This is a genomic window from Pedobacter sp. BG31 (assembly GCF_042464845.1).
In the GTDB taxonomy this organism is placed as follows: Bacteria; Bacteroidota; Bacteroidia; order Sphingobacteriales; family Sphingobacteriaceae; genus Pedobacter; species Pedobacter suwonensis.
The window spans coordinates 1-50,873 of record NZ_JBHNZK010000028.1; the positions used below are offsets into that span (position 1 = coordinate 1).

44 protein-coding genes are annotated in these 50,873 nt (G+C 38.9%); 19 read left to right on the forward strand and 25 right to left on the reverse strand.

Annotated features, from left to right (window positions below; translation table 11 throughout):
- Positions 1-7 precede the first annotated feature (7 nt).
- On the forward strand, positions 8-91 hold the full coding sequence (locus ACFE6N_RS21905; RefSeq protein WP_378938317.1) for an IS3 family transposase: 84 nt from the start codon (positions 8-10) through the stop codon (positions 89-91).
- A gap of 59 nt (positions 92-150) precedes the next feature.
- Here the strand turns inward: ACFE6N_RS21905 and ACFE6N_RS21910 are convergent, their stop codons facing one another.
- Positions 151-1,821: an SUMF1/EgtB/PvdO family nonheme iron enzyme gene (locus ACFE6N_RS21910; RefSeq protein WP_378939998.1), complete on the reverse strand. Its 1,671-nt coding sequence runs from the start codon at positions 1,819-1,821 to the stop codon at positions 151-153.
- Between the two features lie 605 nt (positions 1,822-2,426).
- On the opposite strand from ACFE6N_RS21910, the gene porV reads away from it, so the two are divergent.
- Both porV and ispF read left to right on the forward strand, forming a co-directional pair.
- Entirely contained in the window at positions 2,427-3,617 is a 1,191-nt protein-coding gene (gene porV / locus ACFE6N_RS21915) for a type IX secretion system outer membrane channel protein PorV (protein WP_378939999.1), read from the forward strand.
- Positions 3,618-3,635: 18 nt separating this feature from the next.
- Positions 3,636-4,112 (forward strand): 2-C-methyl-D-erythritol 2,4-cyclodiphosphate synthase, encoded by a 477-nt coding sequence (gene ispF, locus ACFE6N_RS21920; protein ID WP_378940000.1) that lies wholly within the window; start codon positions 3,636-3,638, stop codon positions 4,110-4,112.
- An 87-nt stretch (positions 4,113-4,199) separates the two neighbouring features.
- Here the strand turns inward: ispF and ACFE6N_RS21925 are convergent, their stop codons facing one another.
- The 10 genes from ACFE6N_RS21925 to ACFE6N_RS21970 form a co-directional block, all read right to left on the reverse strand.
- Positions 4,200-7,604 carry a glycosyltransferase gene (locus ACFE6N_RS21925; RefSeq protein WP_378940001.1) on the reverse strand — a complete coding sequence of 1,135 codons (3,405 nt, stop codon included), beginning with the start codon at positions 7,602-7,604 and terminating at the stop codon, positions 4,200-4,202.
- A gap of 780 nt (positions 7,605-8,384) precedes the next feature.
- On the reverse strand, positions 8,385-9,254 hold the full coding sequence (locus ACFE6N_RS21930; protein WP_378940002.1) for a pirin family protein: 870 nt from the start codon (positions 9,252-9,254) through the stop codon (positions 8,385-8,387).
- 67 nt (positions 9,255-9,321) lie between these two features.
- Positions 9,322-9,852 carry a YceI family protein gene (locus tag ACFE6N_RS21935; RefSeq protein ID WP_145857456.1) on the reverse strand — a complete coding sequence of 177 codons (531 nt, stop codon included), beginning with the start codon at positions 9,850-9,852 and terminating at the stop codon, positions 9,322-9,324.
- A gap of 189 nt (positions 9,853-10,041) precedes the next feature.
- Positions 10,042-10,629, reverse strand: a complete 588-nt coding sequence (locus tag ACFE6N_RS21940) for a Crp/Fnr family transcriptional regulator (RefSeq protein WP_090984360.1) — start codon at positions 10,627-10,629, stop codon at positions 10,042-10,044.
- 12 nt (positions 10,630-10,641) lie between these two features.
- Complete coding sequence (locus ACFE6N_RS21945; protein ID WP_082458743.1) at positions 10,642-10,800, reverse strand: FeoB-associated Cys-rich membrane protein; 159 nt, start codon at positions 10,798-10,800, stop codon at positions 10,642-10,644.
- A 691-nt stretch (positions 10,801-11,491) separates the two neighbouring features.
- The gene (locus ACFE6N_RS21950; protein WP_378940003.1) at positions 11,492-12,676 is read right to left on the reverse strand and encodes a hypothetical protein; all 1,185 of its coding nucleotides are present in this window, start codon (positions 12,674-12,676) and stop codon (positions 11,492-11,494) included.
- Positions 12,677-12,761: 85 nt separating this feature from the next.
- Positions 12,762-13,616, reverse strand: coding sequence for a type 1 glutamine amidotransferase (locus ACFE6N_RS21955; protein ID WP_378940004.1), 855 nt, complete (start codon positions 13,614-13,616; stop codon positions 12,762-12,764).
- 7 nt (positions 13,617-13,623) lie between these two features.
- On the reverse strand, positions 13,624-14,724 hold the full coding sequence (locus ACFE6N_RS21960) for a carboxylate-amine ligase (protein ID WP_090984348.1): 1,101 nt from the start codon (positions 14,722-14,724) through the stop codon (positions 13,624-13,626).
- Positions 14,725-14,750: 26 nt separating this feature from the next.
- Positions 14,751-15,830: a RimK family alpha-L-glutamate ligase gene (locus ACFE6N_RS21965; RefSeq protein ID WP_378940005.1), complete on the reverse strand. Its 1,080-nt coding sequence runs from the start codon at positions 15,828-15,830 to the stop codon at positions 14,751-14,753.
- A gap of 179 nt (positions 15,831-16,009) precedes the next feature.
- On the reverse strand, positions 16,010-16,717 hold the full coding sequence (locus ACFE6N_RS21970) for an esterase family protein (RefSeq protein WP_090984346.1): 708 nt from the start codon (positions 16,715-16,717) through the stop codon (positions 16,010-16,012).
- Between the two features lie 181 nt (positions 16,718-16,898).
- On the opposite strand from ACFE6N_RS21970, the gene ACFE6N_RS21975 reads away from it, so the two are divergent.
- Complete coding sequence (locus tag ACFE6N_RS21975) at positions 16,899-17,711, forward strand: alpha/beta hydrolase (protein ID WP_378940006.1); 813 nt, start codon at positions 16,899-16,901, stop codon at positions 17,709-17,711.
- 280 nt (positions 17,712-17,991) lie between these two features.
- On the opposite strand, the gene ACFE6N_RS21980 is transcribed toward ACFE6N_RS21975, so the two are convergent.
- Entirely contained in the window at positions 17,992-18,669 is a 678-nt protein-coding gene (locus tag ACFE6N_RS21980) for a TIGR02117 family protein (RefSeq protein WP_378940007.1), read from the reverse strand.
- Between the two features lie 138 nt (positions 18,670-18,807).
- Between ACFE6N_RS21980 and ACFE6N_RS21985 the strand changes: the two genes are divergently transcribed.
- A complete protein-coding gene (locus ACFE6N_RS21985) occupies positions 18,808-19,260 on the forward strand; it encodes a VOC family protein (protein ID WP_378940008.1) in 453 nt (150 codons plus the stop codon).
- A gap of 83 nt (positions 19,261-19,343) precedes the next feature.
- Here ACFE6N_RS21985 and ACFE6N_RS21990 read toward each other — a convergent pair whose 3' ends face one another.
- Positions 19,344-19,691: a hypothetical protein gene (locus tag ACFE6N_RS21990; protein WP_378940009.1), complete on the reverse strand. Its 348-nt coding sequence runs from the start codon at positions 19,689-19,691 to the stop codon at positions 19,344-19,346.
- Positions 19,692-19,970: 279 nt separating this feature from the next.
- Here ACFE6N_RS21990 and typA point away from each other — a divergent pair, with 279 nt between their 5' ends.
- From typA to ACFE6N_RS22015, 5 genes are all read left to right on the forward strand, one after another.
- Positions 19,971-21,776 (forward strand): translational GTPase TypA, encoded by a 1,806-nt coding sequence (gene typA / locus ACFE6N_RS21995; protein ID WP_134204246.1) that lies wholly within the window; start codon positions 19,971-19,973, stop codon positions 21,774-21,776.
- A gap of 249 nt (positions 21,777-22,025) precedes the next feature.
- Entirely contained in the window at positions 22,026-22,952 is a 927-nt protein-coding gene (locus ACFE6N_RS22000; RefSeq protein WP_378940010.1) for a lysophospholipid acyltransferase family protein, read from the forward strand.
- 88 nt (positions 22,953-23,040) lie between these two features.
- Positions 23,041-23,916, forward strand: a complete 876-nt coding sequence (locus ACFE6N_RS22005) for a lysophospholipid acyltransferase family protein (protein WP_378940011.1) — start codon at positions 23,041-23,043, stop codon at positions 23,914-23,916.
- A 74-nt stretch (positions 23,917-23,990) separates the two neighbouring features.
- Positions 23,991-25,181 carry a serine hydrolase domain-containing protein gene (locus ACFE6N_RS22010; protein ID WP_378940012.1) on the forward strand — a complete coding sequence of 397 codons (1,191 nt, stop codon included), beginning with the start codon at positions 23,991-23,993 and terminating at the stop codon, positions 25,179-25,181.
- Positions 25,182-25,298: 117 nt separating this feature from the next.
- Complete coding sequence (locus ACFE6N_RS22015; RefSeq protein ID WP_378940013.1) at positions 25,299-26,342, forward strand: hypothetical protein; 1,044 nt, start codon at positions 25,299-25,301, stop codon at positions 26,340-26,342.
- A gap of 173 nt (positions 26,343-26,515) precedes the next feature.
- On the opposite strand, the gene ACFE6N_RS22020 is transcribed toward ACFE6N_RS22015, so the two are convergent.
- The 5 genes from ACFE6N_RS22020 to ACFE6N_RS22040 all read right to left on the reverse strand — a co-directional run bounded on the left by ACFE6N_RS22020 (position 26,516) and on the right by ACFE6N_RS22040 (position 31,090).
- Positions 26,516-27,076, reverse strand: a complete 561-nt coding sequence (locus tag ACFE6N_RS22020; protein WP_134204241.1) for a type 1 glutamine amidotransferase domain-containing protein — start codon at positions 27,074-27,076, stop codon at positions 26,516-26,518.
- 66 nt (positions 27,077-27,142) lie between these two features.
- Positions 27,143-27,844, reverse strand: a complete 702-nt coding sequence (locus ACFE6N_RS22025) for a hypothetical protein (protein WP_378940014.1) — start codon at positions 27,842-27,844, stop codon at positions 27,143-27,145.
- 3 nt (positions 27,845-27,847) lie between these two features.
- Complete coding sequence (locus ACFE6N_RS22030) at positions 27,848-28,594, reverse strand: glycosyltransferase family 2 protein (protein WP_378940015.1); 747 nt, start codon at positions 28,592-28,594, stop codon at positions 27,848-27,850.
- 3 nt (positions 28,595-28,597) lie between these two features.
- Entirely contained in the window at positions 28,598-29,689 is a 1,092-nt protein-coding gene (locus ACFE6N_RS22035) for a YhcG family protein (RefSeq protein ID WP_378940016.1), read from the reverse strand.
- A 120-nt stretch (positions 29,690-29,809) separates the two neighbouring features.
- Positions 29,810-31,090: a glycosyltransferase family 4 protein gene (locus ACFE6N_RS22040; RefSeq protein WP_378940017.1), complete on the reverse strand. Its 1,281-nt coding sequence runs from the start codon at positions 31,088-31,090 to the stop codon at positions 29,810-29,812.
- 127 nt (positions 31,091-31,217) lie between these two features.
- Here ACFE6N_RS22040 and ACFE6N_RS22045 point away from each other — a divergent pair, with 127 nt between their 5' ends.
- The 3 genes from ACFE6N_RS22045 to ACFE6N_RS22055 all read left to right on the forward strand — a co-directional run bounded on the left by ACFE6N_RS22045 (position 31,218) and on the right by ACFE6N_RS22055 (position 36,865).
- Positions 31,218-34,412 (forward strand): S41 family peptidase, encoded by a 3,195-nt coding sequence (locus ACFE6N_RS22045; protein ID WP_378940018.1) that lies wholly within the window; start codon positions 31,218-31,220, stop codon positions 34,410-34,412.
- Positions 34,413-34,582: 170 nt separating this feature from the next.
- A complete protein-coding gene (locus ACFE6N_RS22050; protein WP_378940019.1) occupies positions 34,583-35,332 on the forward strand; it encodes a class I SAM-dependent methyltransferase in 750 nt (249 codons plus the stop codon).
- Positions 35,333-35,338: 6 nt separating this feature from the next.
- Positions 35,339-36,865 carry a rhomboid family intramembrane serine protease gene (locus ACFE6N_RS22055; protein WP_378940020.1) on the forward strand — a complete coding sequence of 509 codons (1,527 nt, stop codon included), beginning with the start codon at positions 35,339-35,341 and terminating at the stop codon, positions 36,863-36,865.
- Position 36,866: 1 nt separating this feature from the next.
- Here the strand turns inward: ACFE6N_RS22055 and ACFE6N_RS22060 are convergent, their stop codons facing one another.
- Positions 36,867-38,318 (reverse strand): alpha-L-fucosidase, encoded by a 1,452-nt coding sequence (locus ACFE6N_RS22060; RefSeq protein ID WP_378940021.1) that lies wholly within the window; start codon positions 38,316-38,318, stop codon positions 36,867-36,869.
- Between the two features lie 163 nt (positions 38,319-38,481).
- Here ACFE6N_RS22060 and ACFE6N_RS22065 point away from each other — a divergent pair, with 163 nt between their 5' ends.
- The gene (locus ACFE6N_RS22065; RefSeq protein WP_378940022.1) at positions 38,482-39,171 is read left to right on the forward strand and encodes a hypothetical protein; all 690 of its coding nucleotides are present in this window, start codon (positions 38,482-38,484) and stop codon (positions 39,169-39,171) included.
- Complete coding sequence (locus ACFE6N_RS22070) at positions 39,161-39,493, forward strand: hypothetical protein (RefSeq protein ID WP_378940023.1); 333 nt, start codon at positions 39,161-39,163, stop codon at positions 39,491-39,493. The genes ACFE6N_RS22065 and ACFE6N_RS22070 overlap by 11 nt, the downstream gene beginning before the upstream one ends.
- Before the next feature lie 148 nt (positions 39,494-39,641).
- Here ACFE6N_RS22070 and ACFE6N_RS22075 read toward each other — a convergent pair whose 3' ends face one another.
- From ACFE6N_RS22075 to fumC, 6 genes are all read right to left on the reverse strand, one after another.
- Positions 39,642-40,409, reverse strand: a complete 768-nt coding sequence (locus ACFE6N_RS22075; protein WP_378940024.1) for a ThuA domain-containing protein — start codon at positions 40,407-40,409, stop codon at positions 39,642-39,644.
- 44 nt (positions 40,410-40,453) lie between these two features.
- Positions 40,454-40,888 (reverse strand): low molecular weight protein-tyrosine-phosphatase, encoded by a 435-nt coding sequence (locus ACFE6N_RS22080; RefSeq protein ID WP_378940025.1) that lies wholly within the window; start codon positions 40,886-40,888, stop codon positions 40,454-40,456.
- Between the two features lie 214 nt (positions 40,889-41,102).
- Positions 41,103-41,909, reverse strand: coding sequence for a S1/P1 nuclease (locus tag ACFE6N_RS22085; protein ID WP_378940026.1), 807 nt, complete (start codon positions 41,907-41,909; stop codon positions 41,103-41,105).
- A gap of 2 nt (positions 41,910-41,911) precedes the next feature.
- Positions 41,912-42,427, reverse strand: a complete 516-nt coding sequence (locus tag ACFE6N_RS22090; protein WP_378940027.1) for a fumarate hydratase — start codon at positions 42,425-42,427, stop codon at positions 41,912-41,914.
- 7 nt (positions 42,428-42,434) lie between these two features.
- A complete protein-coding gene (locus ACFE6N_RS22095; protein ID WP_378940028.1) occupies positions 42,435-42,785 on the reverse strand; it encodes a hypothetical protein in 351 nt (116 codons plus the stop codon).
- A 132-nt stretch (positions 42,786-42,917) separates the two neighbouring features.
- The gene (gene fumC / locus ACFE6N_RS22100; RefSeq protein ID WP_378940029.1) at positions 42,918-44,315 is read right to left on the reverse strand and encodes a class II fumarate hydratase; all 1,398 of its coding nucleotides are present in this window, start codon (positions 44,313-44,315) and stop codon (positions 42,918-42,920) included.
- A 197-nt stretch (positions 44,316-44,512) separates the two neighbouring features.
- On the opposite strand from fumC, the gene rsgA reads away from it, so the two are divergent.
- The 4 genes from rsgA to ACFE6N_RS22120 all read left to right on the forward strand — a co-directional run bounded on the left by rsgA (position 44,513) and on the right by ACFE6N_RS22120 (position 50,703).
- Complete coding sequence (rsgA, locus tag ACFE6N_RS22105; RefSeq protein WP_090984293.1) at positions 44,513-45,433, forward strand: ribosome small subunit-dependent GTPase A; 921 nt, start codon at positions 44,513-44,515, stop codon at positions 45,431-45,433.
- Positions 45,434-45,635: 202 nt separating this feature from the next.
- Positions 45,636-46,589: a Smr/MutS family protein gene (locus ACFE6N_RS22110; protein WP_378940030.1), complete on the forward strand. Its 954-nt coding sequence runs from the start codon at positions 45,636-45,638 to the stop codon at positions 46,587-46,589.
- Between the two features lie 201 nt (positions 46,590-46,790).
- Entirely contained in the window at positions 46,791-47,090 is a 300-nt protein-coding gene (locus ACFE6N_RS22115) for a hypothetical protein (RefSeq protein WP_090984289.1), read from the forward strand.
- Between the two features lie 136 nt (positions 47,091-47,226).
- A complete protein-coding gene (locus tag ACFE6N_RS22120; RefSeq protein ID WP_378940031.1) occupies positions 47,227-50,703 on the forward strand; it encodes a preprotein translocase subunit SecA in 3,477 nt (1,158 codons plus the stop codon).
- Positions 50,704-50,873: the final 170 nt, after the last annotated feature.

Below are 50,873 nucleotides of genomic sequence, written 5' to 3' on the forward strand. Positions count from 1 at the left end.
AGAATATATAACCTACTACAACAACGATAGGATCAAACTCAACCTAAACGGAATGAGCCCGATAAAATACCGGGCTCATCATATTAATTAATTTTTAACTTTGTCCAACTTTTCGGGTTCAGTTCAATTTAATTCGGGACTTTTCTTTTTTTATCTACCTCTACTCACCCTGTAAGGCTTTTGCGGCGGGTTTTTGAAACTTCTTTTGCCTGCAGTACTAATTTCTGGTGCACCAAGCATGGTCATGGCACAACGGAAACCTACTTCAGCCGATGATTCATCTTGTTGCATAAAACGACGCGTTGCAGGGTTTAACCAGTAAGCCATATCATTCCATGAACCACCTTTATACACTCTTGATTTATCGTTTACCAGTGTTACACCTTCCTCATTTAACAACGTATTTTGTCTGTCGCGATAGCCTCTTTGATCGGCCTGATAACTGGTTGATGCTACCGGCGATTGTGGATCAGTCGATTTGGAAATCGAATCAGCACGTTTCGCTTGTGCCTGTTTTTCGGCCCAGGTTTGTTTTCTTCCGGAGTAGGCATTTTCTTTAATCGGATTACCGTATTTATCCAACGCAATTTTTCCACTTTGTGGGTCTGCTAACTTTTTGTTGGTAAAATAGTTACCACGGTAAGGGTTAAATGCATCAGCATCGGTAAAAGTACCCGTTCTGTAAACATCATTTACCCACTCGTTTACGTTTCCTGCCATATTATATAAGCCGAAGTCGTTTGGCGCGTATTGAATAACCGGAACTGTTAAATCTCCTTTATCGTTCAATGAACCGCCAACCCCCATATAATCTCCAGGCGCTCTTTTAAAGTTCGCCTGAATCATACCTCTGGTTTTCTTTTTGGCAGAACTAACACCTAAGCCATTCCATGGGTAAATTTTATTCTGATTGATATTCTCATATTCCGTATTACCAATTAAACCCAAAGCAGCATATTCCCACTCAGCCTCAGTTGGTAGGCGGTACGGCTGCATAATTACCCCATCTTCTAAAGTAGCAGTTCTCCTTGGCTGGTTATTTTTACCCGTACCTCCTGTCGTTCCACCAGCTGTGGTTGTGGCAGCACCAGCTTTAGTATTATAATCAATAAACGCATTTCTGCCTTTATCATCGTACTGGCCATTTAAATAGGCATCTGTATTGAAAGGTTTATCGGGTCTGGGTGTTGCAGGGTCGCCAGCTTTAGCTTTTCCGTTGCCGGCAAGCGTTTTATAATCAGTTAAGATTCCTTTTTCACGTAAAATAAATTCGTTAGCTCTTGAAGTTCTCCATTCACAATAACGTGAAGCCTGTTCCCAGGAAACACCCACTACAGGGTAATCACGGTAAGCAGGGTGTCTTAAATAATTATCTACATACGGTTCATTATAAGATAATGCCTGGCGCCAAACTAAGGTGTCAGGAAGCTCATTATAATAATACTCTTGATCTTCAGGATAATTGTACCTGATCCAGTGAAGGTATTCTAACCAGTCGGTATTTGATACCTCAGTTTCATCCATATAAAAAGATGGTACGGTTACCTGTCTTTTATAATTATAAATATTGGGCTCAACACCTGGTACTTCAATGGCACTACCGCCAACAACTAAAACCCCGCCCTCAATCGGAATTAAACCAGGGCCTGGTGCCCTTTTATATTGGGTAGCTACTGCAAAAGCACCAGATTGGTTGTTTTTGCTTTTCCTATTTGCATAAGGAATGCCTGTTTTGCTGGAACTCGCGCTTTTTGAGCTACAACCCGAAAGGACGACGGCTAATGACAAACAGGTAAAAGAATATAGTATTAGTTTTTTCATAAGAAGCGACTGGATATAACCTAATGGCCTTTTAACCGATAAAATTAAACAAATTTTAACTGAATATATAAATAATGTAGGAATAAAAATAGCTAATATTTTTTGATCGAATAACGTGTTACTTTAAATTTATGGCTATGTATTTTTTTTAAACGAAATTATCGTTAAATAATTATAAATAAGCAAGATAAAATTATTGGCTGGTAACTTTACAGGCTTTTATAAGTTGTATAAAGTTTATCATATTATCTATTGATCACGAATACAAGATACGATTGAAGCAACTTATGATAAACATCACAAATAAATTAATGTTTAAATACATGCTGAAATAAGCCACATTTAGTTTTTAACGTTTCAGCTCTAAAGCCGGTTTGATGAGGATATTCTTTGAAACGACTGATAACTTGTCATTTTGCTAAGTGCTTATTGGTTTTATACTTACAGTTTAGTTACTACCACCCATATGTAAAAATCGTATGTTTAATTAGTAAATAATCATAGAATTCGTATTTTGGTGAAATATAAGTTTTGGTTTTACGTTACTGATATATTCTCCAGTGATTATTCAATACCAAAATCTAAAATTACGTACCTTTAAAAGGATGAATTTCAAGTACATTAGTAAACTTGCTTTTTCTGCACTCTCAATGGCATTGGTGTTTGGTAAAACAAATGCTCAGGTAACCATAGGTAATACCCAAACAAACGGTAGTGAAGCAAACAACATTGTAACAGCAGTTCCATTTCTGCTCATTACTCCCGATGCCCGTGCTGGTGCAATGGGTAATGCCGGCGTAGCCATAGCAGGTGATGTAAATTCATCCAGTATCAATGCTTCTAAACTTGCTTTTCTGGATAAACCTTACGGATTTTCTGTGTCTTATAGCCCATGGTTAAAAAGTTTGGTACCAGATATTAATCTTGCCTATTTAAGCGGCTTTTACAAGCTTGACGATCGCAATACCATTGGTGCATCTTTAAGATATTTTTCGTTAGGATCTATTCAGCTTACCGATATTAACCAACAGGATCTTGGGATCGCCAATCCTAACGAACTCGCTTTTGATGTTTCTTTCGCGCGTAATTTTGGTAAGGAGTTTTCGCTGGGCACTTCGTTAAGGTATATTTACTCGAATTTGGCTTCCGGTCAGTTTTCTTCTTCCGGACAGGTGCGCAGTGGGAATGCTATAGCAGTTGATGTTTCTGGCTTATATAAAACAGCCACCATATTATTTGGGAGGCAGGCCGTGCTTTCTGCCGGAGCCAATATATCCAATATCGGAACAAAGATGAGTTATTCAGATGGCGGAGAAAATTTCTTTTTACCTACTAATTTTAAAATTGGCGGCGCATCTACATTTACGGTAGATGATTTTAGTACGCTAACCTTTGCGCTTGACTTTAACAAATTACTGGTACCCACACAACCTATATACGATTCAAACAACAACATTGTAAGCGGAAAAGATCCGAACCGATCGGTACCTGCCGGAATTTTTGGTTCATTTAGCGATGCACCGGGTGGTTTTAGTGAAGAATTAAAGGAAGTCGGGATTTCGACAGGTCTCGAATACTGGTATAATCAACAGTTTGCGGTTAGGGCAGGTTACAACTATCAGAGCCCGATGAAAGGTGACAGCCGGTATTTTACCTTAGGGTTGGGGTTAAAATACAATGTTTTTAATATCGATTTCTCTTATTTAATTGCAAATGCACAAACTAGTCCGCTTGCAAATACCCTACGTTTTGGTCTATTGTTTAACTTTGGCGAAAATAAAGCAAAAGATAAATAAGATTAAAGCAAAATAAACATGAAAATTAGAGTAGGTTTCGGATTTGATGTACATCAGTTAAAAGATCAACATCCTTTTGTTGTCGGCGGTGTTACCTTAGAACACCATAAGGGTGCTTTTGGACATTCGGATGCAGATGTTTTACTTCATGCCATTTGCGATGCGCTTTTAGGTGCCGCTAACCTTCGTGATATTGGTTTTCATTTTAAGAACACAGATGATAGATGGAAAGGCATCAGCAGTTTAATCCTGCTGAAAGAAACCGTAAAACTACTGGCTGAAAAAGGCTGGCGGATCGGAAATATCGATGCCATGCTTTGTTTAGAAGCACCAAAAATTAACCCCCATATTCCCGCCATGCAACAAAACATTGCTGATGCAACGGGAATTTCTACGGAAGATATCTCGATAAAAGCAACCACCAATGAGCAGATGGGCTTTGTTGGTAGGGAAGAGGGCGTTGTTTCTTATGCCGTTTGCTTAATTGAGAAGTAAAAAAATCTTTTCTGGTTATAACTGAAGAAGTCAAGTTTACAGCGCAGCAGCTTTTGAAACTTGACTTCTTTTTAGACCGGGATTTTGTTACGCTACCTGTTCCTTAACATTCCCTGTTCTTTTTATGGTTCCCCAGGTTTCCAACTCACCTTTAATCGCTTTTCTGAACGAACGGAATAATACCACATACATCAACTGTCTCCAGAAAAAACGCTGAGGGAAAATGTAAAGTAAATTGGTGTACTTTTCTTTCTCCATCTTAAAAGCAATTGCTGCAAAAATCATATCCACAAAGATGAAGATAATATAATAGTAAAGTACCTGGCCAAACCCGTTATGAAGGCTTAAAATTCCTGAAAATCCGGTTAGTGTTAAATTATTAATAGCGCTTAATGAAAACAGACCGCTAATTAAAGAAATAAGCATAAAAAGATCGGCAAGCGGGGAAAACAATGGTAAAATGATTTGATAAATCAGGATATTTGGCATTCCTACCATCCCAAAATAACCGTATTTTTTGTTTAGCAATGTTTTTCTGTTTTTCCAGAAGCTTTGCATTACTCCGAAACTCCAACGGAAACGTTGTTTTAGCAGCATGTTTACCGTTTCCGGAGCTTCTGTATAGGCAATTGCTGCATCACAGTTTTTAACTTTATACCCAGCCCTTAAAATCCGCATGGTTAAATCACAATCCTCTGCAAGGGTATCAACAGTAAAACCACCAATTTCTAAAACCACCTTTTTTCTAAAGGCTCCTATCGCCCCTGGCACTACGGTAATCGTATTTAGCAAATCGAAAGCCCTTCTGTCCATGTTTTGGGCTGTAATGTACTCTATCGATTGCCATTTGGTGATGATGTTGTTGGCATTTCCAACTTTTACGGTTCCTGCTACAGCTGCTATTTTATCGCTATAGAAATAGCGCATCAGTTCGGTTACCGCATCATTTTTTAATTGTGTATCAGCATCAATACAGACTACAAATTCAGCAGTAGCTTTTGAAATGCCATAATTTAATGCAGACGCTTTGCCACCATTTTCTTTACAGAAAACCTTTACCTGGGGATGGCTGCCAAAATGTTCGTTCACCATTTGAAAGGTTTTATCTTTTGATCCATCATCAACAAAAATCAATTCAAAATCAGGATAGGTAGTTTTTAACAAACTATTGATGGTTTGAACTGCAGTTACTTCTTCATTGTAGGCCGGAATAATAATGCTTACTTTTTCTGAAGGATGCTGTACTAATTTACCGGTATTGCGTTTTGCTCTTTTTCGCTGTCTGATTGCTAAATAGGCGATAAATAGGGTTCTTAAAATAGCCAGTACAATGGCAACAGAAAAAATAATATTTAAAATGATGTTGCCGTAATAGAAAAAATTGATGAAAAAGTAGTCTCCTGAACCTGAAAAGCCACTGTTTGCAGTAGATTTTACGGCGGGCATGAGCTCTGATCTTTTTTTGCCCATCAAATCGCCCACGGTAGTAAAGGTGTAACCTTTGTTTTTAAAGAATTTTATAATCCGGGGTAGGGCTGCAACAGTAGCTTCACGGTTTCCGCCAGCATCGTGCAGTAAAAGGATATTGCCGTTATTTTGCTGTTTTACCACCTCATTAAAAATCTGATCGGCAGTTTTGCCAGGCTCCCAATCTTCCGGATCGATATACTCTCCAATGTTGATGTAGTTCTCTTTACGGCTTTGTGCTACCGGTAAAATCTCTGAGATGTTTTGTGGCTCGGCATCGGCATTAAATGGTGCACGGAACAAAATGGTGCTGTGTCCGGTAACGGCTTCAATTAGCCTGCGGGTTGCATTCAGCTCAAATTTCACCCTTTTAGGGCCGATGGCCGACATATCAGGATGGAAAAAGGTATGGTTTCCAATTTCGTAACCATCATTATATTCCTGCCTTAATAACTCCATATTTTTTTCGGCCATCACGCCGACTACAAAGAAACAGCCAGGTACTTTTTCCCGTTTCAAAATATCCAGTACCTGCGGTGTATAAACAGGATCGGGGCCATCATCAAAAGTTAAAGCAATTTTTTTATCGGCCTCTCCAAACCTTTTAATCACGTATTGCTCTGGAAGCCTGGTATATTTTTGATCGGCAATGGAGAAATCTTCTTTATTTAAAGTGAATTTTACGCTGCCTGGTTTAGGAGTAGAAATGAGGTCCAATATTTCACCATCACCCAAATAGGAGATTCCCCCCATATTTAACGAAGCAATTTTGCGTAAGTCGAATGGTTTTTGCTTTAACGTATCCAAACTTAAGTCGTTAGAAATAAACGACCACAAACGTTTATCTTCCGAACCTAAACGCCATAAAGCTACACCGGCAATATCCCAGTCATCAGCTTTGCGGATTAAATTAAAATAGGTAGCTGCATCGGTAAAATACACTTCGTGTTCAATTCCGCTTCCATCATTGTAAGTATAGTTTAAATTGGCAGAGGCGGGATCGTAGTTTATCTTGCTTTTATAAGTAACCGCTCTTGTCATCGCCTGCTCATAGGTAACCGGTTCTCCAATGCTATTTTTTGGCCAATCGTAACCGTAGCAAGCCAGTGCAAGGATTACTTTGTCAGCATCAACTTTATTGCAGATGTCATCAAGCTTTTCCTCAACCCATTCCTGATGCGAAATATCGCCGGCGTTACTTTGTTCGGTATGCTGATCATAAGCCATTAACACAAGGTAATCGTTATACTTTTGAAGAATTTCAGGCTTATAATCATCATTTTCTGGTGAAATATCCTGAGATACGATCAGTTTTTCAGCGTGGAACTGTGTATAAAGATTCTTCATGAAGGCGTTAAAACTATCACTGTTTTGAAGGTTGAGTTCCTCAAAATCTATATTGATTCCACTATAGCCGTATTTTTTGGTTATTGCGATGAGGTCGTAAATCAATTTTTGCTGTGCTGGCTGATCAGTTAACAATCTTCTTACCGCTGCACCATCCCAATGGTCTTTATTATAATTTGAAACCACTGCAAGAGCCGATTTTTTACCGGCATGTATCACATTTAAAGCCGCAGTATCAACTTTGTTTACAATAGAATCGCCATTCAAAAAAAACGATTCTGTAGCAACCATATCCAGGTGGCTGATGTTGCGTTTTAAATCCGATATAGATGATTCTTTACTTGCTGCCCAGCTGACATAAAAAGCCATGTTAATGCGCTTATTATTGCCATGATGGGTTAAAATACGGCGTTCACGGTCTTTTTTGATTTTTTGCAACTTTGATTTTTCGATGGTAAAATCTTTATACCGTTGTGATTTTTTTAACCTCTCTAACTGTTTTTGTGTTAAAGGTGTATTCGTATTGATAAATGGCAAACTAGGTGCCTGTACTGAAGACAGTGTGTACACGACACAAATGATTGCGACAATGAAGACTACAAAAAACGTACGGCTTACCCAGGTAAATGCGTGCCAGCGCGTTTTAGTCTCAGTTTGAAATATTTGTTTTCCGGACATTTTTCTTTCCTGATTTATTAATCAAATGTCACTAACGAATATGAAGATTGGATGAATGATTTTAAATTAAAGCGCGGTGAAATTAGATCGTTAGTTCTACTCTAATATACTAATTTAAGTCGTCATTGTCGCTCATGCGGGAGTCTTAAAACACTTGCATTACGATTTATTCATGAGTTTCTTTTTCTCCAGTGATCGCCCATGCTAAGTATTAAAGGCCAGTTTTTTATCAAAAAATTAATTAGGGCCGGGTTTCTAGGTTTTGGAAATGAAAGGGCAGCTTTTCATCGGAGTATGCAGGCCTGCTGTTCGCTGTAGCCCTCATTCTTCGGGGCTGCCGCTACCATCAGGTTTATAAACATCGTTTGTGCACCCTGTAAAGCGTTAAAATAAATACTGTCTGTGCCTATAACCATGAATGCAGCGGTACCGTGCAGGGCAACGGAGTTCCGATTCTTCGGGAAAGCGTACAAGCCTAACGCAGGAACTCCGTGCTTGCACAGACATTGCGCCCCAAAGAAGATAAAACTACCCGTTTTATTTGGAAATGAAAGAATAGCTTTTTATCACAGTATGCGATTCCGCTATTCGTTCCAGACGATGAAATCGGCTCCACCTTTATCGCCTGCCTGCTGCAGGCAGGGGGTTCTCATCAAAGGTATTGTGCCTGTAATATGCTTTTAAAATTATCTCTTAAATACAGAAAAAAAGCCGGCAATTTTATGGAAAATTGCCGGCTTTTAGTCCGTGTTAAAATAGTCTGAGGTAACAATGATCAGTTTACTCTTCTAAATAACCAAATCTACCGTGATTGTAATCTTCAATGGCCTGATGAATCTCAGCCTGGGTATTCATTAAAAATGGGCCATATTGTGCAATAGGCTCGTCTATCGGCGCTCCGCTCAATATTAAAATCACACTATTTTCCAGGGCTTCGATTTTAATCATTGTGCCTTTGTTGCCAAAGTGGACAAAATGATCTGCCGCAGCTGTTTCCGATCCATTTATTTTAATCGAACCCTCAATTACCATAAATCCGGTGTTATAATGCTCGGGAAAATTAAAAGTTGCCTGGCCACATTTATTTAAGCGGGCATTATAGAGTTCTATAGGGCTAAAAGTGGTTGCATTACCTTTTATACCTTCATAATTGCCTGCTATAATCTCAATTTTTCCTCCATCTTCGGGGACATCAAAATGAGCCATGTCTGCCTGTTTAATGGCTTGATAACCAGGTTTCCCCATTTTATCCTTGGCGGGCAGGTTAACCCAGAGCTGAACCATTTGAAATGGGCCACCAGTTAAGCTGTAATTGGTTTCGTGGTATTCTTTATGTAAAACACCGCTTGCTGCAGTCATCCATTGTACATCACCGGGATAAATTACCCCACTATTTCCATAGCTATCGTGATGCGCAACCGCACCATGATAGGCAATTGTTACGGTTTCGAAACCACGATGCGGATGAACGCCAACCCCCCTTGGTTCTTTCCTCGCCGAGAATTGGATCTTCGAGCCATAATCCATCAGGAAAAAAGGACTCATATTGATCTGATAACCGCCTGGAAAAAAATTGTGTACCCTAAATCCATCACCAACCATGTGTGGCGCAGGAGCTTTGAGTACTTTTTCTATTTGTTTTGTTTCCATGATTGGAACCTTTCAGTTATGCGTTTGGCGTTTTGCGGAATTACGCTAATCGCCAAACGCCTATCGCTTATACACTTTTCACAAACTGTAATTCGCCTAAAATGCGCACTTCTTCACTTACCATTACGCCACCGGTTTCTAATGCTGCATTCCAGGTTAAACCAAAATCAGAGCGGTTAATTTTTCCACTTAAGGTAAAACCTGCTTTGGTATTGCCCCATGGGTCGGTAGCAATGCCACCAAATTCTGCAGTTAATTTTACGGGTTTGGTTTCGCCCTTAATAGTTAAATCACCTTTAACGATATAATCGCTGCCATCTTTTTCTACTGAACTGGATTTAAATTCAACGTGGGCAAATTTTTCAGCGTCGAAAAAATCAGCACCTTTTAAATGGTTGTCGCGATCAGTGTTCCCGGTATCAAGCGAACCGATATCACCTTTGAAAGAAATCTCCGCATTTTCGAACTCATCACCTTCAGACAATAATTCTGCTGAGAAAGATTTTAAACTACCGGTTACAGTAGTAATCATTAAGTGTTTTACTTTAAATTGTAATTCGCTGTGGGTTGGATCTAATGTCCATTTTGTAGTTGCCATATCTTTTGTTTTTGAGGTTTTTAATATTAACAACACAAAAGTATAACATAGGTTTTTACTGCATATTGATGTATGGTAAGTAATTGGAAATGATTGAATGATAGGTGGATTTGAGATAATGTTGAAGGGTTGGCCGCTTAAATTTAATTAAAGCATTCACTCATTCACCACCCACTCGTTCAAAATTGTCTACGGTCTGAAATGTTTGTTCGCCAGTTCCTTCCTTACGCGACTTAATGATTCGGGGGTAATGCCCAGATAAGATGCAATCATCCACTGTGGTACGCGGAGCGTAAGGTTAGGATAAAGTTTAATGAAATCGAGGTATCTTTCTTCAGCGGTTGCGCTAAGCAGCATATTAATGCGCTTCTGCATAAAGCGGATCGAATTATTGAGTAGTTTAATCTGCATGGGCTGCAAGCATGGTACTTGCCTGGCTGCTTCTTCCATGAAATTGTTAGGCATTAAAACGGCTTCAGTTGCTTCTATGGCATCGATGAAAAATATTGAGGGCTCGTTATTCATGTTATTGCGGTCTGATACCAGCCAGTTTTCGGGTGCGAACTGAAGGATGTGTTCTTTACCTTTCGCATCAATTGAATAGGCACGTAATAAACCTTTGCCTACAAAATATCCATGTTTAAAATTATCGCCTGTATATTGAACGATTTCGTTTTTCTCAAATTTTTTAATTTTTAAAACAGACGATATGCTTTCGAACTGTTCATCAGTTATTTCTATTTTTTCCTGTAAGTATTTTTGAAACTGACGAATCATAAAGTTGAGGTGTTATTTTTTTACGGGCTTAATATCGGAAAAATCTACTCCACATTTGCAATTGCCACCACATCCATCTTTTTTTACCTGCAAAGATTTAAAAACCAAACGGCCAACATATACTAATGCTACCGCAAAAAGTAAAAAGACTAAAATCGTTTGAATATCCATAATACAAATATAAGGTCTTTGAGTAGTATGGCGTTCAGATGAATGTAAATTATTGTCATGCCGCTACTAACCGCAAAGTACGCAGAGGTTTTCGCAAAGGGCGCTATTGTGCTTTTACCACAGAGGAAACGGAGTTTTATACAGAGCGGTATTTTTATGCGTAGTTTTTTTTAAACCGCAAAGTAGGCAAAGCTTTTCGCGAAGAGCGCCATTGTGTTTTTACCACAAAGGGAACGGAGTTTTCCACAAAGAGCAGAGAGGTATTGTTATGCATGGTTTATTATTAACCGCAAAGTAAACGAAGGTTTTCGCAAAGGGCGCTAAGTTTGTTTTTACCACAGAGGAAACGGAGTTTTACACAGAGCGGTTTTTATGTATATGCATGGTTTATTATTAACCGCAAAGTACGCAAAGCTTTTCGCGAAGAGCGCCATTGTGTTTTTACCACAAAGGTAACGGAGTTTTCCACAAAGAGCAGAGAGGCATTGTTATGCATGGTTTATTATTAACCGTAAAGTAAACGAAAGTTTTCGCAAAGGGGCTATTGTGTTTTTACCGCAGAGGAAACGAAGCTTTTACAGAGAGCAAAGAGCGGTTTTGTGTGTCTACATGATTTATAGTAGCAATGCTAACATATTCTCTTTGACACCTTTGTGCCTTTCTTTGCGTACTTTTCGGTTAAAACGCAGAATTATTCCATGAAACCTACAGTGCCCCCAACCCAATCGAAATCGGCATTGTAGCGCACGCCGATCATTTTACCGCGGCTAAGACGGGCAAGATTAATGCAAAGCTGGGGTTCACCACCATCCGGCCACAAATACATCATCCTGATTTCGGCTTTTACACCACCATCCGGCGATTGTACCGCAGGTTCATAATTTACTTTCCGCTGTAAAATCCAGTTTTCAGGATCTTTGATATTGGCAATGTCCGTTTCAGTTACATCAATAATAACGCCCATGCCGGCGAAAGAAAATAAAGGTTTAAGCACATAGTTTTCTAACTCGGTGGGTAGTTTTTCTATTTTGTTTAAAAAGCGTGTTTCAGGTACAAACTCACTTTTGAGGAAAGGCATGGTGAACTTACTGATCCGATAAAACCAATTGGGATGCGTTACCCATTCCACTTCGAGTTCCTCACGCGGATCGAAGCTCTTTTTGAAGATTTCGGCGTTATTGGCTACTTCATCAAAGATCAGGCGGTTATAAATTCTTTTTAACTGGATTTTTTTACCATCTTCTTCGTAAAAGAGCCTTTTGCCTTCTTTTTTAATTTCTTCCAATGCCAAAATTTTAATGCCAAGCATTTTTTTGGTCACAAAAAAATCAATGGCTGTCTTCTGATTTGGGGCATCAACATCCATTAGCGCCACTTCTTCGGGTTTGTGCTGGCCAATAATAACTTCTTTGAGTAAGGCGATGTATTTATCTTCAGTAAAACCGTTTAAGAAATGGTTCACGGAATCATCAATGTCAAAACTACTTTTAAAAGTTTTTGCCAGGTGATGTTGAAAGCCATACAGGGAAGGAAATCCTTGCATTTCGATCAACATTGGCGTAAGTTCCCCAGCCTGATTTTTGCATATGCCGAAATCAAAAGTTAAAAAATGTGGCTGGTCATTTTCATTAGGTACGTTCCATTCGGATGGGATTGCCTTTTGCGTAAGTGCTTTAAAGTTAGGTTGCTTAATCAGTTTTATGATTTCTTCACCAGCCGCAATTAACTTTTCTTTTAAAGATTTTGGAACAAAAACAGGCGTTTCTGCCACCCGAAACGGAATTTCCGGATAACTGCTTTGCAGTTGAGCGAGGAAATTTTGGTATTTCTTATTAGTGAATTGTTGATTGTATTTTTGGCGTTGGGCAGGTATCATAGGTTTTTATTTACACGTATTTCATAGATTTCTCCGTTTCAGTCGAAATGACGGATACATGCGAAAGATTGCTTCACGCATGCGCTCAATCCATTTCTTCAGTTCGCAACGACAGCTGTTTTTGCAAATTCCCAACGGCTTTTTTTAAAAAATTAGGTAAGATAATACTTTGCGTTAATACAATCCTCGCCGGATCATCCAGACTGTTCAGCATATCCAGATACTTTTGTTCGCCGTGCATATCTACAATGGCTTTTTTCTTTTCTTCTTGTAGCAGGTACATTTTCATGCCCACCGGATCAGCCTCCGGGTGAAATTGCGTACCAATGATTTCATCAGAAAAGCGGATTGACATCATGCAGCGCTCCAAGTCGACATGTTTACGTTCTTTTTCAATGGCCAGCAATTTTGCGCTTTTTTTTTCAAAAGCGGCAAGATTTGGCTCTATAACCTGCCAGTCTCTGCTGTCTACCGAAAAAAAGGGGTTTGTAATGCCGTTAAAAACTTCGTCACTTTCTCCATCTTCAGTTAAGGTTACCGGGAAAATACCAAAAGCATTCGAGCGCCTTTCGGTTACGTTGCCCAGGTTATATTTTCTACAAGCCAATTGAAAGGAGTGGCAGATCAAAAAAGCAAATTTCTTTTTTTCTTCATGGGCCTGGTTAAATGCCTCAATCTGGTCGAGCAGATTAAAAAAAACATTTTCCCATTTTTCACCCTCGCTTTCGGTTGGGCTGCCCGGGCCACCGCTTGAAATATAAGCATCATAATCTATGCCTGGTATCTCTCCTTTTTGCCTTAAATCAAAAATATCGAAACTTAAATCAATATCGTTTTCCTTTTTAAAACGGGATAAGATTTCCTGAATTCCCCGGATGCCCTGGTTGGGTGCACCGTTATTCATGTCAATAACGGCTACTCTTAAGCTTCTTTTGTCCATCCTAAAATTACTTTGCGCCTATAAGTGTTTGATTAGTAATGTAATCTACCACCGCTTCAAAGCTACCAGTTTGCTGGTAAACGGCCAACTGCCGGTCAGCACCAGTACCGTGTTCCAATATTTTATGTACGTAATTAATATCATCTCGGCAGCCCAAATCATCCACTACATCATCCACAAAGTCCAATAATTCTAAAACAAGGTTACGGCAGTTTACTTCCATTTCTTTTCCAAAATCGATCAGGTTTCCATCAATTCCGTAGCGGGCTGCCCGCCATTTGTTTTCGTTAATCAATGCTCTTGAATAACTGATAAACTCCATGTTCTGTAAACGCAGTTTGTACAGTTTGGCACATAAGGATTGAAATAAGGCTGTAAGCGCCATCGTTTCATCTACTAACATCGGGCAATCGCAAATGCGGAATTCAACGGTATCAAAGAAAGGGTGCACGCGGATATCCCACCATATTTTTTTGGCGTTATCCATGCAATTGGTTTTGATGAGCAGTTTTACATAATTGTCATAATCTTCAATGCTGTTAAAAATATCAGGGATTCCGGTACGCGGAAATTTGTCGAAAATTTTAGTGCGGAAAGATTTATAACCAGTATTGCGCGATTCCCAAAACGGAGAATTGGTTGATAAAGCAAAAACGTGTGGTAAGAAATATCTCACCTGATTGGCAATGTGGATAGCCAGTTCGCGCGATTGGAAACCTACGTGTACGTGCAGACCAAAAATAAGATTGGAACGTGCAGCCTCCTGTAGTTCGTTCACAATTTCGTTGTAACGTGGATGTTCGGTAATCAGCTGCTTTTCCCAGTGAGAAAAAGGGTGTGTCCCCGCGGCTCCAATCCGCAGGCCTTGCTCTCCGGCCAGTTGAGAAACGGTATAACGCAATTGAGCAATTTCCTTGCGCGCTTCGGTAGTGGTACGGCAAATACCTGTTCCCACCTCTACCACAGCCTGGTGCATTTCTGCCTTAACCTGGTCTTTGTGTATTTTTTGTGCGGCTTCAACAATTTTTTGTTCGTGAGAAGTAAGTTCTCTGGTAACGGGATCAATTACCATGTATTCTTCTTCTATGCCCAGCGTAAACTCGTTCATCCTTTATTAATATAAATTAAATCCCCTTATTTTTTTACTGCAGCTTTTTTAGGTTTTGCAGTTGTTTTTTCTGTTGTTGCCGCTTTAGCCTTTTCAGTAGGCGTGGTTTTTTTTGCGGCGGTTGTTTTAGTTACCTTTGATTCAGCTTTAGCGATTAGAGGTTTGCCTTCAACTGACGATTTAATATATTCGCCCCAGGTTAAATTATCTTGTCCGTCTTTTTGTGCTTTGGCCCGTTCTATCGCATAGTTTGCTGTGGTTTCTACTACCCAATCAAAATTTTCCTGACCAACACTTTTAATGTCGGCATCTGGAGCCGGGTTACAGAAGTCGATAGCAATAGGTACTCCATTACGCACCGCGAACTCAACCGTATTGAAATCATATCCTAAATAGTTACATAGTTTTAAAGTATATTCTTCAACCGTTTTAAGCAATTTCGGATCTGGCGATTTACCCTCGGTTGCATACCGTAAATGATGTGGGTTGCGAGGGTCGTACTGCATAATGCGAACATGTTTGCCACCTATACAATAACACCTGAAATATTCTTCGAAAATAATCTCTTCCTGCAAAAGCATCACTAATTGCTGCGTGCCACTGTGTTTGTCAAAAAAATCTTCTTTATCATGAAGTTTATAAACATCTCTCCAGCCACCGCCATCGTAAGGTTTCATATAAGCCGGAAAACCCACATACTCAAAAATCGCATCCCAGTTTAAGGGCATTTCCAGGTTAGAAAATGATTCGGACGTTGTTCCCGTTGGATGTTCTCTGGAAGGGATCAAGGCCGTTTTAGGTACTGGAACACCAATCTGTTCGGCCAGGGCATTATTAAAAAACTTCTCGTCGGCACTCCACCAAAATGGATTGTTGATTACGGCAGTTCCTGTAATGGCAGCATTTTTTAATGAAGCGCGGTAGAATGGTACATCCTGCGAAATACGATCTATGATTACTGAATAACCCAGTGGTACATTCTGAAATATCTTATCGATTTTAACGGCTTCGGCAGTAATGCCCTTCTCTGCTTTTTGATTAATTCTTTCGATTACGGCTTCAGGAAAAGAGCGTTCCTGTCCAAATAAAATCCCTATTTTCTTCATAGTTTTAATTGTCTTTCAAAGGTGATGAGGCGATCATAAGCCTTTTTGTTGGTTATGCTTGTTTGCTCATGATGGTTACATTGGTAATTTTGTTTAATTGTTAACTGGTTAATCGGCTAATTGTTTGATGCTTTTAGCTAAATCGACTACAGACTCAAGACTCCAGACTAAGGACTAATCTATAGCTGTGCAATATAATCCGGAAACATTTCTCTCCAGATTGGCCAGTCGTGATCTGCGTTTTGTCTGATATCCAGCCAGTGGTTGATGCCCTTTTTATTTAGGATGTTAGATAAACGCTCATTATCTGCCCTGCACATATCGCGGTCGGTTGTACCTAAAACAATTTTCATGTAATGTAGCTCAGGATTACTGTTGTTCAATATGAAATCAATCGGGTTATTAAAATAAACATCATCATTGTAAAAACCGTCTAGCTGGCCCGTTATATCGAAAGCGCCACTCATGCTAAACATATGGCTAACCAGCCATGGATGCCTGAAAGCGAAATTTGCAGCGTGATAACCGCCAAAGCTGCAGCCAGCGGTAATTATTTTACTATGGCCGGTTTCGTGCCTGGCCAGCGGTGCTACTTCTTCCAATAAATATTTATCATACCAAATGTGGTTTTTAACCCTGTCGGCAGGATGAATACTTTTGTTGTACCAGCTCAGTTTGTCAATGCTATCCGGACAATAAATTTTAATTTTTCCTTCATTGATAAATCCCGCTACAGAATCGATCAATTTGAAATCCTTGTTTTCAAAATACCGACCCATACTTGTTGGGAACAGTAGGATAGGGATGCCACCGTGACCAAAGATGAGCATGTCGATTTCGCCACTTAAATTCGGGCTGTACCATTTCTTATGTTCTTCTTTAACCATAATACAAATTGAATGTTTAAGATATAAATTAAAATCTACAATAAGAATAGCTTCAATATTAAAAATGAATGAAATGATGTTGTGATTGTAAAAAATATCCTATGATAATTAATAGTTTATAGAGATTTGTACCTTTGCAGCCTAATGCTGAGGCGATAGCCATGTGATAGGGATCTTGATTATGAAGTACACCACCATTTTATCGGTAAAAGTTAATGCCACCAACTTTAAAATATCTTCAAATTATTTAAAACGTGAGGTAGAGATAGATATTTATACGCCCGAAGGTATTTTGGGTAATGAAAAAATAGAACTTCTTTTGTTAAACGATGGACAAGATGTGGCCAAGATGAATTTTAGTCAGATTTTGGAAGATGCGCATCATGCTAAAAGAAACCATAGGCTCATTGTGGTGGCCATTAAGGCATCAGACGATCGTTTAATGGAATATGGGGTTGCTGGTGTGCCCGATTTTAAAGGGCGTGGCGCAAAAGCAAACCTCTATGCCGATTTTGTAGTCAAAGAACTTTTGCCTTTTGTTAAAAAGAAAATTGCGATGCCGGTTACCGGTAAGGTGGGTTTCGCCGGATTTTCTCTGGGAGGCCTCTCTGCTTTTGATATTGCCTGGAATAATCCTGCTTCGTTTGATGTTGTCGGTGTTTTTTCAGGTGCATTTTGGTGGAGAAAAAAGGATTTAAATGATGGTTATACGGATGCTGACCGCATTATGCATCAGCAGTTGGAAAACACTTCCAGCAAGCCGGATATGAAATTCTGGTTGATGACCGGAACGGAAGACGAAGTTGCTGATCGGAATAAAAACTTAATTATCGATTCTATAGACGATACCATTGATGTGGTTAAAATCCTATTAAATAAGGGCTACAAAAGGCCTGATCATGTTTTTTACTACGAGAAAGTTGGCGGCAAACATAATGTACCTACCTGGGAAAGTGTGATGCCTGCTTTTTTAAACTGGGCATTTGAGGTTTAGTATATTATATCAAGTTCTATAATTTCTCTTGAATTTCGTCATCCTGAATTTATTTCAGGGTCTAATAAGTGGAAAGATGCTGACCACGTAGTAGCTACAAGACAATTGAAAATACTATTTCGACGTGTAGAATAAATTCAGCATGACGATTGATCTAGCAACGATGCTAAAAACAATTTTAAATTAACAGAGATGTGTCCACAAGATTGGCGCATGTAGGAGTCGTAATACAAGCGCTTTAAGATTCCCAATCGAGTGGGTATGACGATCGTTCGCATGGCTACTCATACTTCAAAAAAATACCTGTATCAAATATCGTCCATAAACAGCTTCGTTGTCCACAGCTTTTTAAAGCAGCATTAGCCCAGGTATTGCAGGTTTTGAAAATACTGTAACTTCCTTTGGCTTCATAAAAAGCGTCGCCAATATCATAATGAATGTTTGATTGAACAACAATTAAATGTCCTGAATCATCTTTTTTAAAGCTATTTAAAATATAGCGGACCAGCTGCTGGTATTGTGTTTTGCTGATCATGATTTTTATACAGTTCTCATCTTCCTTTATATTTTTATAATAAGTAGTGTGCATGGCCGAGGTGCTTAAGCCAGAAATTGCCAGTAGAGCGTTACTTAGTTTTAGGTCTGAAAATTCAGGAGTTTCCAGGTAAAACTGCTTATCGCCCCAGCCCATGGCCAGATAATGGTAACTACTGTCGGCCTTTAAACTGTTATGGTAAGGGATTTCTTTCGTCCAGTCAATTTCTGAGCTAACAGCCGGAACAATAATGTCGGTATGCACACCATTTGTCATCATGTATATGTCTACTTCCTTCGCATTTACAGGATTGGCATTTATTGTAATACGCGAGCAGCAGAATGCAGTGATGAAGTAAATCGCAATTAGTACACTAAAAATGATTAAAGATCTGCCTGTATACCTTAAAACCCTTTTGTTCATCCCAGCTTTATTGTTTCCATTAAAATCAACTGCATTTAAGTAACGAATTTACAGAATAACTATGCTAATCGATTTTATTGATGTTAATATCGAAAAACATGATTTTTTGCTCGTACAAGTTATCGCTATCTTGACAGCATGATAAAAGGATTGTTTGAAACGCATATCTATGTTGAAGATTTGGAAAGATCGATTGATTTTTACAGCAATGTTTTAGGATTAACGCAATGCCATTATGAAGCCGACCGCAGAATTGCTTTTTTCTGGATTGGCAAGCCGCAGGAAGCCATGCTGGGGATTTGGGAAAAGCCAAAAAAAGAAATTGATGTAAGGCACTTTGCATTTCGCTGTGAGGTGGATGATGTATTGAATAAATCAGTTCAGTTTTTGGAATCTAAAAACCTTCAGCCTTATAATTTTCTTAAGAGTGCCAATCATGATCCCATGGTTTTTGCATGGATGCCTGCTGTGGCCATTTATTTTAATGATCCTGATGGACATGCACTGGAGTTTATTGCCATTTTGAACGGAGAAGCCCGACCAGAACTGGGTGTGGTAACTTATCCGGATTGGTTAAAGCTAAACTTATAAATCGGAATTTATGGCTGTTATCTTAACGCATTAATTGTTCAAATTAACAGGTCTAATTTTTATAGATTATTATAGTTTAGGTATTAATTTATTTCTTTGTCTTCAATTATAATGCCGCCGCCTTCGCAATGGATCAATACAGTACATTCATCCCGTTTATCTTTTACCAGAACTTTGGTGTTGATTTTACAAAGTTTTTCTGCCAATTCATCCTGAATTTCAGACCACTCCTGGCTAAGGGTTTCCAATTCCATTTCTTTGCGTTCCCTTTCTATACAGGCAATAAGGTGTTCGTCGGCCTGTGGACCGGTAATGTATTCTTCCTTTGATAAATCCGGCACTTCAGCCGCATCCATAGCCCTTTTTGCTGCTTCTACTTCAAGCGACTTTTCTTCATATTGATCAAATAATTCCTGTATTGATTTTTCCATTTACATAATACCTTCAAATTAGTCATTTGTTTTATTCATTTGAATTTGAACGATTTTTTTAAACAGGCTTTGGTTTTTAAACCTGATGGAAACGGTTGCCCAGAATTTTTGATGAAGGCTAATTGTACAACAGGATCGATTAAACCGAAAAGCTGCCGGAATTGCTTTTCTAATTAAAAATGAGACTATTGCAGCGTTATCAATGCATTAAATAGTAGGCGTTATAGTGAAAAATCCATTTCTAAACACTATCTTTGCGCCAAATTTGAGGCGCATTTTATGCAAAAGATTAGAAACATAGCTATTATAGCACACGTTGACCACGGTAAAACCACGTTGGTTGATAAGATTTTACACTCTTGTTCTATTTTTCGTGACAACGAACAAACAGGAGAGTTGATATTGGATAACAACGATTTAGAGCGTGAGCGTGGTATCACAATCGTGTCTAAAAACGTTTCTGTTAAATATAAAGATGTAAAAATTAACATTATCGATACACCTGGTCACGCGGATTTTGGCGGTGAAGTAGAGCGTGTTTTGAAAATGGCAGATGGTGTACTTTTACTTTGCGATGCTTTTGAAGGTGCAATGCCTCAAACCCGTTTCGTAACACAAAAAGCGTTGGCATTAGGTTTAAAGCCGATTGTGGTGGTAAACAAAGTGGATAAAGAAAACTGTCGCCCGGAAGAGGTTTACGAGCAGATTTTCGAATTGTTTTTTAACCTTGAAGCTACTGAAGAGCAATTGGATTTCCCGGTTATTTACGGTTCATCTAAACAAGGGTGGATGAGTACTGACTGGCAGAAACCAACAACTGATATTTTTGCCTTGTTGGATGCTGTGGTAGAAAATATTCCTGCTGCACCAATAAACGAAGGTACATTACAAATGCAGATCACCTCGTTGGATTATTCGTCTTTCGTAGGTCGTATTGCAATTGGCCGTGTTCACCGCGGTACCATTAAAGAAAACCAACCGGTTACTTTAATCAAACGCGATGGAAAAATCGTTAAATCAAGGGTAAAAGAACTTTATACATTCGAAGGTTTAGGTAAGGTAAGAGCGACAGAAGTAAGCTCTGGCGATATCTGTGCGGTTGTAGGTATTGACGGTTTTGAAATTGGTGATACTATTGCTGATTTTGAAGCACCAGAACAATTACCGGTAATCAGTATCGATGAGCCGACAATGAACATGTTATTTACCATTAATAACTCACCATTCTTCGGTAAAGAAGGTAAACTGGTAACTTCTCAAAGGATTAAAGACCGTTTGATCAAAGAAATGGAGAAGAACCTGGCATTAAAAGTTGTTGAAACTCAAGGTGCAGATTCGTGGTTGGTATATGGCCGTGGTATCCTTCACTTATCGGTATTAATTGAAACGATGCGTCGTGAAGGTTATGAATTGCAGGTAGGGCAGCCACAGGTTATTGTTAAAGAAATCGATGGTAAAAAACATGAGCCAATCGAAACCCTGATTGTAGATGTACCTGCTGAAGTTTCTGGTAAAGTAATTGAATTGGTAACCCAACGTAAAGGTGAGTTATTGATTATGGAACCAAAAGGCGACTTACAACACTTAGAATTCGAAATTCCATCTCGCGGTATCATCGGTTTACGTAACAACGTTTTAACTGCTACCGCCGGTGAGGCGATTATGGCACACCGTTTCAAATCTTACGAACCTTGGAAAGGGACGATTCCTGGCCGTTTGAATGGTGTATTAATCTCGATGGATAAAGGTACCACTACTGCTTATTCTATCGATAAATTACAGGATAGAGGCCGTTTCTTTGTTGATCCGGGAGTAGATATTTACGAAGGACAAATTTTGGGAGAGCATATCCGTGATAATGATTTAGTAATCAATATCGTGAAAGGTAAAGCTTTAACCAACATGCGTGCATCTGGTACGGATGATAACACCCGTATCGCACCGGCAATTAAATTTTCGCTGGAAGAGGCTATGGAATACATCCAGGCTGACGAGTACATCGAAGTTACTCCGGTAAGCATGCGTTTACGTAAAATCTTCTTAACTGAGCAAGAACGTAAAGTTAAAGGAAAGCAATTCGCTTAATCCTACATTCCTAAGCGGGAATAAAATATAGATCAAAAGCCTCGATGTAAATCGGGGCTTTTTTTATGCCAAACGGCTTAATAATTTAGTAGTAAAGCTGAAGGATGATCTGGTTTTCGATTTAATCACAATTGCCATTTTCTGTCAGGCTTTTTTCATAAAACTTATGGGAATGTAAAGTTAACAATCTGGTGGCAATCGGATTTACCGGCAATTTTAATTTTGCGGTTCAAACAAACTAATTATATCGTGATTCATAAAGGATTATCCAAGGCGGGTATATTTTTATTAAATGTACTCTCTCTATTGCCGCTATTTTTATTATATGGATTGGCAGACGCTTTTTATGTATTGCTGTTTTATATTTTTGGTTACCGCAGAAAAGTGGTTAAAGAAAACCTGATGAATGCTTTTCCGGAAAAAAACGGCACTGAAATTTATGCAATAGAGAAACGGTTTTATAAATTTTTGGCTTCACTTTTTATAGAGGTGATCAAAATGAAAAGCATTTCTAAAAAGGAGTTGAACAAAAGGGTAAAATTTAAGAATGCCGATCTGGTAGAAGCCTATCTGAAAAATAATGAAAGTGTACTTTTCTGCTCATCGCATTATGGCAATTATGAATGGGTATGCATGGCTATTGGCCTGAACTTTTCTGGTGAACATTTTCCGATTTATAAACCTTTAAGCAATGAAAATTTTGATAACTGGTTCCTGAAGATGAGAAGCAAATTTGGCAATAACATGGTATCCATGCGACAAACCTTAAGGGCGATCCAAGCCAATAAGCATAAGTCAACTATATTCACTTTTGGCAGCGATCAGGCACCTTCAAAAGATGAATCAAATTATTGGACAACCTTTTTAAATCAGCAATCTTCTATACAGTTGGGGGTAGAAAAAATCGCCAGGAAAACCAACCGCCCCGTTTTTTATCTAAAAATCAATTATTTGAAGAGAGGTTATTATGAAGTTGATTGTGTGCCTATCTGTATAAATCCATCTGAAACAGGCGAGTTTGAAATTACCGATATGCATACGCTCTTTCTGGAAGATATCATTAAAGAAGCACCCGCTTATTGGCTGTGGAGTCATCGGAGATGGAAATATAAGCCTGAACCAAAGGTTTCATCAACTCATATAAAAGATTATGATATTATGGATGCAATGGCTTAGCTATATCCATTGTTGTAAAAATGAAATCTAACATTTTCGTGGCAAAATTTTTCCAGGTGCTTTATAAATTAGCGTTTCAACTACCCTGATGATTAAGACGTGGATTTCCCGTTTGGGAATATTTCTTTTAAGCACATTAGCCTTGCTTCCATTATCTGTATTGTACATTTTCGCTGATGGAGCATATCTGTTGCTGTATTTTGTATTTCGCTACCGCAGGAAAGTGGTGAGGAAAAATTTGCTGAATGCATTTCCGGATAGAACATTACAAGAGATTTTAATTATCGAAAAACGATTTTACCGTTATCTGGCCTCGCTGGTGTTTGAAATTGTTAAAATGCAAAGTATCTCTAAACAGGAGATCGAAAAACGCTTTGTATTTAAAAATAAAAAACAGGTCCAGGAATATTTAGACCACGGCCAGAGTGTATTAATCTGTTCGGCACATTATGGCAATTGGGAGTGGGGTACATTAGGTATCGGACTCAATTTTCGTGCAGATCATTACCCGATTTATAAACCTCTTAGCAATCCGGTATTTGATCATTGGTTTAAAAAAGTACGAAGTAAATTTGGTAATAAATTAATTGCCATGCGGCAGACCATGCGGGCATTGCAAGCCAGCAAAGGCAAACCGAGCATGTTTAGTTTTGGTAATGACCAGGCACCTGCCAAAGATGAATCTCATTATTGGACAGATTTTATGCATCAGCCCAGTTCCATACAGTTGGGAATTGAAAAAATTGCCATGCGTACCAATCAGCCCATATTTTATTTTAAAGTGAATGTATTGAAACGTGGTTTTTATGAGGTTGATTGTGTGCCGCTTTGTTTAAATCCTGCCGAAACCGCTCCGTTCGAAATTACTGAACTGCATACCCGTTTTCTGGAAAAAATAATCAACGCACAGCCCGAATACTGGTTATGGAGCCATAGGCGGTGGAAGTATAAACCTCAATATTAAGTTCTTTTTCAGGGAGATTTGCCAAAGCAGGTATAATTTTATAAATCTTTATATTTGCCCTAGAACGCCTATCCATGAAGACAGTCAAAAAAATATTGTTGATCCTGATTTATACTTTTTTTTTATCGTTGCTGGCCTTATTCCTTTGGAAACCTTATTTGTTGAAGGTATTAAAATACAGAACGCCAAATGCTGAAACCTATAAAGTTTTTCCGCAGGAAGTTTCGCATAGAAGTGATTCGGTTTTTCATTTTATAAGATCGGCAAAACAGCGGAACGATCTGGATACGCTTCATGTTAGAGATGGCGATAACCGCTCTATTCCATTAAAAAACTATTTAAAAAATGGACAGGTCAATGCTTTTATCGTGATCAGGAATGATAGTATCTTGTACGAGAGATATGCTAAAGGTTACAGCGATAGTACGCTAACCAGTATATTTTCAGGCGCTAAAAGTATGATTTCTATTGCTATAGGTCAGGCATTGGCCGAGCGCAGCATTAAAAGCCTGGATGATAAAGTAACACAATACATTCCCGAATTAAAATCCAACCCCGCTTTTGAACAGATCACTTTAAAAAATCTTTTGGATATGAAATCGGGCCTTGAGTTTCGGGATGCTTTGGGTGGTATAGTAAAAGCATTTTTTTCTGATGAGGCCAAGTATTATTATACCGACGATATGAAAGCGCAACTGATGAGGGTTAAACTGGTTAACCAACCAGGTACGGTTTGGGTGTATAAAAGTATCGACCCGATTTTGTTAGGCTGGGTTTTAAAAAAGGCCACCGGAAAATCGGTAGCAAAATATTTTGAAACTCATGTGTGGCAAAAGATAGGTACCGCGTATCATGCAACTTGGGGTTTAGATCAGGTTAACGGCCTCACCAATACGGCAAGCCGTTTTCAGGTTACGGCCATTGATTTTGCAAAAATCGGCCGTTTATATTTAAACAAGGGTAAGTACAATGGAAAGCAGGTGGTTCCGGAAAGCTGGGTAAATCAATCCACCCGTATTGGAACAGAAAAGCCTGTATCGGCTAAAGGATGGCAGAAATCGGCACACCATTATCTCTGGTGGATCCCGCAAGAAGGGGATAAGGGCGATTATGCGGCTGAAGGGATGCTTGGCCAAAGGTTATATGTTGATCCGAAAACGAATACCATCATTGTGCAGTTTGCTGATCGCGGGGCAGGAAATTACCCTTACCGGAAAATCAGCAGGTATCTCGCTGGATTGCCGTTTAGTTATCCGAAAGATTAACCGCAAAGCATGCAATGAAATAGGCGCCAGGCACGCTATGAGGTTTTGCTCCGCATCCTTTGCGTAAAACTTTGCGTCCTTTGCGGTTAAATTTTTAAAATAGTACCTTGTCATTAAATGGAAAACAACGACGTAAAAATTTCAAAAAAGAAACCGATTTTTCCGGTTAGCCCTGCTTTGCAGAAATATTTGCGTACCTACCAGCGTGAAGCGAAATTGCCTATCGGTTATAATGACCTGATGCAATTTAATGAGGCTTTTCCGCTAATGGATAAGTTTGGTAAGGACTCATTATGGGAGGGACCTATATATGCTCAGGATTTAATTGAAAGATTGCATGATGGCTTAAAGGAAATTTATGCAAATCTTAAAGCTTCGGGAAACCTGCGCATTGTTGAGCATAAGTACATTGATAGAATAGAATATTGCACCTTTGGCAATACCCACCCTTTCCGTATCCGTATTGTAAACCGTTTGAATGATGTATATGATTACTTCTACGTAAAAAAGGCTGACGCCTCCAGGATTTACGGACTTGAAATGGAAGAAATACTTTCACCGAATCAGGTAAATTACCTTGTAGATGGCAATACTTTGGTAGAAGAACATATTGCCGGCATTCCAGGTGATGTTTTTACAAAAGGGCAATTGTATACACCAGAGTTTAACCCTACACGTATAGCTAAAGAATTTGTAAAATTTAATGAACGCTGTTTGATTATGCTTTTGGGCGATATGCGCGCCTATAATTTTGTGGTGCAGATTACACCTGATTTTGATGATATCCAGTTCCGTATCCGGGCGATAGATTTTGATCAACAGTTTTACGAAGGGAATTTAAAAGTTTACTTACCGCAGTTTTTTAAAGAAAACCTTCCTTACGTAAAAATGAGTATGGAGCAACTGACAGAGAAAACGGTATTGCAGTACCAGCAGGAGGAGCGCTCATCAATTGTACATCGTGTAAGAAGCGAACGACACCGTTTAACCGATCTTCGGGATGTATCAAATAAAGAAGAGCTCACTACACCCGAAAATATTGCTTTACTTAAACAGGGAATGAGCGATTATTTTAAGGATACCAATTACCTGCGGTGTAAAACCATGACCGATATTATTGAACTGAATATCAAAAATATCATCAGGCAGGTAAAGTTATAAGTGATGTTGGATGTGGCCATCCGACATCGTAAACGGTTCTGTAAGTCAATTCCATTTAGAAAGTAAGACTCCTCAGATGGTAACAGCTGACGGCCTAAAAAGCAGCTTAAAAGAAAAACGGCTGACAAATTGCCAACCGTTTTTGAGTGAATCTAGAAAGAGCGTCCAAAATTTTAGGCATGTTGGCCTTCATGAACTCCTTCGGCAAATTCCTCTACAATTTTATCGTTAAATGCGGGTAAATCTTCAGGGGTACGGCTTGTAACCAAACCCTGGTCTACTACCACTTCTTCATCAGACCAGATCGCTCCGGCATTAATTAAATCCTTCGAAATATTTTTTACCGACGTTAATTTTCTGCCTTGCACGACATCTGCGTTGATCAACGTTTGTGGACCGTGGCAAATGGCAGCAACTGGTTTCCCATCGGAGAAGAAAGCTTTTACAAAAGCCAGTGCATCTTCATTAACCCTTAACTGATCCGGATTAATTACACCGCCTGGTAAAAGTAGCCCGTTGTAGTCATCAGCGTTTGCTTCTGAAATGGTTTTGTCAACGTCAACTTCTATCGACCAATGGTCCTGATCCCAGGCTTTTATTTTTCCGCTTTTTGAGGAGATGATGTGAACGGTTGCGCCCTCTTCTTTTAACCTTTTAACTGGTTCGGTTAATTCTACTTCTTCAAATCCGCTCTCTGAAAGTACAGCAATGGTGCGGTTACTTAATTGTCCCATAATCTTTAAATTTTTAATAGGTGATATATTTAAAGACAGTTAGGGAAAAGTATTGTTTTTAGAAATTTAAGATTGGGGAATAATTTCAAGAGTTGTTGATTTGTTTACCTGATAATTATAAAAGGCTTCATAAACTACCCTGCTTACAATTGTCTTGATCGGACTGGCATCTTTAAAGCTATCCAGAGGATATTTAAGCTGAAAACAGGTACGCAGTTTATTTTTCGTGAATCCGATTTGTTTAAGTACAGTTACTGTAGATTTATTAAAATAATCGCTAACCAAAATATCTGCAAACGGGGTTAGACGGATAATGATTTTGTTCTTTTTAACCGAAAACTTGATATAAAGATTTTCTTCTTTACGGAGGTTAAAAATGAAAGCACTAATCTTATTTTCAACCAGATCAAATACTGCATCATCAAATTCTTGTCCGTCATGAAAAGCAGCAATTTTGCGACTGTTTAAGTCATCTAAATTCAATCTTATTTTCTGAATTTGCTCTTTAATGTAATCACTAATTTGTTCATGGTTTAAAGAAATCTTTTCATAAAGACTGATATGGTTTTCATATTCTTCTTTTTCTAAATAGTAAGGATCATTAAGTGCTTTGAAGATGCGAAGTTGGTTATTAATATAAATTAAAGCTTTCTGGTTTACGTGAGCAGATTTATAGTCTGATTGTTCTACCGCTCCTTTTATCCACAGTTCAAGCTGTGTTTTTTCTTCTTCATAGTGAGAAATGAGTTCGTTAATTTCTTCATTCATAAATTAATCATTTGTTCTTCTGTGCCTAATAAAGTACCATGCTAAATTGCCGGCAATAATTATATGATTAAAAATATTGGGGATCAAGCCATAATATTTAGTAAAAATTTTAAACCGTTCTTTTAAACTTTCCCGGTGTTTTTTCTTGCTCATGCCACCAATCAGGTATTTGGCTACATAACGGTGCACATTTACAATATTAGATGCCTTTTTAGCCGCTTTGATAATCCAGTCGATATCAGCGCTGTATTGATAAGTTAAATCATAAGGCGTAATGATGCTGCGGCGGATATAAATGGCCTGATGACTGATATTCATGCCATATTTAAAACTCTTCCAGTCGAACTCATCTGGTGCTTCGTGCCTCCTTCGGCCTAAATTTTCCCAGTTATCGTTATACATTTCAGTTTCGCCGTAATATATATCGGCACCGGGAGCAGTTGCAAAAACATCTTCTACTGTGTGGTTGTCATAAATCTCATCTCCCGAGTTCATAAATAACACATAATCACCTGTTGCCAAGGCCAAACCTTTATTCATGGCGTCATAAATGCCCTTGTCGGGTTCTGATATGATTTTCGAGATCCGGTCCTTATACTGCTGAACTACCTGCAGTGTTCCATCAGACGAGGCTCCGTCAATGATAATATATTCAATGTTTTGATAAGTCTGATTTAAAACAGATTTCATAGTACGCTCAATGTCGCGAACGTTATTGTACACAATAGTGATAACAGTTAATTTGGGCATGGGTTAATCCATTAATTTTTTAAAGGTTTCGGCATCCGGAATTAAACCTTTAAATGCTTTAGGTAATGTTGCACTGGTTTTATAGGTAGAAACACCCATTGCTTTGTTAAAATCGCGGAATGAAAATTCTACAATTTTATTCTTCTTTTCTTTGCAAAGTATGATGCCTATTGATGGCTGCTCATGTGGCTGTTTAACATATTCATCAAGAGCAGATAGATAGAAATTCATTTTGCCCAAATACTCAGGTTTGAATTTTCCGGTTTTAAGTTCGAAAACAACCAAACATTGTAAGCGGCGGTTAAAAAACAAAAGATCTATAAAGTATTCCTCATCTTCAACAATCAATCTGTACTGGTTGCTGATAAAAGCAAAATCAGTTCCTAACGACATTAAGAACTTCTTAATATTCTGTACTATTCCACTTTCTACAACTCTTTCATCTTCTTCATCAGGATCCTCTAGGTTAATAAAATCCAAAAGGTATTCATCTTTAAAAGACTTCAACGCTTGGTCTCTTAATTTTTCATTGGAAATTGTTTTCGAAAAATTATTTGGTAAACTGCCGGAGTTACTGAATGATTTGTTTTTAAGTTGGTGCTTTAAGGTACCAACACTCCAAAATTCGATAGCTGCCTTTTGGATATAATATATCTTTTCTTCGACCGATTTTGAATTCTGTAGAATTTCAATGTGGTGGGTAAAACTGATGTTGAAAAATGTCTTTTCCAATTGGTCCGTTACTGACGGTCTAAATTCAATGTGTTCAATATCAGTTTTTTGTAATTGGTCCGTCAGTGACGGACTAATTAAGATTTGTTCTCTCCACGATTCGAAAAAGAACCTCATCCGTTTAATATTTGTGCCTGAAAATCCTCTTAAACCTGGTAACTCTAACTGTAAATCATTAGAAAGATTATCTATCACTTTGGCGCCCCATTTCTCTTTTTCTACCTTTTCCGAAATGAATTTACCTACTGTAAAATAGAGCAGTAAAAGCTCTTTGTTTACAAAAGTAGCTGCTTTATACCGGCTCAATAAAATAGCAGATTTTAATGCTTTAATACTTGCAGAATAGTTTTCGATGCTTTCCATTTACCAGTTCAGTCGGTATAAATTTAATAAAGATTAACCAGTTTTTTATTTGTAGAATGGAGAATAAGATTTTGCAAACCGAATAACTAGTAGCGTTATGAAATTTTTTTAAATATGGGTTTATTTAGGCAGTAAATTAATCAGTGTTTCGTAAAGATGAATGTGTTCTGCAGCAATAATTTCCTCCGAAAAATCGGTTAGAATACTCAATCTCGCAGCTTTCTGAATTTCTTCTTTATTCGGACGGTGATACAACCATTCAATGCCATTTGCTAAATCCTCTGCATTTTGATATTTGGCCAGGTAGCCGTTTTGCAGGTGTTTAACCATATCCGGAATCCCGCCGGTGGTAAAAGCAATCACTGGTGTAGCACAAGATAAACTTTCCATCACTGTATTGGGCAGGTTATCTTCTAAAGAAGGCGTAATAAAAGCATCGGCAGCAGAATAGCACTTCGCTAAATGATCATCTTTGTTAATAGTGCCCAGGAAAGTGGTTTTGAAAGGAAATTCGGGCATTTCTGCATTTTCTTTGTTTCCGAAAATAACCAGTTCAATATTTTCTTTTTGTATCCCGCTTCTGCGCGAAAGGATTTCCAAAGCTTCAACTAAATAAGGGGTTCCTTTATGTTTGTCGTTTTTTGAGGGCATAAATCCGCTCATCAATACAAATTTATCGGGATTGATCTTTAAGACTTTTTTCGCTTCCGATTTAACATAAGGTTTAAAAATTTTTGTTTCGATCGTATTTGGAATAACGGTAGTTTTCCTGGTACCTAATAAACTACTGAATTTTACCGAGGCAGCCATCCATCGGCTTGGTGCCACAATATGGAAATTTAATCTGGTGTACGCTTTTTGTTTACGCACCCAGGTTTTGTGGGAAATATCGTCTTTACCGCTAATTTTCAGAATGGGGCAATGGCCACATTGCTGGTGAAAATGTTCACAACCATAGCGTACATGGCAGCCACCGGTAAATGCATTGCTATCATGAAAAGTCCACACAATCGGTTTTTCCAGTTCATCCAGCTGCGCCAGAAACTTAGGATTGAGAAAACCATGATTTATCCAATGTAAATGGATAATGTCTGCATTTTTAACGTCAGGATGGTTGATCACCGAACGGCCAAACCATTGCAAACTGAATGGTGTTTTTACCGATTTGCTTAACCACTTGGCAAAATATCTTTCTGATAAGATGTTATAAACGGCTTTGGCTTTCTGTAATGGTGATTTGCTGAAAGTGTCTATTTTGGGATTTTGGCCAAATTTATAATAAACCAGTACTTTCGAATCGATTCCATTGGCTTTTAAAGCATCACTTAAACGCAAACAGGCCCTCCCTGCTCCGCCATTTCCATCATAGGTATTTAGGTGTACTACTTTCAAATCAATCAAAAATACATTTTATTGTTTACGAATATAAAATCTGTTGCGTAATTTCATCCATAAATTTTATCGTTCTTAAGGTTAAGCTGTTTTTATCAAAAAAGAACTGCCTTTCCGGAGCCAAACTAACTTAATTATGATCAAATCCTTTGTGAAATCATTTGTGGCACTGGCTTTTTTATGGCCGGCACATTCATTTGCCCAAAATCAAACTTATTTCGCCGCATATCCTGCTTTAACGCCAGATGCACAAACAATAGTATTTAGTTACGATGGTGATATTTGGAAAGTTCCGTTAAAAGGTGGCATAGCATCGCGCATTACAGCCATGCAGGGCGAAGAAATCAATCCTAAAATATCTCCCGACGGAAAATGGCTGGCTTTTTCATCTAATCAGTTTGGTAATTATGATATTTATGTAATGCCTTTAGCGGGTGGCGATATTAAACAGTTAACATTTAATGATGCCAGTGATGAAGTAGATAACTGGAGCTGGGATTCTAAAACCATTTATTTTACTTCGGGCCGTTACAATTCTTTTTCAAGTTATAAAGTAAATGTAAACGGCGGAACAGCGGTTCGTTTATTCAATAACTATTTTAATACCACACACCATATTGCTGAATCACCAACAGGAGAGTTGTTTTTTAACGATACCTGGGAAAGTATGCGCTTCGCCAACCGTAAACACTATAAAGGAGCCTATAATCCCGATATTCAGTCATACAACCCAAAAACAAAAAGTTATAAACGTTATACCGATTATATCGGGAAAGATTTCTGGACGAGTGTTGACCAAAAAGGCAATATATTTTTTGTATCGGATGAAAGCAACGATGAATATAACCTCTATACCTTTATCAATGGCAAAAAAACCGGTTTAACAAACTTCGATACTTCCATTAAGCGTCCGTTTGTTTCGGCTAATGGAACTACGGTGGTGTTCGAAAAAGATTATCAGTTGTATACTTACGATGTTGCCACTAAGAAAGCCGAAAAAGTGAATATAAGCACTTCGCGCAATCAGGTATTGAGTAAAGAGCAGGAGTACGATGTACGTGGCAATATTTCAGCCTTTGATGTTTCAAACGACGGGAAAAAGATGGCTTTCATTTCACGTGGCGAGGTGTTTGTGAGCGATGCTGATGGAAAGTTTATCCGAAAAATTACCAACAGTGGCGAACGCGCCCTGGAATGTAAGTGGCTGGCGGATAATAAAACAATTCTCTTCAGTCAAACCACTAATGGTTACCAGAACTGGTTTACCATCACAGGCGATGGAAAAGGTACTGTAAAACAGCTTACAAAAGACAAAGCAAATGTACGCGATATTACGTTGAATAAAACTAAAACCATGGCGGTGTATTTAAGTGGCCGGAACGAACTTAAACTGATGGACCTTAAAACTTTCGAGGCTAAAACTTTGGTAACCGATGAGTTTTGGGCCATACAGAGCGCAACACCAAGTTTTTCGCCAAATGACGAATATGTGCTGTTCACCGTTTACCGCAATTTTGAACAGGATATTATGGTACATCAAATCAAAAACAATAAAACCATCAACTTAACCAACACAGGCGTTACCGAAACCAGCCCGGCCTGGTCGCCGGATGGCAAATATATTTTCTTTACCAGTGCCCGCACCAAGCCTTCCTATCCGACAGGAATGCAAAATGCACATATTTACCGCATGGCTTTAAATAATTATGATGAGCCTTATCGTTCTGATAAATTTGATGACCTGTTTAAAGAGAGCAAGCCCGCACCGACGGATGTTAAGCCTGCAACTGAAAATAAAAATGATAAAAAATCAAAGACCGATACGGCTAAAAAGAAAACTGAAGTTAAGCCTACACCTAAGCCTGCAAGTATAATTACCATTAATACTGAAGATCTTTTGGATAGAATTGAATTGGTCGGCCCTTCATTTGGTGGCCAGTACGGAACAGATGTTTACGCAAAGGGCGATAAAACGTATGCTTTTTATTCTTCTAACCACGAAGGTGGTACGCCAGGCTTGTATCGCACCACTATCGAGCCCTTTGAAGCCAATAAAACTGAAAAAGTTGCTGATGGTGGCGATTACTCCATTATTTCGGCAGGGGATAAGTTTTTCGTTTTATCAAGAGGTGCAATCAATAAGTATAGCTTAGAAGGTAATAAGCTTGATCGGGTGGATCACGGCTATAAATTTACCAGGAACCTAAATGCCGAGTTTAACCAGATGTTTTACGAAACCTGGGTAGGTTTAGACGAAAATTTTTACGATGAAAAATTTCATGGTGTAGACTGGGATAAAATGCGGACGCGTTATGCCGCTTATCTGCCTTATGTGAATAACCGCAGTGATTTAAGAATTTTATTGAATGATATGCTGGGCGAATTGAATTCTTCGCATATGGGATTTAATAGCGCAGGAGCAGAGGAACGCAAAAACCTGAATTATATCACCAACGAAACCGGAATCATCTTCGATAATGAAAACCCATTGAAGGTAGAACGTATTGCCGCAAAAAGCAATGCTGCCCGTACTGGAAATAACATTTTAGCTGGTGATATTTTAACAGAAGTAAATGGGGTTAAAGTAGATGAAAAAATAGACCGCGATTATTATTTCAGCAAGCCATCATTAGATCGGGAGATGACATTAACCTTTAAACGCAACGGCAAGGATGTTTATGTAAATGTACATCCTGAAAGTTCGGGTACACTACGCGGGAACCTTTATGATGAATGGATTAGCCAGAACCATAAAAATGTAGATAAGTGGAGCAACAACCGGATTGCTTATTCTTACATGAAAAATATGGGAAGTGGTGAGCTTGAAAATTTTCTCTTGGATATGGTGGCCCAGGAAGAAAACAAGGAAGCCGTTATCCTTGATCTTCGTTACAATACCGGTGGGAATGTACACGATGAGGTACTGAAATTTCTTTCGCAGCGTCCTTACCTGAAGTGGAAATACCGTGGAGGTAAAATGGCCCCGCAAAGTAACTTTGGTCCGGCTGCGAAACCTATCGTATTACTGATAAACGAACAATCTTTAAGTGATGCTGAAATGACGGCTGCAGGTTTTAAACAATTAAAACTGGGAAAGATTATCGGTACAGAAACCTACAGATGGATTATTTTTACGTCGGCTAAGGGTTTGGTTGATGGTTCTTCTTACCGTTTACCATCTTGGGGCTGTTATACCATGGATGGTAAGAACATTGAAAAGGAGGGGGTTAAACCAGATATTTTTGTAAAAAATACTTTTGAAGACCGCCTGGCTGACAGGGATCCGCAACTGGAAAAAGCAGTAGCCGAAATTTTGAAAGACCTGAAATAGGGTTAATCTTAAAAAGATTGTTTTATTGTCGGGCTGTTATATGGCAACCGACAATAAAATATATAAGCAGAGTTACTAAATTAGCAATAAAACAATCTGGCAATCCAGCAATATCATTTAAACAATTAATCAAATTTTTCCGTTTCTTTGAGCCTGGAATTATTTAAAACATGGCAAATTTATTAACCGACAGGGCTTTTTGGGTAAATTATTGGGAGAGCAAAAAAGGACTGGCAGTTCATTTGCCTTCAAATTATTTATTTCATGCTCAGCTGGCTGATGTGATCCGGAAAAACGGCGTTAAAACAGCCATTGAACTGGGAGGTTTTCCTGGTTATTATGCCGTGTTCCTGAAAAAATATTTTAAACTTGACGTTACCCTTCTTGATTATTTTGTTCATCCGCCGGTGGTAAAAGAACTTTTGGAAAAGAACGATTTAGCGGAAAAGGATATCCACATCATCGAAACCGATCTTTTTAATTACACACCGGAGCAGCAATATGATCTGGTACTAAGCTGCGGTTTAATTGAACATTTTAACGATACCGCCGATATCATCAACCGTCACATTGCTTTCGTAAAACCAGGTGGTACTTTGTTTATCACGCTGCCAAATTTTAAAGCAGTTAACGGTTGGTTCCAGAAGAATTTCGATAAGGAAAATTACGATAAACACAATATCAATAGCATGGACCCGTCATTGCTGAAATCAATATGTGAACAGGCTGGCCTTAAAGATGTACAATCAGGTTATTTTGGACGCTTTAGCGTTTGGTTGGAAAACGAAGATCAAAAGTCGGCAAGTGTGCGTTTATTTAAAAAGGCAGTTTGGCTGACCGGAAAAATATTTACGAAGCTGATCTCATTCGAGAGCAAAAATCTGTCACCTTATATTATCTTAGCAGCGAAAAAAAATTAACGCGCTATGTCAGTAAGTTGGGGTTACTCTCCTAAAATCGAAAAATTTATTCCCCTGGCCGATTTTCCGGCAGATAAATATTTAATTGTTGCCAAACAAGCTATAGAAAATCTTGGCTGGGCCTTAAGTCACGTTTCCGAAACCGGCTTAATTGCCTATACCCCGATATCCTTCCAGTCGTACAGCGAAGAAATATCAATCCGTATCCACGGAAATTTTGCAGTGGTAAAAAGTGAATGCGTTGGGATCCAGATGCTCTTTAACGATTACGGTAAAAACGATCTCAATCTGGAGAAATTTTTTCACGAATTTGAATATGTAGAATTCCACCTGAAAGATGTTTGGGAAGAGAATCTGCAAAAGTTTCACCAGTTTATTGCAACGCAAGATGACCATTACTTCGAAAAAGCTCCTTTGGCTACGAAGAATAAAATCAAAAACGTGTTGTTCTTGCTTTTCCCCCAGAAAGGTTATACGGTAACGCCAATAATTGTTCTGCTTAATACGTTATATTATATCGCAATTGTCTTATTGTCAATTGTATTCATTGCCTATCTGTCGCTAAAAACCGGACATGCTTCTCAAGAAGATTATCTTGCAGAAATAAAACGATTAGTATTAAACTTTGGTGTCAATCAACGCAACCTGGTTCTTGGAGGGCAATATTGGCGCCTCATTACTTATCAGTTTATCCATGGATCGGTTTCGCACCTGTTTTTTAATATGTATGCCCTGGTTTACCTGGGTTTGATGATTGAGAATAAACTAGGCTGGAAAAAATACCTTTTTATTTATTTAATGAGCGGGGTTTGTGGTGGTTTGGTCAGTTTGATTTTTCATCAGGAAGGGGTAATGATGGGTGCATCCGGAGCCATTATGGGCCTGTATGGGGCTTTTATTGTGCTGTTGATTACAAAGTCTTTCGAGCCTAAAGCCACTAAGGCCTTATTAGTGAGTACACTAATTGTATCATTATTGGTGGTCATAAATGGCGCATTTGGTAAAAGGGTAGATAATGCAGCGCACATCGGGGGCTTTGTTTCCGGTTTTATTATTACTTATCTGCTCGCCTATGAGCCTAATAAAACTATTGAGGTTAAAACCCGGACAAGATATGCAGTATCGGTACTTTTATTTTTAATGTTTTTTAGCGGAGTGCTTCATTTTAGTCCGAAATACGGGACAGAGGAATATCGAAAACTAAGAGATACTTTTAATGCTAATCTGGGTTCACTAAATAACATTATGAATTTGAAAATCTCTTTGCCTAAAGATGTTAAACTTACTTCTATTAAAGAAGATGGTATCATACCCATGGAAAGAAACCTGATCATCATCAAGCAAATGCAGGCCCTGACTTTGAGGCCTGAAGATGCTAAAGAACGCGCAGAAAAAGTAAAACTGAGTAAAGCATCGCATAGGGCCGTAATGCTGATGTATCGGGATATTAAGGCCGATAGCACTTATCGGTATAGCAAACAGACTTCTGCCGCATTGGCACAGGTTTTCGAAATTCTTTACAAACCGGATTAAATTATCCGGCTTTTTTGTACAATCCGATTTCGCTTAATGTAATACAGACCGGCGATTTGGTAATGTTTATTTTTATTTTGTCCGTTGTAACAGGGTTATCCAATTTAACCAGGCGTTTTGCGCCAATACTCGTACCATCGTAAACCTTTTTCCAGGCATTGTTCTCAAATACTTCAATGTTGTAGGCTTCTATCCGCTGACCTAAAGGAATGTACTCTTGTAGGCTGATAATATCAAAGGTTTTAGGGGTTCTCAAATCAAGTTCTAAGGTCGCCTGGTGTATATCGTCATGGGTGGCCCAATAAGTCTCTCTCTTGCCGTCTAGCAGCGTAGCAACATCATAATTTTTCCCTCTGCTATCATTTGCTTTAACCGATGCATTTTTGGCCAGGTTATCTTCGAAAGTATGTTTAACCATGTCGCCAAAAGTTTTTAGTGCAGCAACATCATCATCATGAAGTTGTCCACGCGTATCGGGTGCTAAGCCAAGGTCTAAACCTGCACCGCGGCCAACGCTTTTTAAATACAGATCAAACAATTCTTCCGGGCTTTTTGGCTTTTCGTTAGGGTGATAGAACCAACCGTTTCTAAGCGGAACATCGCATTCTGCCGGCATCCAGAATTTACCATTTCTGATGCCTTCAGGGCTTTGCGGGTAGTTTGCCTGCCCGGGTACGGCTTCACTTTTTCCGTCCGGAGCCATCGGGGTGAAAGTAGCCCAAGAGGTTGGTGCAGCATGTCCGTCTTCATTACCTACCCAGCGGACATCTAAACCGATATCGCTAAATATATTCGCCATGGGTTGCATTTTGCGTGTAATGGCCCAGGTATTGTTCCAATCGTAGTAGGTGGTGTTGTCAATAGAGCGTTTTTCTTTTGCACCGCCATAATAGCCGTCGCCACCATTGGCACCATCATGCCAGCTCATAAAAAGTTCTCCAAAGTTGCTGTACAGTTCTTTTAACTGTGCCTGATAAACAGCAAGATATTTATCTGTACCATAAAGTGGATTATTTCTGTCCCATGGCGAGCAATAAACGCCAAACTTTAATCCGTTTCTACGCACGGCCTGTTCTACTTCTTTAACTAAATTTCCTTTTCCTCCTCTAAACGGACTTTTGCTGATATTATAAGCAGTAGTTTTAGTTGGCCATAAAGCAAAACCATCATGATGTTTAGCCACCAGAACAATACCTTTCAAGCCACCTGCTTTAGCAGCTTTAATAATTTGGTCGGCATTAAAATCTGTTGGGTTAAATGTTTTTGGATCAGCATCGCCAAAACCCCATTCTTTATTTTCAAAAGTAGTTGGTGTAAAGTGCATGATGCCATAAACTTCAACATCATGCCAGGCCAACTGCCTTTTTGATGGTACTGCACCATAAGGTTGAGGAGGGGTTTGAGCATAAATAGCTGTAGAAAGAAGTAAAAAAAGGATCAGGAAAGATTTCATATACTTATAGCTTAGATCAACTAAAGTACAAATAATTAACAATGCTGTTGGTAAGTGTTAACCAATATTTAACCAGTTAAAAATGTGAATACGAAATTGTTTTCACATCCTGAGTGTTACATTGATCCCTCAAACATTTAATTTCACTATATGTTAACTAGAAATGAGCGCCTTTAACCAGCATCCTCCTGATGGAGGTACAGTATATGCAGAAACCAATCTGAGTCAATTATTTCCGGAACCCCTTAATACCCTAACAAGTTGCTTCTTTCTGGCTATAGCGGTATACTGGACATTTAAACTATGGGGTAATTTTAAACAGCACCGCTTTTTAAGTGTAGCATTGGTGCTGCTTTATATCGGCGGTATTGGAGGTACTACTTACCACGGGTTTAGGCGTTGGCCTATCTTTATTATGATGGATTGGATGCCAATTATGCTTTTGTGCCTTTCGGCTGGTGTCTACTTTCTTTCCAAGCTGACCAAATGGTACTTTGCCGTTTTAATTGTAGCGGTTTATGCTTTTTTTCAGTTTTATGTAAGAAGGCTTTTTAGCAATGGCGATTTTCAGATTTTTATCAATATCAATTATGCTTTTATGGCTGCGCTGGTTTTATTTCCGGTGTTTGGGCACTTAATTAAGACCAACTGGAAAAATGGCAAATGGGTTGGTTTTGCCTTAATTGCCTTCATCTTTGCCTTAACTTTCCGGATTGCAGATCAATGGGATGTATTGAGTATCGGCACGCATTTTTTATGGCATACCTTCGGAGCAATAGCCTCCTTTTGTATGCTGAATTATATTTATTTGGTTAATTTTAAAAGGGTTAAACCAAATTCTTATGTTGATTAAAAAAGCAATTTTAGGTCTATTGTTTACCTGTTGTACAGGATATCTTGCCTCTGCACAATTTTATCGGAATGGTAATAAAGAGGTTAAAGAATTTATAATAGATACGCTCAATCTCGATAAGGTTATGTTTGAGATGGAACAAGAGTTAAGGCTTACAACAGCTCAAAAACCTGAAGTTAAAGATCAACTCAAAAAATACCTGATCAAACGGATGCAATACAACGCATTCAAATATAGGGAACCCGAAGAATGGAGGGGAAGATCCAATAACTGGTTATTTGATTTTTCCCGGAATTTAGAAAAAATTGTTAACGAAGATTAGATTGATTGTTTTTGGGAAATGAAACCAGCGTATAAAAACGACAATATCTGGTGGAATATATTCGTGTTTTATTAATTGTCAACCGTTAAAATATTTATGTGATAACATTGGGCTTGTTGAGTAGCAAATCAACAAGCCCAACTATTATTTAGAACTTTGAATGGGCTTTACTGTAGTCCAGTTTCTTTTGCCCGCCTATAGCGTATTCAATACCTCCCCATAAATGTTTTTGAAATTTATCGTCAGCCCAGCCTTCTTTGGTATGGCCCATACAGGTGTAGAAAGCTCTTCCACCATCAAAATTGTGGTACCAGGCAAAAGGATGAAAATCGCCATTCTTACCTCCGGTGTACGATTTTTCGTCTAAATTAATCAACACTTTAATGTCCGGGTTGATATTTTTGAAATTATACAGTTCATCTTTCCTCATCCATACTGAATCGGTAAGGAATTTTGTAGCGGGGTGTTTTTTATCTTTAACAATAAATCTGGCTTCCTGAACAGCGGGGTGACTTATAAAATAAGCGCCAGCCAATTTGCCATACCAGGGCCAATCGTACTCGGTATCTGTTGCAGCATGAATACCCACATAACCTCCACCAGCCTGTATGTACCTTTCGAAAGCTACCTGTTGTTTATCGTCTAATACATCGCCTGTGGTATTCAGGAAAATAACAGTGGCATATTTTTTTAGGTTATCTTCAGTAAAAGCATCAGCATTTTCTGTCGTATCCACTTCAAAATGATGCTCAGTGCCTAATTTCTGGATCACCTCTTTTCCCGTTTCGATGGAGTTGTGCCTAAAGCCCTTTGTTTTGGAGAAAACTAAAACTTTTGCCGATTTCTTCGCTGCGGTATAGCTTTGAAATAAAATTACGGTTGCAACTAATAAACATAAGGACAGGTATTTTTTCATTTTTTCTTTGACTTGGTTAGTAAGATAGATTATTAGCTTTAAATTTAGGAAAGTTGTTTGATAATTTCCATACATCTTTCCTCAACCTGTTTACAAACAGGGTTAAACAGGCTATTATCCCAATATGGATCTGTAACTTCTCCGTTATCAAGAAAAAGTTTAACCTTTTTTCGCTGCTCATCGGTTTTGGCTAAACTTTTAACATCGGCTAAATTGTTCTTGTCCATTACCAAAATCAGGTCATAGTAGTCAAACATCGAAGGGTTAAACTGCTGCGCCCGCTGTTTACTGATATCGTAACCCAACGCCTTCGCTGCAGAAACACTTCTGTGGTCTGGTGCCCGGCCAATATGCCAGTTGCCTGTTCCTGCCGAAGCAATTTCCCAGTTTAAGTTTTGTTTATCTGTCAGATGGCGCATAATGCCTTCAGCTAAAGGCGAACGGCAGATGTTACCGAGGCAAACCATTAAAATTTTCAATTTCTACAGCGCTTTAAAAGTAAATAATAGTCCTTAAGGTTATTGATTATGGATAGCCATAAAACTCGTCATTGCGAGAGAAACGACGAAGCAATCTTTCGTAACAGCGCTCTTGGCTTTAAGATTGCTTCATCGGCTGAAAAAGCCTTCTTGCAATGACGATAAGTTATAGGGACTTATTTTATTAAAATTCTACTATCTCATAACTTATTCTTTATCCGTAAATATCATTCAGCATTTTGGCCAAACGTACACCACCTTTTAATAACTGGTTATTAAGGGTATCAACCCAGTCAAAATTGTAGCGGTAGCTTAATTTAGCATCTGGTTTAGTCGTATCGTAAATTTTATTGCAAATTGTGTATGATTCATAAATACAATCTTTCAGGCTGGTGTTTTGCCAGTTGTAAAGCTGTACAGCTGAAGCATGATTGATGGCTTTTGCATATTCGGTATAACTTAACTGTTGGTATTCGATCAGCTGTTCGTCCCAAACCCTATGGATATTTGATTTCTCATTGAACCAAAATACCGAAACGCGGTTACCGCCCAGGTCTTCTTTACGGGCAACATGCATGGGCTGGCATAAATCTCCCGCCAGGTGAACCAACATGCGTAAAGCCAGTTTTTTTTCAAAAGCTGTACTGCTTGTTTTCTTTAAGATGGCAATCAGATCAGGGATTTTGTTGTAAAGATTTGGTTTTTTATCAGTTTCCAAAAATTGATATACACCACTTTTATCCAATCCAGCCGGAAGATTAACAAAATGCCAGTTGTACAGATAGTTATAAGTAGAATCTGATTTAATAAAATCGCCCCAATTGGCCGACATTGCCAAGGTTTCATAGCCTAAAATACTTTGAATGGCCTTGCGTGTTTTTGCTTTTAAATAACTATCGGCAATTTCGCCAACTACACGATGGCCGATGGTGCCCCATGCATTTGCCTGGATAGGCAAATAGCCTAAAAGACCCAGGGTTAAAGCAATGGTTAATTTCTTTTTAATTGATGTTAAAATCATTTTTATAATTCTTTTGGTACGCAGGTAATTTTTTCTTTAAGTGTTAGTTTAATCTCGCGCTGATCGCTCAAACTCTCTAAAATTAAGCTGTCTGACGATTTTTTGCTGATCAGGAAGTTTTTGTCATACCGGCCGATGCGGTAGCAACCTGATATTTTTTGTTTATAATTGGCATGTGTAAAGGTTGCACCTATAAATAACGTATCTCCTTTAACCCTATACACCCCTTTGGCATATTCTTTCCAGATGCCATTGTTATAACAAGAATCTTCGTAAAAATTTACTTTGCTATGGGTTACCATATCGATATAAACCGAATCGCAGGTGAACTTAAAATGGTGTTGCGTATAATTGCTCAACTTTTGGCTATAAGCAACAGAATCTTCATTCCAAACGCCTTGCATAAAATCTTCTCCCTTACCCTGTATATTGGGCCGCAGACTACAGGCCAGATGTAAAATGGGTAATATAAAAAGCAAGATGTAGCAATTCCTGAAAGCCAGATGCAGTTTGTTCATTGTGTTATTAATTGTTGCTTTTAGGGAACTGATCGTAGATGATCTTATTCTTTTTAACGGTATTGATGATCAGAATCAAAAGACCTGCTGCAAAACACAGGCCGGCTATAAAGCTAATAACGCCCACAATAGTTTGGTATTTCATCACTTCTGTAGGTGTTAAGTTTTGCGCAGCCATGATCAATGGCATCAAAAAGCTATAAAGTATGTTGATAATCAAAGAAATGCCTGAGCCAATGGTCATTAAGATGGCTTCAGCAGAAGGTTTTTTCAATAAAAAAAAGCAACAGGCTCCAAATACAATACCAGGTGGAATGATGGGCATCAAGCTTAAAAGGTTAGAAAGTATTGAATTCATATTGCCTGTGTTTTAATTAGCCGTATTTTAGTCCGAACGACGTGCTGAACTCGTTTAAGCATCTTAAATACTGAAAAGATCCTGATCCCGATGTAAATCGGGATCAGGATGACGATCGTATCTGTATATAACTTATTTCAAGCTGCCAACCATGTCTTCAGGGCGCACCCATTCATCAAACTGCTCATTGGTTAACAATCCCAATTCCACAGCAGCTGCTTTTAAGGTTTTGTTTTCTTTATGGGCTTTCTTCGCAATTTTAGCTGCGTTTTCGTAACCCACATGTGGGTTCAGAGCGGTAACCAACATTAAAGAATTTTGAAGGTGTTTTTCAATTTCAGGTAAATTCGCGGTGATTCCTTCAGCACATTTATCAGTAAAAGAAACACAGGCATCACCAATTAAACGTGCCGATTGCAGTACATTCGCAGCAATTAATGGTTTAAATACGTTAAGTTCAAAATGACCGGTCATACCACCTACCGAAACTGCAACATCGTTACCAATTACCTGGGCACAAACCATGGTTAAAGCCTCTGGTTGCGTAGGGTTCACTTTTCCTGGCATAATAGACGAGCCTGGTTCGTTATCTGGAATTACAATTTCGCCGATGCCGCAACGGGGACCAGAACTTAACATTCTTACATCATTGGCTATTTTCATCAAGGCAACTGCTGTGCGTTTTAATGCCCCTGATAGTTCTACCATCGCATCGTGTGCAGCCAATGCTTCAAATTTATTAGGAGCCGTAACAAAAGGCAAACCGGTTAAATCGGCAATTTTTTTAGCCACTAAAACATCGTATCCTTTTGGCGTATTTAAGCCTGTACCCACAGCAGTTCCACCCAAAGCCAGTTCTGCAACCATAACCAAAGCATTTTTAATGGCCCGGATGCTATTGTCGATCTGTTGTACATAACCAGAAAATTCCTGGCCTAAAGTAAGCGGCGTAGCATCCATAAAGTGCGTACGGCCTGTTTTAACAATCGTACTGAACTCTTCTACTTTTTGGGCTAATGTATTTCTTAACTTTTCTAAGCCTGGAATGGTATTTTCTACCGTAAGTTTATAAGCTGCAATATGCATTGCAGTTGGATAAGTATCGTTTGATGATTGTGATTTATTTACATCATCATTTGGGTGAAGCACTTTTTTATCGTCAGCTAGAGAACCACCGTTAATCACGTGGGCGCGGTTTGCAATCACTTCATTACCATTCATGTTGCTTTGTGTACCCGAACCTGTTTGCCAGATAACCAAAGGAAATTGATCATCTAATTGTCCGGCAATAATTTCATCACAGGCTTTAGCAATTAAATCTGCTTTTTCGGCAGATAATACTCCAAGTTCGTTGTTGGCAAGGGCAGCTGCTTTTTTCAGGTATCCAAAAGCGTGGATAATTTCTTTTGGCATCGAGCCTTCCGGACCGATTTTAAAGTTATTGCGTGAGCGTTCTGTTTGTGCACCCCAGTATTTGTCGGCAGGTACCTGCACCTCACCCATGGTATCGTGTTCTATTCTGAAACTCATTATATTTTCGATTTTGTTGTCGCAAATTTAGGTTTTTTGCCTTTTAAAGCGTTGGATTTATGTAAGATATTTAATGGATAAGGAAATATATAGCCGAAATGTCTGTATTCTTTTTTATTCTCCGTTGTTAACATACAAACATTATCGGTACCGGCTACTTCTACCAATGAAATCATATTCATACCTTTACCGCAGATATGCAGGGATTAGTTATTAAATCTACAGGGAGCTGGTATAGTGTTCTGGCCGATAATGGCGAACGCTATGATTGCAGGATTATAGGCAAATTCAGGATTAAAGGACTTAAAACCACCAACCCGATTGCGGTTGGCGACAGGGTGAAATTTGATCTGGAAAAAGATAGCAGCCAGGGTTTGATCAACGAGATGTTGCCCCGTAAAAACTACATCATCCGCAAATCGATCAACCTGAGCAAGCAGGCCCAGATATTGGCCGCCAATTTAGATATGGCCATGTTGGTGGTTACCTTAGCTTCGCCCCGTACCTCTTTGGGTTTTATCGATCGTTTTTTAGTTACGGCTGAAGCTTATGATGTGCCGGCGGTATTGGTGTTTAATAAACTCGATCTGTTTAGTAAAGAGGGTTTGGAAATTCTGCAGGAGTTTAAAGATATCTATGAAAATATCGGCTATGCCTGTTATGAAGTGTCCGCTTTAAAAGGTATTAATATCCCGGTAATACAGGAATTGATTACGGATAAAATTACTTTGATATCCGGACATTCAGGTGTAGGAAAGTCTAGCTTGATCAATGCTTTAATGCCAGATCGTGATCTAAGAACAGGGGAGGTTTCTGACTGGAGCGATAAGGGGCAGCACACCACTACTTTTGCCGAAATGTTCGAACTGCCACAAGGCGGTTTTATTGTAGATTCTCCAGGCATCAGGGAATTGGGTGTAATCGATATCGAAAAAGAAGAACTGGGGCATTTTTTCAGGGAAATCTTTGAAACCTCGCACAATTGCCGATTTAATAACTGCAGGCATATTAACGAGCCGGGCTGTGCGGTTATCGAAGCCGTAAACGAAGGTGAAATTGCAGTTTCCAGATATGAAAGTTACCTGAGCATTTACCACGGAAACGATACGCGGCATTAGTTTAGTCAGAAGTCGGAAGTCGGAAGTCCGGAGTCCGAAGATGTGATGTGTGATGGTACATTTCTTGATAGCACCAGCGAATTAAATTGAAGACTTCTGCCAAAAAGCTGAAAGACTAAAGGAGTAAATAGCTTCATGAACGACATTTTAACACAAACTGCTTAAAAATCTTTGTGTACTTTGTGGTTAAAAAATAATAGAAATGAAATTTAAACTAGGAGATTTTGTGCGTTTTGTTGATGAAAAACGTGAAGGTTATGTAACCAGAATTATTGATGCGCAGACTTTGGGCGTTACCGATGAAGATGGCTTTGAGATACCTGTTGCGGTGAGCAATTTAACCTCCGTGCATGGTCACGGGGTGGTTGCTGTAGAACCGGACGCGCCCAAACCTATCCAGGTGAATGTTCCCGGTGTTAACAAAATCGAAAATGGCATTTATGTAGCCGTTGCTACCGATGATAAAGCGGGTAATGTAGTACATTTTCATCTCCAAAACCATTCTCCGAACATTTTATTGGTAGGTTTAATTACCGATCGAAAAGGGAAATATGCAGGTGTTTTTCATGGGGCAATTGAATCTTACGGTTCCGCGTTGGTTTATTCTGCATCATTGGCTGAACTTGATCTTTGGCCTGAGTTTAATTTTCAGATGGTGGTATTTAGTAAAGCCGATGTGAAACCCATCGATCCATTGGTGGTCCGTAAAAAGTTTAGGGCAAAAGATTTTAGTACCGAACACAAGGAATTGCCCCAATTGAAGAATAAGGGTTGGTTAATCCGTTTAGATGATCTTGTTCCGGTAACCATTGATCCACAGAAATTAAAGGAAAGTTTCTTTAAATCATCAGAAGAGAAAAGAATGGTAGAAGCGCCACAAAAAGAGATTGATCTGCACATTGAAAAACTAAGAGATGATCATCATTTTTTAGAAGCAGATGAAATGTTGCAGCTACAGATCAGCCATTTTCAAACCGCTATGGATGCTGCAGTTGTGCATCACTTTGATAAGATTGTTTTTATCCATGGTACGGGGAATGGTACCTTAAGGGATAAAATCCATAAACTGATCAGCAGAAATCCCCATGTAAAAACCTATATGGATGCCAGAAAAGAAAAGTTTGGTTATGGTGCTACTGAAGTGGTGTTTAAATAATTTTCAGTTGTCATCCTGAATGCAATGAAGGATCTTTATGTGGTGGCAGTATCACTAATTTAGGCAATGATTTTAGTGTAGTAGTTTCAGGCTATACATTTATTCTTAAGTGTGTTCAGAATGGCAGTGAGATTGAGGTACACTTTTTGCTAAGCTGTAATTTCTTTTTATAAAAGATTAAAACTAGCTTTGCCGCAATTAATGAAACACTTTGTTACCATATCGCTTGTATTTTTTAGCTTAACACATTTGGCAAAAGCCGAACGTGTTGAAGGGCTAAGGATATTAAACGAATATTGCAATGAGCATAATATTTGTGTTAATGCAAGTGGTAAAGCTTCGGTTCAGCTCAATGAAGACCGTAATCCTTATCTGTTATCGTACACCAAGTTAGCCTTAATCGGAACGCAAGCGCCGTTAAAAGTAGCTAAATATGTAAGTGCAGACCAGGTAATTGCTGATTTAACCATCAGGAAAAAACCAAAAAACAACAGTCCATAGTTTTCTTTCTATCTAAAAATCTTTTTAAGATTTAAACCCCATTACACCGACAACTGCCAGACTGACTTAATGCTGACAATGGCTTGGTTGTTGTAACATACCCATTTTTCAATAATAAAATACGATTTAAAATATAATGTTAGGATTTTTAGCGAAGATTTTCGGAAGTAAATCAGAAAGAGATATAAAGGCTATACAGCCATTGGTTGTTAAAATTAACGAACACTACAGTAAACTACCTGCCTTAAGCAACGATGAGTTACGTGGCAAAACCATTGAGTTTAAAGAAAGAATTTCAGCTTTTTTAGCCGATATAGATGAGAAAATTTCGGCACTAAAAGCTGAGGCAGAAAGTGAAGAATTAGATCTTCACCAAAAAACAGCAATTTATGATCAGGTTGATGCTTTGGGTAAAGACCGCGATACGGAGTTGGAAAAAGTACTTTTGGAAATCCTTCCGGAAGCTTTTGCGGTGATTAAGGAAACTTCACGTCGTTTAAGCGAAAACGATTATCTGGAAGTTACCGCAACCCAGTTTGATCGAGATTATGCTGCAAGAAAAAACAACGTAAAAATTGTTGGTGATAAAGCACAATGGGCCAATAAATGGGATGCTGCCGGAACAGAGGTAGCCTGGAACATGGTACATTACGATGTACAGTTAATTGGTGGTATTGTATTGCATAGCGGTAAAATTGCCGAAATGGCTACAGGTGAAGGTAAAACCCTGGTAAGTACATTACCAGCTTACTTAAATGCATTGGCCGGACAAGGTGTACACATCGTAACGGTGAATGATTACCTGGCCCGCAGGGATAGCGAATGGAACGGCCCTTTATTCGAATTTCACGGTTTAACGGTTGATTGCATTGATAAACATGAGCCAAACTCTGAAGCAAGAAGAAAGGCTTATGCCGCAGACATTACCTATGGAACCAATAATGAATTTGGTTTTGACTACCTGCGTGACAATATGTCGCAAACGCCAGACCAATTGGTACAGCGCAAGCTGCACTTTGCGATGGTGGATGAGGTCGATTCGGTTTTAATTGATGATGCCCGTACACCTTTGATTATCTCTGGTCCGATTCCACGCGGAGATGAACATGAGTTTTATGAGTTGAAACCACGCATTGAGCGTTTGGTTAATGCACAAAAAGCCTATGTAACACAAGCATTAAACGAAGCCAAAAAATTAATTAATGCAGGCAACAGTGGAACTGAAGAGGGCGAAGGTGGTTTAGCCTTATTGCGTGCGTACCGCGGTTTACCTAAAAACAAAGCTTTAATTAAATTTTTAAGTGAAACCGGTATTCGTGGTTTGTTGTTAAAAACCGAAAACCACTACATGGCAGATCAATCTAAGAATATGCCAAAGGTAGATTCTGAATTGTATTTCTATATTGATGAGAAGAATAACCAGGTTGAATTAACTGAAAAAGGTATCGAACTAATCACCCAATCAGGTGAGGATCCTCATTTCTTTGTATTGCCGGATGTCGGTACCGAAATTGCAGAGCTCGAAAAATCTGACCTTCCTTTAGAAGAAAAGGTGATGCAGAAAGATGCTTTAATGCGCGATTATTCTGTTAAAGCAGAACGTATCCACTCGGTTAACCAGTTGTTAAAAGCATATACTTTATTCGAAATTGATGTGGAATACATCATCGATGAAGGAAAAATTAAAATTGTTGACGAGCAGACAGGCCGTATCATGGATGGCCGCCGTTACTCCGATGGTTTGCACCAGGCCATTGAGGCTAAAGAAAATGTTAAGGTTGAAGATGCTACCCAAACTTATGCAACTGTAACTTTACAGAACTATTTCCGTATGTACCACAAACTTTGCGGTATGACGGGTACTGCAACAACAGAAGCGGGTGAGTTTTGGTCGATCTATAAATTAGATGTGGTAGAAATCCCGACCAACAGAAATATTTCGAGGATTGATGAGCAGGATTATGTTTATCGCACTGTTCGTGAAAAATATAATGCTGTTGCAGCAGAGATACAATACCTGGTTTTCCCTTATTCTCATTATGAGACAGAATATGAGACAGATAAAGAAGGTAATATAAAACAGAAAGATGGTAAACCGGTTGTTAAATACGATCAAACAGGCAGAGCTGTACCTAAATTGGATGCCAAAGGGGCGTTAATTCCTGCAGTTAACCCTCAAACAGGGCAGTTAGAACCAAAAGCTGGTCGTCCGGTATTGGTGGGTACCACTTCTGTAGAGATTTCTGAGTTATTAAGCCGTATGCTTAAACTCCGCGGCATCAAACATAACGTATTGAACGCTAAAATGCACCAGAAAGAGGCCGATATCGTTGCCGAAGCTGGTCAGGCAGGCACCGTAACCATTGCAACCAACATGGCTGGTCGTGGTACCGATATCAAATTGGGTCCAGGCGTTAAAGAAGCAGGAGGTTTAGCCATTGTAGGTACTGAGCGTCACGAATCTCGTCGTGTAGACAGGCAGTTACGTGGTCGTGCAGGTCGTCAGGGCGATCCGGGTTCTTCACAGTTCTTCGTTTCATTAGAAGATAACTTAATGCGTTTATTTGGTTCAGAGCGTATCTCTAGTATCATGGTGCGTATGGGTATTGAAGATGGTGAGGTGATCCAGCACTCTATGATTACCAAATCTATTGAGCGTGCGCAGAAAAAAGTAGAAGAAAACAACTTTGGTATCCGTAAACGTTTATTGGAGTACGATGATGTGATGAACTCGCAACGTACCGTGATTTATGCTAAACGTAAAAATGCATTATTTGGCGAACGTTTAGACGTGGACATGAACAATATGGTTTTCGATGTTGCGGAAGACATCGTGAGCGAATATAAACAAGAAGCAAATTACGACGGGTTTAAGCTTGAAGTAATCAAAAACTTCTCTTTAGATACAGAGATTACTGAAAAAGAATTCTCTTCAACCAGTATCCCTCAGTTAACTGAAAGGTTATTTGAAGAAGCCGAGTCGTTTTATGCACGTAAATCTGAAGCCATTATTCAGCAATCGTTACCAGTATTAACCCAGGTGTACGAAGAGCGCGGAGAGCATATCGAGCAAATTGTAGTGCCGTTTACAGACGGTATCCGTGGCATTCAGGTAGCTGTTGATTTAAAGAAAGCGATTGAGAATAAAGGAAAAGAGGTGGTTCGTTCATTCGAAAAAACCATTGTTCTTGCTTTAATTGATGATAGCTGGAAAGAACACTTACGTGAAATGGACGATTTGAAACAGTCGGTACAAAATGCAGTTTACGAGCAGAAAGATCCATTGGTAATTTATAAAATGGAAGCCTTCAACTTATTTAAAAACATGCTTAACGCGGTGAATAAAGAAGTAGTGAGTTTCTTATATAAAGGCGGTATCCCGGTGCAACAAGAACCAGATCAGGTAAGAGAAGCACCAGCTCCGGTTAAGCAGCCGAAACTGCAAACTACTAAACAGGAGTTTGGAAGAGAAGAGCCAGGAATCGAGTTTGGCGATACACGTGAAGCGATTCCACAGCAGCCAATCCGTAAAGAAGCAACTATTGGCAGAAATGAACCTTGCCCATGTGGTAGTGGTAAAAAGTATAAAAACTGCCATGGCGCTAATTTATAATTAAGATATACAGTGCTTTACAAGGCCTCAACATTTGTTGAGGCCTTTTTTTGGTGCGCCGGGCATGGCAATCGACTATAGGGTTAAAGTCCCGAACACGCTTAGCAGTAGGAAGTGTTAGCTAAAGACAAGGGTGTCGTGGGTGACTGCGAATCTGAAGGAAGTCGGCG

Coding starts and splice junctions, on each gene's coding strand:
- ACFE6N_RS22095 (WP_378940028.1), bottom strand. CDS start 42,785: ATGAATTCAATACTTTCTAACCTTTTAAGCTTGATGCCCATCATTCCA.
- ACFE6N_RS22050 (WP_378940019.1), top strand. CDS start 34,583: ATGGCAAATTTATTAACCGACAGGGCTTTTTGGGTAAATTATTGGGAG.
- ACFE6N_RS22010 (WP_378940012.1), top strand. CDS start 23,991: ATGAAGACAGTCAAAAAAATATTGTTGATCCTGATTTATACTTTTTTT.
- ACFE6N_RS21940 (WP_090984360.1), bottom strand. CDS start 10,629: ATGATTCGTCAGTTTCAAAAATACTTACAGGAAAAAATAGAAATAACT.
- ACFE6N_RS22070 (WP_378940023.1), top strand. CDS start 39,161: ATGTTGATTAAAAAAGCAATTTTAGGTCTATTGTTTACCTGTTGTACA.
- ACFE6N_RS22060 (WP_378940021.1), bottom strand. CDS start 38,318: ATGAAATCTTTCCTGATCCTTTTTTTACTTCTTTCTACAGCTATTTAT.
- ACFE6N_RS21950 (WP_378940003.1), bottom strand. CDS start 12,676: ATGATACCTGCCCAACGCCAAAAATACAATCAACAATTCACTAATAAG.
- ACFE6N_RS22005 (WP_378940011.1), top strand. CDS start 23,041: ATGATTAAGACGTGGATTTCCCGTTTGGGAATATTTCTTTTAAGCACA.
- ACFE6N_RS21935 (WP_145857456.1), bottom strand. CDS start 9,852: ATGGCAACTACAAAATGGACATTAGATCCAACCCACAGCGAATTACAA.
- ACFE6N_RS22065 (WP_378940022.1), top strand. CDS start 38,482: ATGAGCGCCTTTAACCAGCATCCTCCTGATGGAGGTACAGTATATGCA.
- ACFE6N_RS22120 (WP_378940031.1), top strand. CDS start 47,227: ATGTTAGGATTTTTAGCGAAGATTTTCGGAAGTAAATCAGAAAGAGAT.
- ACFE6N_RS21980 (WP_378940007.1), bottom strand. CDS start 18,669: ATGAACAAAAGGGTTTTAAGGTATACAGGCAGATCTTTAATCATTTTT.
- ACFE6N_RS21925 (WP_378940001.1), bottom strand. CDS start 7,604: ATGTCCGGAAAACAAATATTTCAAACTGAGACTAAAACGCGCTGGCAC.
- ACFE6N_RS21955 (WP_378940004.1), bottom strand. CDS start 13,616: ATGGACAAAAGAAGCTTAAGAGTAGCCGTTATTGACATGAATAACGGT.
- ACFE6N_RS21945 (WP_082458743.1), bottom strand. CDS start 10,800: ATGGATATTCAAACGATTTTAGTCTTTTTACTTTTTGCGGTAGCATTA.
- ACFE6N_RS22025 (WP_378940014.1), bottom strand. CDS start 27,844: ATGAATGAAGAAATTAACGAACTCATTTCTCACTATGAAGAAGAAAAA.
- ispF (WP_378940000.1), top strand. CDS start 3,636: ATGAAAATTAGAGTAGGTTTCGGATTTGATGTACATCAGTTAAAAGAT.
- fumC (WP_378940029.1), bottom strand. CDS start 44,315: ATGAGTTTCAGAATAGAACACGATACCATGGGTGAGGTGCAGGTACCT.
- ACFE6N_RS22015 (WP_378940013.1), top strand. CDS start 25,299: ATGGAAAACAACGACGTAAAAATTTCAAAAAAGAAACCGATTTTTCCG.
- ACFE6N_RS22030 (WP_378940015.1), bottom strand. CDS start 28,594: ATGCCCAAATTAACTGTTATCACTATTGTGTACAATAACGTTCGCGAC.
- ACFE6N_RS22085 (WP_378940026.1), bottom strand. CDS start 41,909: ATGATTTTAACATCAATTAAAAAGAAATTAACCATTGCTTTAACCCTG.
- ACFE6N_RS22055 (WP_378940020.1), top strand. CDS start 35,339: ATGTCAGTAAGTTGGGGTTACTCTCCTAAAATCGAAAAATTTATTCCC.
- ACFE6N_RS22090 (WP_378940027.1), bottom strand. CDS start 42,427: ATGAACAAACTGCATCTGGCTTTCAGGAATTGCTACATCTTGCTTTTT.
- ACFE6N_RS22115 (WP_090984289.1), top strand. CDS start 46,791: ATGAAACACTTTGTTACCATATCGCTTGTATTTTTTAGCTTAACACAT.
- ACFE6N_RS21965 (WP_378940005.1), bottom strand. CDS start 15,830: ATGAAGAAAATAGGGATTTTATTTGGACAGGAACGCTCTTTTCCTGAA.
- ACFE6N_RS22075 (WP_378940024.1), bottom strand. CDS start 40,409: ATGAAAAAATACCTGTCCTTATGTTTATTAGTTGCAACCGTAATTTTA.
- ACFE6N_RS21970 (WP_090984346.1), bottom strand. CDS start 16,717: ATGGTTAAAGAAGAACATAAGAAATGGTACAGCCCGAATTTAAGTGGC.
- typA (WP_134204246.1), top strand. CDS start 19,971: ATGCAAAAGATTAGAAACATAGCTATTATAGCACACGTTGACCACGGT.
- ACFE6N_RS21930 (WP_378940002.1), bottom strand. CDS start 9,254: ATGGAAACAAAACAAATAGAAAAAGTACTCAAAGCTCCTGCGCCACAC.
- ACFE6N_RS21960 (WP_090984348.1), bottom strand. CDS start 14,724: ATGAACGAGTTTACGCTGGGCATAGAAGAAGAATACATGGTAATTGAT.
- ACFE6N_RS22035 (WP_378940016.1), bottom strand. CDS start 29,689: ATGGAAAGCATCGAAAACTATTCTGCAAGTATTAAAGCATTAAAATCT.
- ACFE6N_RS21985 (WP_378940008.1), top strand. CDS start 18,808: ATGATAAAAGGATTGTTTGAAACGCATATCTATGTTGAAGATTTGGAA.
- ACFE6N_RS22020 (WP_134204241.1), bottom strand. CDS start 27,076: ATGGGACAATTAAGTAACCGCACCATTGCTGTACTTTCAGAGAGCGGA.
- ACFE6N_RS21910 (WP_378939998.1), bottom strand. CDS start 1,821: ATGAAAAAACTAATACTATATTCTTTTACCTGTTTGTCATTAGCCGTC.
- ACFE6N_RS22110 (WP_378940030.1), top strand. CDS start 45,636: ATGAAATTTAAACTAGGAGATTTTGTGCGTTTTGTTGATGAAAAACGT.
- ACFE6N_RS21990 (WP_378940009.1), bottom strand. CDS start 19,691: ATGGAAAAATCAATACAGGAATTATTTGATCAATATGAAGAAAAGTCG.
- porV (WP_378939999.1), top strand. CDS start 2,427: ATGAATTTCAAGTACATTAGTAAACTTGCTTTTTCTGCACTCTCAATG.
- ACFE6N_RS21975 (WP_378940006.1), top strand. CDS start 16,899: ATGAAGTACACCACCATTTTATCGGTAAAAGTTAATGCCACCAACTTT.
- ACFE6N_RS22045 (WP_378940018.1), top strand. CDS start 31,218: ATGATCAAATCCTTTGTGAAATCATTTGTGGCACTGGCTTTTTTATGG.
- rsgA (WP_090984293.1), top strand. CDS start 44,513: ATGCAGGGATTAGTTATTAAATCTACAGGGAGCTGGTATAGTGTTCTG.